Genomic DNA, 55,849 nt, shown 5'->3' on the forward strand with positions numbered 1-55,849 from the left:
CATCGACTCTCTTTCCGCCCCCAGGGATTGTTTTCAGGTGAATCTGGAGAGGCGACAACTATCCTGACACCGGGGGCCTCTTACGTGTATGTACCCGTAGGGGCCGGTGTGCGCACGTATGTTAATGAAACCCTACCCACCTACCATGCGGGCGACGTACTGGTCAGTATCGAGGCACAGGTCAACGGCGGTATCGGCCCGCAACGCACCCTCTCGACATTGATCATCAAGACCTGACTGGAGACCTATATGTCCGACATTACCCAGATGGTTATTGCCGTGGTGTTGTCCTTTCTGCTCGATCGGTTTCTCAAGCCGTATCTGCTGCGCAAGTGGCTGGGAGTGGTGTTGGTGGCGGCGGGTGCGGTTGGCTGCGTTGTGGCAGGCCAGACACGCTTGTTGGGGTTTGATCTGGGGTTGTGGTCGGTTTTTGCTGTGCCTATAGGGATGGGGTTATTTATGAAGCGGCGGAGGTTTGAAGAGGATTGCTGAAGGAAAGAAGATGGCAAAACATCAGTAAAAATCATAATAAAGCGCCCACTCCCCAGTTTCGTTGTGCCTCCAGAACATCAGGCTCCCACTGTCGACCACGTTCAGATTGATCTTCGCGTCCGATGAGATCTGGAACACAAACTCAAAGCCTTCACCCGGATCGACCCCCGACTGGCAGAACGAGGGGTAACCGCCGAACTTGTGTTCGTAGGTGTGAGTGACCAGGTCGTAATAGCTCTGTATCTCGCCCGCGCGTTCCAGGGCGAGAATTTCTTGCTCCAGGTCCTCCGGCACACCACCGCCATCCCACAGTGGAAAGTCCTCCGGCACCACTTGCGCTGCCAGCGGGAAGGGTTTGAGGAATGCACCGGCCACCGGCAGCGACTTGCGCACCAACACATCATCCGGCCCATATTCGCGGATGACCCAATTATTCCCCATCGACTCGAAGTGCTCGGGAAGCGGGTTTGAAATGAACACCGTCAGCACCCGAACCCCGGCCAGCAGCGGGCTGTTGACGGGCAGGGCGGGCAGGTAGAACTGCGCATAGGGCAGCAACGGTTGCCCGGCCTGATTGGTGGGCACCTCTTCATCGGGGCGGAATAGAAAGACGTCGCCCAGCCAGCTTTCTTCATCAGTCCCGGTAGGACGAAAGCCGCCGGCAATAAGCTTCACGGCGGGGCGGGCTAGGCGTTGTTTGATTTCCTGGATGTCCATGGATGTAGACCTTCCTTTTGCTACAGGTGTAAAGGCCGCAGATTGGCGGTGTGCGGGTTTGGGTGGCAGCGCTTTTCTCCTGAGCCAGGGTACATCGGTAGCTTTCAGGAGTTGGATTTCGCACACAGTACGGGCCACGACCTTCCTGCAGGTCTTACCCGTGTCTGAGCGTCATCGATACTGGCTCGGCCAGTGGTGAGGAGACGATAGAGCCCGATGGCAAGGCGGACAAGCCGGCAGATTCTGGTTTAGTTGTAGGCCAAGGTGTCAGTCAGGGATACGCAGCTCGTTGGAGGAGGGTAGGAGGCAGGGTCCGTTAGCGAAAACCTGATACCTTTTGAAGCGGCTGGCAGCAAGCCACTGTTTGACTAGTGACAACGGTAGAAAATCCGGAGGACCACATGACCACACCCCTATCTAAGCTCAGTATGAGCTTTCAGGTCGCGTACCTAATAGAGGCGTTGGAGCTTTGTGTTCTTGACGTTCTCGACATCGTTCGCTGGGCCGATGAAGAGATAAATCGCCAAGCCGGTCCCCCCTATGAACTGATAGAGCTTGCGTTGATGGCTGACTCAAACAGGTTCGACGCGGCAAGCCAATTGCTGCGGATCGTGAAGCCTGCAGTGAGCGCTGCAGAAGTACTGCCCTACGTATTGGCAGCAGCCCATAAAAAATTGCTCGATACTCCCGACTTCGGAAAGGTTCTGGCCGAGGGGATGTTCCGCTCCTGGATCAAGGCAAATTGCAATTTTCCGGATGCTCTTAGCCCGTTCGGATACTTCGACGATGCTTACAGCCTGGCTGAAAGCGGGACGTACGGGACCGTCGACCAGATCAACCGCGAGCTGTTGGAGTTTACGGCTGGATTCCAGAGTTGGATTTGGCCCGCAGAGGTGGCTGTGTGATAGGCAGTAGCTTTAGCAATTGCAGAACTGCGAGCTTCCGCTCTTTGTTGTCGGAGAAATCGAAATCCGGCGGGAAAAATTAGGGACGGACCACGATGTTGAGTTCACTTCGGTCCGTCCCTTAATCGTGGTCTATCCCCGTTTTCTCAAAATTAACTGAAGGAATGACGATGCTTCGTAGCCTGCTTGTCGCAGCAATTACTCTATTTCTCACTGCCTGTGTAGGCATCACTCATGAGACACCAGAAGCTCAGCAACAGATGAAAAGGGATTTGAATCTGACCACCATCATCGACTCGTCAAGAATGAACTGGTGTGTTCATCCCTACGGCAGCGCCCCGGGGTGTAAGCCCAATAGGGGCGTTGGCATCGTCACTCCAAATGGCTTGGTAATGGCCCATTTTGTCAAAGATAAGTACGTGCTAGCCCACGTCCTCAAGTCTGAGGACATCATCTGTTCGAGCGTGCCTGGTGGAGCATCTGCAGACGGTTACTTCTTCGCATTCGCCGCTAACGAGGCGTACATGCTGGGGCCTCTTAAAGCAGATCGAGACGAGATCAATACCCACTTCAAAGTCCAAATGTTTAATTATCTTCACAGCAAGGGCCAGTACAGCTATAGCGGTCCGGAGGTGAACTTCCAGCGTCCAAGCGGCGAGAAGGTCAAGCAGACGACCGTCATTTCTGCTGGCCCGGCTACTAGAGTCTCCACTGAAATGGTCGATGTGCTCGAAATATACAGCCCATGTAAGTAGAAAAGGGAAAAGTAGGAAGCTGGGACGACCACGATTTTGGATTTACCGGTAATCTGCCAGTTCATAATCGTGGTCTGTCCCCGTTTTCCCAATGATCAGTACTTTGTTCGTCATGGGAGCAATGTTGCTGAAGTTTCACCGGTAAATTTTTCAAATTTGTTTGCGCGTTTCCCTCAGACGGCGCAAGTTTAGTTATTGGTTGTGTTTCGAGAAGTGGTGGGTCACCTTGTCACCACTTTTTCCATGACTGCCAGTTCCGTGAAAAATGGGGCAGAGTATTTGCTTCGATACTGCCTCATGAATCTTTAGATCGGTAAGGTTTTGATGTGGCGTGACTGCCATTCCGCACCATGTTACGTGCAGAAACTCTAGCTAGAGCACTGTCTAGGTCCGAGCGTACCGCTGCTACCCATTCAAACAGACCAGTCGGGTTGACGGTAATAAGTCTTGAATCACTTGCCTTTAGCTCAGTCAATATGATCCTGCAAATTTTCATCCAGCCGGGGTGGGCTCGCTTGGCTTCCTCTCTAATTTCGATCGCCACGGCCTCTGTTTCTAGTAGTGTTACCAAAGCCATCTGCGACAAATATACGTTATCACTAAATACTAAGCGGTAGTGCGCAATGCCAGCCGCGCTTATCCGAATCAACGTATCATCGCTAATCACTTTTTCAGAAGGGTCATAAATTTCAAGCAACCCTCTACTAAAAAGGCGATCTACAAAATATCTAAAAATTTCACGAGCGATATTAAGTGCAGAAAATATCGTCCAAAGCTCAGAAATTCTAATAAATCTATCTCTCGTAGTAGCCGCGCGCTCATCGGCATTTATCAAAAGCCGAAGAATATATAGCGCCATTAAGGGTGACGACACTGAACCAGCAGGGCGCGCAAATAGATTTGTAATAAAGCTATGTTTGTCTTCATCAAATAGCGATCCTTTTTGCAGAATTAGCGCGTTTAGCAAATCGGTTCTCCTAGGCGTAAGCTCCCCGCGAGCAACATATAATCGAAGTAGCTGGTCCAGGCCTATCCAAGGGGATGCTAGAATGGAACCCGCCAATTCCAAGCTGCGCCGCACATCGTAATTGCATAGTTTTCCTATGATTGAAGTAACATCAGAAGTTGCAACGAAAATTGACTCTACAGTTGCGCAAAAATATTCTAAGTGAGGGATTTCCAATTTCCAGCCAGGCCCAACCAAACCGCTCAACCTTTTACGGGCGTGTCCCTCCATTACTTGATTCTTTCTCAATATCTCTAAGCGCTTAGTAAATACTTCCTTCAGACTCGGTACTGGTAAGAAAAAAGCCCGGGAGCTAAAGCTTTGTAATGGCCCTGCTTTGCTTAGTGACCAGACGGTGGTATCAGTCACAGGGCAAACTAGAAATGAAGCTACATTACTTGAAATCCCTATAGCGTACTGGAAAACTGAATCTTGAATACTGCGCGATAGGTGATCAACGTTATCTATTACTAATACTGGTAGTAATCGACGACTAGCGAGGGAGTTTTTTAGCAGCGCTAACAGGTATTCGCGTGGCTGGTTCAATCTTAGTTGCCGTAGCTCCTCTCCAAATTTTTGCCGAAAAGCGTCCCTGTCGATCTTATATAAAGGTGCGAGTTCTCCACGACTCAATCGCTGGTACTTAGCCCAGAATGTGCCTCGTAATTCATCATATGTGGGAGTTGATGACCCATACAGTGCCCTTTCAGCCTGATCGATTAAACTATTGGACATCCAATCTGCTAGTCGCTCCTCTGATCCTTCACTTTTAAGTAGGTTGACGCTGAGAAATAACACTTGGTCTTTCGTTGGTTTAGGAACTACTTTTTGAAAGAACCTCTGTAAGAAAGTTGTTTTGCCCGCTCCTTTGTTTCCGACGAGCAGCACAAACTCACCGGTTTTCAGCTCGACAGAGTATTCCAAAAGATTTTGTAGTGCCTCCGGCTGGGTGCTATCTATTTGCTGCAATCGCTTCACTCTACCCAACAGTTCATCTACAATTTTCTCGAAAGCGACGTCAGCTTCACGACTAGCTTTAGTTTCAACAAAACAATCCATTAGGACATCAATGGATTGGCCGCTCATTCGTATAAAGGAAGTTGTAAAAAGCTCCTCAATCGCATAGCTCAGATCGCTCATAAGTGGTGTTTGTTTAAAACTTCTATCAAATGCTCGATAGTAGTTAGCTGATACCGGTGTGAAACCTGTTTCTTTTTCTCTTAAATAGCTTACGACTCGCGATTCTTGTAGGCCTACATCAGAAAAGAATTCATAGAACAGCGACCAATTTTTAATGACGGCCTCAACTGAGGGGAATACCACGCAAAATCCGTCAGCGGGAGCCAACCCATCAGCCCTTGAGGCTAAAAAACCGATCCACTGTCGGCCATTTGTAACAATCCCTATAGGCGCGCCAAATTTTGAAGCGTAGCGAATTGCTTGTTCAATTCCGCTTCTGGCGCCTGCTACAGCGCTGCTATTTAGGGGGATTACTGAAATCTCCGCCTGTTCAGAAGAGCAAAGGTTGATCTCATCCCGCTTTGCTTCTAATACTACTTTGCAGCGTGAACCATTAAAAAAGGCATAGTCAGCGTATCCGGCCGCAGCTAAATATGGTTCGACACGAAGGGTTTCTTTGGACCAGTCTAGCTCGGCTATTAAGAACTCATCTATTACATGGAACCTGGTTTGCGCTTCGTTACCATCGCTCGCAAGCGCTATACGATAATTTTCGATTCGTTCGCGGAGGCCAAACTCTTTTTTTGCCGATATTGCAAGCACGTCCATATGAAGGCTCCCAAACATTGATCTAGCTTTTGGCTCAGTATTATGTGTATAGCTCAGTTAATGCCGGAATGCCATCTTTTGGATTGCCTTAAATGTCTACTCTCTTGCGACTCGCCTTTAATAGAGAGCTTCGTGTCTTAAACAGGAGAATGGATAATCAGCGCCGTCTGTGCGCGAGTTCGTTATTGATCGTTTGCAGCCTATCGCTAGGAAGGGCTGGTGGAATGAATGGTGGAAAGAATCTGCGTTTATATACAATTATTAATTCGTATTTTCGAGTGGAACAGACAAAACCCGGCGCAAGCGCCGGGTTGTCATTGATAAAACCTTCTCCTACTGCCGCAGCTCCACGTTATCCAACACCCGATTCGCCAACAACGAACTCAGCTCAATCAACTGCTGTATCCCCAGCGCAACATGACGCCGCGACCCCTCCAGATCGAACGCCAGATCACTCACCATCGCATCAGCCGAGGCCAACGTTTCGCTGAGATTGGCGAGCAAGGATTCGTTGTCGATGCCGTTCACGACGGTGAATACCTGCCCCGGCTTCGGGTCGTCTTGGGATTGTTCCGGTTTTGGTAGCAAGTAGTAATCGAGCACGCGCTTGGTGGTCTCGTCTTGCTTCTTAGCTTTGGATTTTGCGGATTGTGCGATGGGGTCTGCTTCTGGGGGATTCGGAGTAGCTTTGAACATTGGTGTGATCCTCGTAAGGGCCGCACCATCCCGCTACTAAACGGAATGGAGGCGGCTGTGCGCAAGTTAGTAGACCGGTGACACACCAAACCGGCGCGCCCGAAGGCGCCATGCGCACAGCCACCATCAAGAACAGGCAAATACCTAACTGATGAGACTCATGCAACCGGGATGTCATCCGGGCTACTAAACCCGACCACTGATGGGCAGTGGCACGAAGACAATAGAACCCAGGAACAAGGCGCACAAGCGGGCGGATTCTGGCGTAGTTGTAGGCAAAGGCGCAAGGATGCGTAGTTTGCTGGGGGTGTGTAGGTGGGGGCTGTAGGAGAAGGGATTTTGGGTGATGCAGGGGCTTGTTTTCGCTTGGAACCGCGTCGTTTTCATCGCGGGCAAGCCTTGCTCCCACAGGGGATTGGTGGTGGGAGCGGGCGTGCTTGGCGTGGGGCTATTTGCGTTTCAGCATCTCCGGCAACTGCGCCACCAACTTCTGATTATTCAACGGCGCACGAATGAACCCGCGTTGTGTGCCGTCGGGGCCGATGACGGCGAGGTTGCCGCTGTGATCGACCGTGTAGTTGGGCTTGCTGGTGTCCGCCGGGATGAACGGAATGCTCACCGCGTTGGCGAGTTTTTGCAGGTCTTCGATCGAGGCAGGCGTCAGGCCTTTGAACTGCGGGTCGAAGTAGCCCAGGTACTGCTTGAGCTGCTTGGGGGTGTCGCGGTTCGGGTCGACGCTGACCAGCACGATCTGCAACTTGTCCACCGCCTCGGGCGGCAGTTCGCTTTTGATCTGGCGCAGTTGGGCGAGGGTGGTGGGGCAGATGTCCGGGCAGAAGGTGTAGCCGAAGAACAGCAGGCTCCATTTGCCTTTCAACCCGTCCACGGCCACGGGCTGGCCGTCCTGGTCGGTCATTTTCACGTCCGGCAGGGTGCGGCTTTGCGGCAGCAGGATGATGCCGGCGTCGATCAACGCGGTGGTGTCGCCCTGGCCTTTGCCGGTCAGCACTTTGTTGATGGTCAGGCCGAGGATCAGCGCGATCACGGCCACGAGGATGAAGACGGTTTTCTGGGTTCGGGTCATAGGCTCAACAGTAAGTAGTGATCGACAAGCAGGGCGATGAACAGCAGGAACAAGTAGTAGATAGAGTACTTGAACGTGTTGATCGCGGCGTGCGGCCGGCTGCCACGGTACAACACCACGGCCCATTGCAGGAACCGGGCGCCGAGTACCAGGGCGCAAATCAGGTAGAGCATGCCGCTCATCTGGATCACGAACGGCATCAGGCTCACCGCCAGCAGCACCAGGGTGTACAGCAGGATATGGATCTTGGTGTAGTGCTCGCCATGGGTCACCGGTAGCATCGGGATGTCAGCCTTGGCGTATTCCTCCTTGCGGTGGATGGCCAGGGCCCAGAAGTGCGGCGGAGTCCAGGCGAAGATGATCAGCACCAGCAGCAGCGGTTCGGCGCTGACATGACCGGTGGCCGCGACCCAGCCCAGCAGCGGTGGTGCCGCGCCAGCCAGGCCGCCGATGACGATGTTCTGCGGCGTTGCGCGCTTGAGGAAGCCGGTGTAGATCACCGCGTAACCCAGCAGCGACGCCAAGGTCAGCCAGGCGGTCAGCGGATTGGTGAACGCCAGCAACAACGCTTGGCCGATCACCGCCAGCGCCAGGGCGAAGGTCAGTGCAGCGGCGGGTGAAACCCGGCCTTCGGCCAAGGGACGTTTGTGGGTGCGGGCCATCACCGCGTCGATGCGGCGGTCCACCACGTGGTTGACCGCCGCCGCGCCGCCGGCACACAGGGCGATGCCCAGGTTGCCGAACACCAGCACGGTCCACGGCACACCGGCGCGGGTCGCGAGGAACATGCCGACCAGCGAGGTGATCAGCATCAGCACCACCACTTTGGGCTTGGTCAGCTCCAGGTAATCGCGCCAGATCGCCTGGCTGCGACGGGCGCCGGTCAAGGTTGCCATGGCATCTCTCCTTTTATTGTGATGGGCGCGGAGCCGTATTTATGCGGATTGAAGCGCCAGCGCAGTGGCCCCGGCTGCTTGACGCGGACCAGGCTGGTGCGGGCGTGGTAATTGACCAGCACCAGGGTCAGCAGCAACGCGGCGCCCCCGGCGTTGTGGGCGACAGCCACTGGCAGTGGCAGGTGGAACAGCACGTTGCTGATGCCCAGGGTGATTTGCGCCGCCAGTGCGGCCAGTACCAGGCCGGCCAGTCGGGTCATGCCGACGGTTTTCAATTGCCAGGCCAGCCCCAGCAGCACCACAGTGACCAGCAACGCGCCGATGCGGTGGGTCAGGTGGATGGCGGTGCGGGCCTCGCTGTCCAGTTGCCCGCCCAGGTAATTGGGGCCGATGTGCTGGGTCAGGTGAAAGCCATTGGCGAAATCGGCGGGGGGCAGCCATTGGCCGTGGCAGGTGGGAAAGTCGATGCAGGCGACGGCGGCGTAATTGGAGCTGACCCAACCGCCCAGAGCGATCTGGCCGATCACCAGCAGCAACCCGGCGGTGGCCCAATGTTGCAGGCGCTTGGGCACGGTCAGCGCCGGCAGTACGCCGGACAGCCGCAAGGTCAGCAGGAACAGCAGGCTCAAGGTCGCAAAGCCGCCGAGCAGGTGCCCGGTGACCACCTGCGGCCAGAGTTTGAGCGTCACCGTCCACATGCCGAACGCTGCCTGGGCGAAGACCACGGCCAGCAGGAACAGCGGCAGCTTCAACGGTTGGCCCGGGCGATGGCGGTTCATCCAGGACCGCGCCGCCAACAGCACGATCATCAAGCCCAGTGTCCCGGCAAAGTAACGATGGACCATCTCGTTCCAGCCCTTGTGGGCTTCCACCGGGGCGTCGGGAAAGTGCAGTTCGGCATGGGCCAGTTGGGCTTCGCTCTTGGGCACGCTGATGAAGCCGTAGCAACCGGGCCAGTCCGGGCAGCCGAGGCCGGCGTGGGTGAGCCGGGTGTAGGCGCCCAGCAGGACGACGATCAGTGCCAGCAGCGTGGCAAACAGCGCAAGGCGAAATCCAGGTTTGGCCATGTCGATGCCCTCATCCGATGTTCGACAGTTTCAGCAAGTGGCGCAGGTCGTTGAGCAGGTCCTTGCCCTTGACCCGGGCGTCGTAGCGCAGCACCAGGTTGCTGTGGGGGTCGATGATCCACAGTTGGGCGCCGCCCGTGTCCTGGGCGCCTTTGCGGTAGGCCGGCAGGTCCAGCGGGTAGCGTTGCAGTTGCGGGTATTCGCGCTGCAATTGGGCGTCGTACTCGGCGTCCAGCGGTTGTGCGACCGCCAGGGCATGGCTGGCGCGGGATGCATCGCGACCGAGGCCGATCTGCACCTGGCGGGCCAGGTACACCAATTGCCGGCAATCCACCGAGCACGCCTGCGGTGCGGTGACCAGGATCTGCCAGCGCTGCTCGTCGGCCTGCACGCCGATCTCGGCGCGGGTCTGGCCGTTGCCGATCAGTTCGCCGTGGTAGCTGCGGCTGTCCGGCACCCAGAACTGGAATTTGTACATGCCGGTGGCGAGGATCATCGGGCCGATCACGCCGAAGACGATCAGCAGCAATTGCAGGCGTCCTTTGCGACGGTTGTGCATCACGGGCGCCTCAGACGTGTTGGTTGGATTCATGGTGTTTCCCATGGTGTCTCCCTGCGTTGTGCCATCCGAGATAAAGGAAAAGGCCGAACAGTGCCGCCGCCATGGCGAACCACTGCACGGCATAACCGAAGTGTTTTTCCGGACCCATGGCCACCACCGGCCAGTCGGTCCGGTAGGCGCCGGGGCCGCTTTGTTGGCGCAGTTCATAGGCGAAGCCGTCGCGGCCCAGTTCGGCCCAGAGCTTGTCCGGCGCGACGGCGGTAACCAGGCGCGGCCAGGGGGCGCCGCTGGGGTCGGCGTGAAGCTGGAAGGTCGCGCCCGGTGCCACGTAGACCCAGGCTTCGAGGCTCACGGGTTGTGCCGGTGTGTCGAAGGCCGGCGGTGTGCGCCGGTCGGGCCAGGGCAGCCAGCCGCGATTGACCAGCAGCCAGAGCCCGGTGCGGTGGTCGAGGAACGGTTGCAGCAGTTCGACGCCGACCTTGCCGTCGTGCTGGCGGTTGTCCAGCAGCAGGCTGTGCTCGGCGTCGAACTGCCCTTGCAAGGTGACCCGGCGAAAGGCCGGGTCGGCGGTGTGTGACAGCTCGCTGCTGTCCAGCGGCGGCGCCACGCGGCGCTCGGCGTAGTTGTCCATGAGCACGCGTTTCTGTTCGCCCCGGCTCAATTGCCAGAACCCCAGGCACACCATCACCGGCACCAGCACGGCCACCACCAGCGACGGCACGAGTCCTGGCCGAAAGCCTTTCATGGCGCCGTCCGAAAGCCGTCGAACGGGATAGCTATACTCACCTGCATCGCGTCCCCCCGGAGTGTTCCCTGATGCTAAAAGCAGCCATCGTCCTGATGCTGATTGCCACGGTTGCGAGCCTGTTCAGCGGCCTGTTTTTCCTGGTCAAGGACGACAGCGCTTCCAATCGCCTGGTCACCGCGCTGGCGGTCAGGGTCTGCCTGGCCGCCATCACCGTCGGCTTGATCGCCTGGGGCTTTTTCAGCGGCCAGTTGGTGTCCCATGCGCCTTGGTAACGGTTGTCTCAGAGCACGTAGACGAAGATAAACAAGCCGATCCACACCACATCGACAAAGTGCCAATACCAGCTCGCCGCCTCGAAGCCGAACTGGTGCTCGTTGTCGAAATGCCCGCGCAGGATGCGCATCAACATGACGAACAGAATGATCGTGCCGATAGTGACGTGGGCGCCGTGGAAACCGGTGAGCATGAAGAACGTCGCGCCGTAGATCCCCGAGCCCAGGGTCAGCCCCAGTTCCTTGTAGGCGTGGATGTATTCCTCGGCCTGGAAGCTCAGGAACGCACAACCCAACAGGATGGTGATCGCCAGCCAGAGTTTCAGCGCACCGCGATGACCTTTTTTCAGGGCGTGGTGGGCGATGGTGACCGTGACGCTGGAGCTGACCAGCAGCACAGTGTTGAGCAGCGGCAGGCCCCAGGGGCTGATGACTTCCTTGGGCCCGGGGAAGAGTTTCGGGTCGGGGGTGTTCAGCAACGGCCAGGTGAACTGGAAATTCGGCCAGAGCATATGGGCCAGGCCCTTGGTGCCTTCGCCGCCCAGGGCCGGCCCTGACACGTGGCGCACGTAGAAGAGTGCGCCGAAGAAGGCGATGAAGAACATCACTTCGGAAAAGATGAACCAGCTCATGCCCCAGCGGAACGAGCGGTCGAGCTGCGCGCTGTAGAGCCCGGCACGGCTTTCCTTGACCACCGCGCCGAACCAGCCGAACAGCATGTAGGCCAACAGCAGGCCGCCGACGAAGAACACCAGCGGGCCGTGGGATTCCGGTCGCGCCGCCTTCAGGTCGTTGAACCAGGTCGCCAGGCCATACAGGGTGACGAACATTCCGACCGTGGCGATGATCGGCCACTTGCTCTGGGCCGGAACGTAATAGTGTTCGTGAGTTGCCATTTATTGTTCTCCTTATCGGGCACGCTATCGGTCAGTGTTTAGAGCCACCGGTGGATGACGAGCGGTGATATCGAACAGCGTGTAGGACAGCGTCAGGTGCTTCACTTCCTTGGGCATGTCCCGGTCGACGATGAAGCGCATGGGCATTTCGATGCGTTCGCCGGGTTGCAGCACTTGCTGGGTAAAGCAGAAACATTCGGTCTTGTGGAAATACGCCGCCGCGGTGCTCGGCGAGATGCTCGGCACCGCCTGGGCGCTCATTGGCCGGTCGGTGGGGTTGTGGGCGACGAACACCATCTCGTTCACCGCCCCCGGCTTGACCACCAACTGGTCGCCCTTGGGGAAGAAGTCCCAAGGCATGTCCACCGCGTTGGTCGACAGGAACTGCACACGCACCTGCCGCGACTCATCGACGGTCTGCTCGCCTTCGTACTGCCCGGCGGTCTTGCCGTTGATGCCGAACGCCTTGCACATCACGTCGTAGATCGGCACCAGGGCAAACCCGAAGACGAACATGGCTGCCACCACGATCAGCAGGCGGGTGACCAGTTTCTTCAGCGAAATCGAGTCAGCCATGGCTTCCCATCCTCAGCACGTGTCATTTATTTCACGTCCGGCGGTGTCGTGAAGGTGTGATACGGCGCTGGCGACGGCACGCTCCACTCCAGGCCTTGGGCCCCGTCCCACGGCTTGGCCGGTGCAGGCGCGCCGCCACGGATGGTCTTGATCACGATGAACAGGAAGAACAGCTGCGTGGTGCCGAACATGAACGCACCGATGGACGAGACCATGTTGAAGTCGGCGAATTGCAGGTTGTAGTCCGGGATCCGCCGGGGCATGCCCGCCAGGCCGACGAAGTGCATCGGGAAGAACGCCATGTTCATCCCGATGAACGACAGCCAGAAGTGCAGCTTGCCGAGGGTTTCGTCGTACATGTGGCCGGTCCATTTCGGCAGCCAGTAGTAGGCCGAGGCGAAGATCCCGAAGATCGCGCCGGGCACCAGTACGTAGTGGAAGTGTGCGACCACGAAGTAGGTGTCCTGGTACTGGAAGTCCGCCGGGGCGATCGCCAGCATCAGCCCGGAGAAGCCGCCGATGGAGAACAGGATCACGAACGCCACGGCAAACAGCATCGGCGTCTCGAAGGTCAGTGAGCCTTGCCACATGGTGCTGGCCCAGTTGAACACCTTCACCCCGGTGGGCACGGCGATCAGCAGGGTGGCGTACATGAAGAACAGCTCGCCCACCAACGGAATGCCGACCACGAACATGTGGTGCGCCCAGACGATGAACGACAGGAACGCAATGGCCGCCGTGGCGTAGACCATCGAGGTGTAGCCGAACAGCGGCTTGCGCGAGAAGGCCGGGATGATCGAGCTGACGGCGCCGAAGGCCGGCAGGATCATGATGTACACCTCGGGGTGGCCGAAGAACCAGAACACGTGCTGGAACAGCACCGGGTCACCGCCGCCGGCGGCACTGAAGAAGCTGGTGCCGAAGTGGATGTCCATCAGCATCATCGTCACGCAGCCGGCCAGCACCGGCATCACCGCGATCAGCAGGAACGCGGTGATCAGCCAGGTCCAGACGAACAGCGGCATTTTCATCAGGGTCATGCCAGGGGCGCGCAGGTTGAGGATGGTGGCGATCACGTTGATCGCGCCCATGATCGAACTGATGCCCATCATGTGGATGGCGAAGATGAAGAACGTCACGCTTTCCGGTGCATAGGTGGTGGACAGCGGGGCGTAGAAGGTCCAACCGAAGTTCGGCCCGCCGCCCGGCGTGAACAGCGTCGAGACCAGCAGCAGGAACGCCGCCGGCAACAGCCAGAAGCTGAAGTTGTTCATGCGCGGCAGGGCCATGTCCGGCGCGCCGATCATCAGCGGGATCATCCAGTTGGCGAGGCCGACGAACGCCGGCATCACCGCGCCGAAGACCATCACCAGGCCATGCATGGTGGTCATCTGGTTGAAAAACGCCGGCTCCACGATCTGCAGGCCGGGCTGGAACAGCTCGGCGCGGATCACCATGGCGAACGAACCGCCGAGCAGGAACATCGAGAAGGCGAACCACAGGTACAGCGTGCCGATGTCCTTGTGGTTGGTGGTCAGTACCCAGCGCATCAGGCCCTTGGCCGGGCCGTGGGCGTGGTCGGCACCGGCATGGCCGTGCTCATCGATCACAGCACTCATGTCCTGTCTCCTTCGAACGAATGGGCTGGACGGCGCGGGGCACTGAGCCCCGACCGGTTACGGAAACGCAGCTCAGGCCGGTTCATTTGCTTTCCGCCTGTTTGAGTTCCAGCACTTCTTTAGGCGTGACCATGTCGCCCTTGTTGTTGCCCCAGGCGTTGCGTTCATAGGTCACGACGGCGGCGATATCGACTTCCGACAGTTGTTTGCCGAACGCGGCCATGGCGGTGCCGGGCTTGCCATGGAAGACCAGGCTCAGGTGATCCGCCTTGGGACCGGTGGCGATTTTCGAGCCCTTGAGTGCCGGGAACATCGGTGGCAGGCCCTGGCCTTCGGCCTGGTGACAGGCCACGCAGGTGGTGTGGTAGACCTTGTCGCCACGTTCCTTGAGCTCTTCCAGGGTCCATTCCTTGCTGGTCAGCTCTTTGAGCTGCGCGGCTTCGGCCTTGCGCTCGGCCAGCCATTTCTCGTAGTCGGGCTTGCTCTTGACCTCCACCACGATGGGCATGAAGCCGTGATCCTTGCCGCACAGCTCGGCGCATTGGCCGCGATACAGGCCGGGCTTGTCGATGCGGGTCCAGGCTTCGTTGACGAACCCCGGGATCGCATCGCGCTTGACCGCGAACGCCGGCACCCACCAGGAGTGGATCACGTCGGCGGAGGTCACCAGAAAGCGCACCTTGGCGTCGACCGGCAGCACCAGCGGCTTGTCGACCTCCAGCAGGTAATGCTCGCCCTTGGCGCTCTGGTTATGGATCTGTTCGGCGGGTGTGGCCAGGTTGCTGAAGAACTCGACGTCCTGGCCCAGGTATTTGTAGTGCCATTTCCATTGATAGCCAGTGATCTGGATATCGATGTCCGATTCGCTGGAGTCGTACATCTTGATCAGGGTGGCGGTGGCCGGAATCGCCATGGCCACCAGGATGATGAAGGGCACGATGGTCCAGAGGATCTCGACGCGGGTGTTTTCATGGAAATGCGCGGCGTTCTGGCCGGTGGAGCGGCGGTGCATCATCATCGACCAGAACATGGCGCCGAAGACGATGAGGCCGATGACCACGCAAATCCAGAAGATGGTCATGTGCAGGTCGAAGACTGCGTTGCTGATCTGTGTCGCTCCAGGCGCCATATTCACAGTCCAGGCCGCTTGTGCCGGACTGAAAATCGACCACAACAGGAGGCCCATCCATACGTGTGGATGTCGCGTCATTGCGGGTTCCCCTTATCGTTCTTGTTATCCCGTAGGCGTAACGCCTGCGGCAAGGGCGAGCGGCTCCATCAGACTGCGAACTCCACCGCCGTGCCTTGCTGCTTGTGCATCGGGTGTCATCAGCTAACTCCATTCAAGACCGAGTATAGACAGCGACTGCAACCTCGCAACGCGATGGCGTAAATCGTTTGAAACAGACAGGGCTTGCGCCAGGGCCCTCGGATGGAAAAGGATGCTCACCTGTGTGATGGCAAATGGATATAGCTGCTGTGCATCAAGGAAGGGGTTGTTTATGAAAAATGGGTCTTAGGAGTGTCTTTTTGCCAGCTAAGTTATGTCTTCCCTCTTTCATTGCCTTTGTTTCCTGGAGTTGTCATGAACACCGCCGCATTGCGCGAGCAGATCCAAAAAGCCCAACAACATGAAGCCCAGACCGGTCAGTTGACCCGTCAGCTGCAAACCCAGTTGCCCAGCCTGCACCGTGCGATCCAACTGCCAGAGGCGAACGCCAACGCCGTCCTGGCGCGTTTTGTTTGCGCCTACATCGATGAAGTGCCTGATTTGCTGGATGCGGCCAATGAAGTAGCGAGGGAAGCGGGCATCGAGTCGCAGATCAAGCCGGTGCTGAAGATCGCCGAACAGTATTTCCTCCAGCCGCCGGCGATCATGGTCGGCCATGTCGGCCATGTCGGCCTGCTGGACGAAGCCTACCTGGCGCATCGGTTCGTCGAAGAGGTCAATGATCTGTACATCAAGCATTTCGGCCAGCCACTGATCCCCTTGGACATGACGGTCGCCAACCTGATCGCCCACCAGTTGATCGGCGAGGAATTTGCCAACCAGCTCGATGAAGTGGTGCACCACGCCTTCGATGAAATGCTCAACGAAGAAACGTTCGCCCTGGAGTCGGTGGAGACCTACCGCGAGAAACTGAGCAGCCCCCACACCGGCGCCGCCTGGAAGCGCTGGCCGTGCATGTCCCGCCGCTTGGGCGTGGGCCTGGAGCTGGAGCCGCCTGCGGCTTGACCCACTGAAATATCGGATGTCCAAAAAACCTGTGGAAGCGAGCAAGCCCGCTGCCACAGGGGTTCCGGATGTCCTTGGGGTCGGTGTACATCACCGATCGATCCCCTGTGGGAGCAAAGCTTGCTCGCGACAGCGGTGGTTCAGTCGGCACTGGTGGTAAATGTGCCGCCGTTCGCGAGCAAACCCGCTACCGCATTATCCGGGGGGGGGTTATCCCGTCATTGCCCCCATTCCCACCGTCGTCCGCAACCGCCCTTCCAGCCGACGCTTGAGCCCACGGGATTCGATCAACAGCTTCGAACCTTTGCTGGCATTGGCCCGGCCCCATTCCTCCAGCAACTCCAGGCACGAGTGGTCGATGTAGCTCAGGTTGTTGAGCGGCACATGCACGGTCGCGCCAGCGGGGATGCTGCCCAGTACCTGGGTCAGCGCCGGGACCTTGAGGAATGTCGCCGCGCCCACCAGGCGCAGTTCCATCTCGCCTTCCTCGGGCAGATCGACCAGGCTGATTTTCAGGCGCGAAGCTTTCCAGGCGAGCTTGACCAGCGTGAGGCCAAAACCGATCAGTACGCCCGTGAGCAAGTCGGTGAAGATGATCGCCAGGGCCGTCGCCGCGTAGGTGAACATCGGCATCCGGCCATAACGACCCAGATTGCGGAACGCCTTGAGATCCACCAGTTTGAAACCGGTGTACACCAGCACACCCGCCAGGCTCGCCACCGGAATGCTTTGCAACACGCTGGACAGCAACAGCACGAAGAGCAGCAACCACAGGCCGTGGAAAATCGTCGACATCCGCGTGGTGGCTCCGGCCTGGACGTTGGCCGAGCTGCGCACGATCACGCCGGTCATCGGCAAGGCACCGAGCAGGCCGCAGAGCATGTTGCCGATACCCTGTGCGGAGAGTTCGCGGTCAAAGTCCGCGCGCTCGCCATTGTGCATGCGATCCACGGCGGCAGCCGACAGCAGGGTCTCGGCGCTGGCGATGAAGGCCACGGCGAACGCGGCGACCAGCAACGTCGGGTCGGCCAGGTTCAGCAGGTCCGTTGGACGCAGCCAGTCGATGGCTTCGGCCAGGTTGTCCGGAACCTCCACGCGCTTGACCTGCAAGGCCAGCACCAGGCTGGCGATGGTCGCCAGGCCCACGCCCAGCAAGGCGCCGGGAATGAAGCGCAGGCTGTGGGGACGAAGTTTTTCCCACAGCCACATCACGGCAATCGTCGACAGGCCGAGCAGGCCGGCCTGCCAGCCGAAGGACGGCAAGGCCTGGGCCACCGCCGCCGGGAACGCCGCCAGGTTATCCAGCCCCGAGGGCTTGGGCGCCGCGTCGAGCATGACATGGACTTGCGACAGCACGATCAGTACACCGATACCGGCCAGCATGCCGTAGACCACGGCAGGCGCGGTCACGCGAAACCAGCAACCCAGGCGAAAGCGCCCGGCGAGCAATTGCAGGAAACCGGCCAGCAGCAGGATCGGCCCGAGCATGGTCACGCCGTGCTGGCGCACCAGTTCGAAGACCAATACCGCCAGCCCGGCGGCCGGGCCACTGACTTGCAGCTTCGAACCGGCCAGAAAACCCACCACCAGGCCACCGACGATGCCGGTGATCAGGCCTTTGGCCGGCGGCAGGCCCGAGGCGATGGCAATGCCCATGCACAAGGGCAGCGCCACCAAGAACACAACCACCGAAGCCAGCAGCTCCCGTGGCAGAACAGCTTTTGATTGAGCGGCACGCATGGCGACTCTCCCGAAGTTTTCTTCAGGCATGGCAAGGCCTACCCGCCCGAAGGCAGGTTGGCTTGAACCACGCAGGTTTAGGTTTTGTACGAAGGTTGCGGCTTTTCGTACAAACCCTCGGAGCGGTTAGAAGCGCGCTTTGGGCGTCGCTACCGGTATCGGATGGCTGCCATCGAGCGGCCGGAAACAATTCTGCTCCGCGTCAAAGGCTTTGATCTCGCTGGTTTCGATGTTGTACACCCAGCCATGGATGAACAACTGGCCGCTGGCCATGCGAGAGGCCACCGAGGGGTGCGTGCGCAAATGCTGCAACTGTGCGATCACGTTTTCTTCGGTGAGGATGGGCATGGTCTGTTTTTCGTCGCCGCAAGGGCAATTGTCATGGACCATGGTCTTGGCGACTTCGGCGTGGCGTAGCCACGCCTTGACCGTCGGCATCTTTTCCAGGGTGTCGGGGTTGAGTACCGCGCGCATGGCGCCGCAATCGGAATGGCCGCAGACAATGATGTGTTGTACACCGAGGGCCAGCACGGCGTATTCGATGGCGGTGGAGACGCCACCGTTCATTTGTCCGTACGGTGGCACGACATTGCCGACGTTACGGGTCACGAACAGGTCGCCGGGGGAGCTGTGGGTGATCAACTCGGGCACGATGCGCGAGTCTGCGCAGGTGATGAACATTGCCCTGGGTTTCTGGGCGGTGGCGAGTTTCTTGAAGAGTTCTTCCTGCTGGGGAAAGATCTCGTGATGGAAATGCATAAAGCCGTCAACGATATGCCGCAGCGCTGCATCGGCGGTCTCCGCCTCTGGTTGGGCTGAAGCCGACGCAGCCAACGGCTGTTTATCCTTGTCACTCATGATTCATCCTCTTTGAGGCGCCAGTGGCTGGTTAAAAAATGTCCAGGTCGACATCTACGACCCGTCAGTCACTCGCTGAACAAGGTAGCGGCCGAAACTTAACTCAAACTGAAATCGGAGGCTCTAGATCAACGATTACAAGGGTGGCAAAACGCTGGCGCGGATCAGCGCCACGCAGGCCACCACGTCAACTTTAATCAAATCAACGGCATCTGTCGGCCCGGCGGACAAAAGGCGTCGCAATCGAGACGGTAACCTTCGCGTCGATCGAGCCCCAGGCGCTTGAGGGCCCGGCTGAAACGCTGGGCCAGCAGGTCGGCGAAAGGCCCCTCGCCACGCATCCGCGTACCGAACTGGCTGTCGTACAGCTCGCCGCCACGGCTCTGGCGCACCAGGCTCAACACATGGGCGGCGCGCTGCGGGTAATGCGCCTGCAACCACTCCTCGAACAGCGGCGCGACCTCCAACGGCAGGCGCAGCATGACGTAGGCGGCCTGCTGCGCGCCGGCGGCGTGGGCCTCGCTGAGCAGGCGCTCGATCTCGCTGTCGTTGATCATCGGGATCATCGGCGCGCACAGCACCCCCACGGGAATACCCGCTTCACGCATGACCCTGATCGCCCGCAACCGCGCCTTGGGCGCCGCCGCGCGGGGTTCGAGGATGCGCTTGAGTTCATCGTCCAGGGTGGTGAGGCTGATCATCACGTGGACCAGGCGTCGTTGCGCCAGCTCGGCCAGCAGGTCCAGGTCACGGAGGATCAGCGAACCCTTGGTGACGATGGTCAGCGGATGCCGATAACGCAGCAGTACTTCGAGAATCCGCCGGGTTATCCGCTGTTCGCGCTCGATCGGCTGATAGGGATCGGTGTTGGAGCCCAGCGCGATTGGCGCGCATCGGTAGCCGCGTCGAGACAGCTGTTCTTCCAGCACGTCGGCGGCGTTGGTCTTGGCGATCAGCTTCGTTTCGAAATCCAGCCCCGGCGACAGGTCCCAATAGGCATGGCTGGGTCGCGCATAGCAGTAGATGCAGCCGTGCTCGCAACCCCGGTAAGGATTGATCGAGCGATCGAAGGGAATGTCCGGCGAGGTGTTGCGGGCGATGATGGTCTTCGCTTTCTCGATGCGCACCTCGGTGCCTTGGGTCGCTGGCACTTCCTGGTACCAGCCGTCATCCTCGGCCACCGAGCGATTCGGCGCGAAGCGGTTGTGCGGGTTGGTGGCGGTGCCGCGGCCACGGGGTGGAAGAGAGGCTGACATGGGCAAACTCCGATTGCTGTATGTGCATACAGTATTCGTTGAAGTCGAATCCGGCCAGTGCCGTTGGGCGGCCCGTCCAGCCGGGTGGGGCCAGGCGACAATTCACGACGCTTTGACGTCCTCCTTACAGGTTTTTAACGGGGGCTGGCTGAAACTGGACGCTTGAACCTTTCGTTTCGGTCGCCCCTGCATGCTCAAATTCTGTTTCCGTTCCTTGCTGTGCCTGGCGTTGTTCATCGGGGGTGTCGAGTCGCCGGTCCAGGCGGCTGATGAGGTTGAGGCGAGGCCCGCCGATTGGGCCCAACCGGTGGAAAAAAGCTACAACCTCTACCGGATGTCACCCACGCTCTATCGCAGCTCCCTGCCGGACGGCGGCGCCCTGCCGCTGTTGGCAAAACTCAGGATCGGCACCGTCATCACCTTCCTGCCGGAGTCGGACAAGCGCTGGCTGTCCAGCCCCGGCATCGAGCAAGTGCAGTTGCCCTACCGCACCAATCACGTCGACGACAGCGACATCCTCAGGGCCCTGCGCGCGATCCAGGCGGCCGAAGCCAAGGGCCCGGTGCTGATGCACTGCAAGCATGGTTCGGACCGCACCGGATTGGTCGCCGCCATGTACCGGGTGGTGGTCCAGGGCTGGAGCAAGGAAGATGCATTGAACGAAATGACCGAGGGTGGTTTCGGGGACAGCCATCACTTCAAGGACGGCGTTCGCTACATGATGCAGGCCGATGTCGACAAACTGCGCACAGCATTGGCAAACGGCGATTGCAGCACCAGCGTTTTTGCACTGTGTTCCTTGCAAAGCTGGGTCAACTCGACCACGACATCGTCACACCTCGATCCTCAGGCGGCCCTTCCCAAGCCATGATCAGCGACTGTCCAGGAATGCCTGGATGGACTCGGTCAGCGGCCGCGAATCGCCTGGCCCGAATATCGTCTCGCGCAGTGCCTGGCCGGTTTTCCGATTGAACAACCCGTCGCGCTTGAACCGCTGGAACACGGTTTTCGCCCGCTCCCTGGACCAGGCGTAGGCATAGATGCCGGCGGCATAGCCGGTCACCAGATAGTCCAGGCCATTGGGCCAGCGCTCGCCGGGCCACACGGGCAGGTGCCCGACCTCTGCGCTGACTTGATCGAATACCTGCTGGGCGGTGCGGCCGTCGCCGTGGCTGCGGTGCAATTCCATGTCGAACAGCGCATCACGCAGGAATGCGGCGGTGTCCCAACTGGTCTGGGTGTCGAGGTAAACCAGCAACTGTTCGGCGATGCCGTCCGGCAGGGGCTCCCCGGTCCGGTAATGTTTCGATACCCGAATCAGGCATGGCTTGGAAAAACACCATTGTTCGAACAGCACCCCGGCGAATTCGGCCGTGTCCCGGGACAGCTCGGAGATGCCCGAGACTTCACGGTATTGCGCGTGGGTCAACAGGTGGTGCAGGCAATGACCGAATTCATGGAAGAGGATCCGCAGTTGCCGATGATCCAGCAACACCGGGTCGCCCCCTGAGCCGCGCGGCAACCAGCCATGCAACACGGCGACCGGATAGCGGGGCCGGCCCTCGGCGGTGATGCGGCGGTTTCGCAGGGTGGTGGTGTTTGGGAAGCCGTCCTGGTCGGCTTTTTCCAGCGGGTCGAAATACAGATAGCCAATGGGCTCGTCCCACTCGCGGACTTCAAACAGCCGCACGTCTGGATGCCAGGTCGCCACATCCTGGCGTTCCACGATGCGCACGCCGAACAGGTCCCTGGCGATCTGCAACAGCTGCGAAAAAGTCGATTCCAGCTCAAACCAGGCGCTGACGGTCTGCTCTGAAACACCTGCCGCTTGCCGCCGTAGCTTTTGCGCCAGGTATGGATAATCCCAAGGCTGGAGGTCGCTGAAGCCTTGCGTCTTGGCGAATGCCTGCAACTGCTCGGTGTCCCGGGCAAATGTGCTGCGTTGCCGGGCAAGCCCTTCATGCAGGAACGACAGCACTTGCTCGGGCGATTCGGCTTGCTCGGACTCGAGGGCCATGTGAGCGTAACTCGGGTAACCCAGCAGGGTGGCGTACCGCTGACGGTCCCTGGACAACTGCGCGAGGACTTCCCCGTTGTCGAACACGCCTGCCTGGGGCCCTTGGTCCGATGCTCGGGTGCTGAAGGCGATGTACATGCGTTTGCGCAGCAGTTGATCATCGGCGTAACGGCTGACGATGCGAAACGATTCCTCGTCGAGTGCCAGCCGCCAGCCCTTGTGTCCAGCCTTGCGGGCCTGCTCAGCCATGCGTTGCTTGAAAGACGCCGGCAGGCCGCTCAATTGGGCTTCGTCGTCGAACGCCTGGTGCCAGGCTTTGTTGGCCTCGTGCAAGTGTTCCTGGAACAGGCTCCGGGCGCCCTGGATGCGCAGCATCAGGTCTCCCAGCTCCGCCGGTGCGTCGTGGGCCAATCCGTTCTGGCGAAACTGCCGGAGGACTTTTTCCAGTGCGCGTTTTCTCGCCGGTGTGAAATGCCTGGCGATCTGGCTGTTCGCCAATCGCTGGAAGAGTTGAAACAGTTCGCGATTCTGTTTCAGCGACCGTTGGTAGTCGTGCAGGCGCTCGCTGCAATCGAGGGACGCCTGTGCCCAGTCGGCGCCTGTCCGGCTCAGGGTCAGGCATTCCAGCAAGTAGCCGAAGCCTTTCAAGCGGGCGTGGACCTCATCCATCGCCAGTACGAGGTCGTCCCACGTGGGGAAGGGCGTCTGGGTCTTTATGATCTCGGCGACTTTAGCGCGACTCTCGGCAATGATCTGGTCGAGGGCCGGTGAGAAATGCCTGGCTTGGATCCGGGCGAAAGGGGGCAGGTCATAAGCCTGCAACAGCGGATCGTCATCGTTGGGCATCAGCAGTCTTCCTTGGACTGAACGGGCGGGACAGTCTGGGCAGGAAGCCCTGCGGCGGGGCGATATATATGTATCGCTTCCGGGCCGTGGGGCCCGGAAGGTGATACCGGATCATTCAGTCGGTTTTTTTCTTCAACTTGGGGTTGGGGAAAAACTGCACGGCTTGAACCTTGGCGTCCGGCACTTTCAGCGCCGAGGTGTTGACCCGGGTGCCCAATTCCTTGGGCACCGACAGGCCTTGTTCGTTGAGCGTGTCGGAATAACCGCAGGCCACGCATTCGCGGTGCGGCACGCTGTCTTCGTTCCACATCATCAACTTGTCCGGCTCGCTGCACGCCGGGCAGACCGCCCCGGCGATAAAGCGCTTCTTGGTAATCACAGGCCCCTCACTCATGCTGCTGCGTCCTCGGAAAGGCCGCTGTGGCGCAAGAGTGCGTCAATCGAGGGCTCGCGGCCACGGAAGTCGACGAACAGCACCATCGGTTCCTGTGAACCACCACGGGCCAGGATGGCTTCGCGGAAGGCGCGACCGGTGTCGGCGTTGAGCACGCCGTCTTCTTCGAACTTGGAGAACGCATCGGCCGACAACACTTCCGCCCATTTGTAGCTGTAGTAACCGGCCGCGTACCCGCCGGCAAAGATGTGGGCGAAGCTGTTGGGGAAGCGGTTGTAGGCCGGCGGACGCATGACCGACACCTCGTCGCGCACGCCTTCGAGCACTTGCAACACACCGCGACCGTCGCCGTGGGTGGCGTGCAGTTCGAAGTCGAACAGAGAGAATTCCAACTGGCGGACCATCATCAGGCCGGATTGGAAGTTCTTCGCCGCGAGCATTTTCTCCAGCAGGTCCTGGGGCAGCGGCTCGCCGGTTTCGTAATGGCCGGAAATCAGCGCCAGGCCTTCAGGCTCCCAGCACCAGTTCTCCATGAACTGGCTCGGCAGCTCCACGGCATCCCAGGCCACGCCGTTGATGCCGGACACACCGGCGTGTTCGACGCGGGTCAGCAGGTGGTGCAGGCCATGGCCGAACTCGTGGAACAGCGTGGTGACTTCATCGTGGGTCAGCAGCGCCGGTTTGCCGCTGTCGGCCGGGGTGAAGTTGCACACCAGGTTGGCGACCGGGCTTTGCAGCACGCCGCCTTGGGTACGACGACGATCGCGGGCACCGTCCATCCAGGCACCGCCCCGCTTGTTGGCGCGGGCATAGAGGTCGAAGAAGAAGCGGCCGACGTGCTGGCCGTTTTCCTTGATTTCGAAGAGGCGCACGTCCGGGTGCCAGCTGTCGAAGCCTTTCAGCTCGGCGATTTCGATGCCGTAGAGGCGTTGCACGATGGCGAACAGGCCGCCCAGCACCTTGTCGATCGGGAAGTATGCGCGCAGGGCTTCCTGGGCGACGCTGTAGCGCTGTTGGCGCAGTTTTTCGCCATAGAAACCGCTGTCCCAGCTTTGCAGGTCGGGGCAGCCCTGTTCGGCGGCAAACGCCTTCAGCTGCTCCAGGTCCTGGGCGGCGAACGGCTTGCTGCGCTTGGCCAGGTCGCGCAGGAAGCTGAGCACCTGGTCGCTGGATTCGGCCATCTTGGTCGCCAGGCTCAGCTCGGCGAAGTTGGCGAACCCCAGCAGCCCGGCCAGTTCCTGGCGCAGGTCGAGGATCTGTTCCATCACCGGGCCGTTGTCGTTCTGACCAGCGTTCGGGCCCTGGTCCGAGGCGCGGGTGCAGTAGGCCGCGTAGACTTCTTCGCGCAGGGCACGGTCTTCGGCGTAGGTCATCACCGCGTAGTAGCTGGGGAACTCCAGGTTGATCAGCCAGCCGTCCAGTTCCTTGGCCTGGGCGGCGGCGGCCATTTGCGCCTTGGCCGAGTCGGTCAGGCCGGCGAGGGCGGGCTCGTCGGTGATGTGCTTGGTCCAGGCCTGGGTCGCGTCCAGCAGTTGGTTGGAGAAGCGGCTGCCCAGTTCGGACAGTTTGCTTTGCACCTCGGCGTAGCGCTGCTGCTGCTCGGGTGGCAGGTCGATGCCCGACAGGCGGAAATCGCGCAGGGCGTGTTCCAGGATGGTTTTTTGCGCCACGTCGAAACCGCCAGCCTCGGGGCTATTGGCCAGGGCCTCGTAGGCCTGGAACAGCTCGCGGTTCTGGCCCAGTTCGGTGGAGTAGGCGCTGAGCGCCGGCAGGCAGGCCTCGTAGGCCTCGCGCAGTTCCGGGCTGTTGCGCACGGCATTCAGGTGGCTCACCGGGCTCCAGGCGGCCCCCAGGCGATCGTTGAGTTCGTCCATCGCCAACACCAGGCCGGCCCAGGTCGGCTGCTGGCCCTGGTTCTGGAGGATCTGGGCGATGGCGGCACGGTTGTCAGCCAGGATCTGCTCGATGGCCGGTTGCACATGCTCGGCACGGATCGCCGAGAATGGCGGCAGGTCGTAGGGTTGCAAAAGAGGGTTGTTCACGCTCACGGTTGGCACCTTGGCTGGAAGAAACACGGGCCCATCTTAATTACAATCGACGTTCACCGCAGCTAGCAGCGCCTATCAGTAGAAAAGAGAGAGCCTATCGTGACCCTTCGCACGTACCAGAACCACAGCCCACGGCTTGCCCGGGGCGCTTTTGTCGACAGCACCGCGGTGGTGATCGGCGACGTCGAAATCGGCGAAGACAGCTCCGTCTGGCCGCTGACGGTCATTCGCGGCGACATGCACCGCATTCGTATCGGCGCGCGGACCAGTGTCCAGGACGGTTGCGTGTTGCACATTACCCACGCCGGCCCGTTCAACCCGGAAGGCTTCCCGCTGCTGATCGGCGACGATGTGACGATCGCCCACAAGGTCATGCTCCATGGTTGCAGCGTGGGCAGCCGGGTGCTGATCGGCATGGGCAGCATCGTTATGGACGGCGCGGTGGTCGAAGATGATGTGATCATCGGTGCCGGCAGCCTGGTACCGCCGGGCAAGCGGCTGGAGAGTGGCTTCCTGTATGTCGGCAGCCCGGTGAAACAGGCCAGGCCGCTGACGGACAAGGAGCGCGCTTTCTTCACCTACAGCGCGGCGAACTACGTGAAGCTCAAGGACCTGCATCTGGCTGAAGGCTACGACCAGGTCTGAATCGCCCAACCACATTCCAGGAATGTTCATGCATTACCAAACCGTACTCTTCGACCTCGACGGCACCCTCACCGATCCCCGCGAGGGCATCACCCGTTCGATCCAGTTCGCCTTGAGCAAGCTGGGCATCGACGAACCCGACCTGAGCCGCCTCGAACACTTCATCGGCCCACCGCTGTTGCAGGCCTTCATGCAGTTCTATGACTTCGACGAAGCGAAGGCCTGGGAAGCGGTGAACTTCTATCGCGAACGCTTCAAGGTCACCGGCCTTTACGAAAACCGCGTCTTCGACGGCGTCATGCCGCTGCTGGAAACCCTGGGCGGCCAAGGGCGGCAGCTATACATCGCCACCTCCAAACCCTGGGTGTTTGCCCGGGAAATCGCCCGCCATTTCGACTTCGCCCGCCACTTCAAAGTGATCTACGGCAGCGAACTGGACGGCACCCGCACCAACAAGGTCGAGCTGATCGCCCATCTTATGGCAGAAGAAGGCCTCGACCCGGCCAGCACCCTGATGATCGGCGACCGCAAACACGACCTGATCGGCGCCCGCAGCAATGGCCTGGATGCTGCAGCGGTGGGGTATGGGTTTGGCAGCCGTGAAGAGTTGAGTGCAGAGAGTCCGGCTTATCATTTCCAGACGGTGGATGAATTGCATCGGGCGTTTTTGCGGGGCTAGTGCTATCGCCATCGCGGGCAAGCCTTGCCCACAGAGGTTCAAGGCCTGAACTGACTTGGCGCCACGCCGCTCCAGCGTACGAAGGCGTGGCGGAAGCTGGCGGTTTCGCTGAAGCCCAGTCGTTCGGCGATTTGGTAGATCGGCAGTTGGTCCTCGCAGAGCATCTGCTTGGCCCGTTCGAAGCGCAGTTCGTCCAGCAGTTCCTGGTAGCTGCAGCCCAGGTCCTTGAGGTGGCGGCGCAAGGTGCGCGCCGAGCAGTTCATCTGTTCGGCCAGGCCTTCCAGCCCGGGGGCTGCGTCCAGTTGGGCGTCGAGCAGTTGGCGGATGCGTCCCAGCCAGGCCTGGCGCCCGGTGAATTCGGTGTTCTGCCGACGGCAGCGTTCGGCCATGGCGTGGTGGGTGATGGGGTCGGCCAGCGGCAAGGGTTGTTCGAGCCAGTGTCGGTCGAAGGCGAAAGCGTTATCGGTGCAGTCGAAGCGTACCGGGCAATCGAACAGCGCGGCGTAGCGCGCCTGGTAGTCGGGCGCGGGGTGTTCGAAGCGAGCAGCGCGCAATGGCAGCGCATGGCCCAGCAGGTCATTGCAGATGACCTTCAGCGAAACCATGCAGAATTCGGCGTTGAACACCGCCAGGGCCGGGTTCTCCCGATAATCGCTGGCGCTGAACCAGATGCGCTCGCCGTCATCTTCAAGGTTCAGTTCGAAGAGTGTTCCCAATAACGCCGGATACCGCAGCGCCAGGCGTAAAGCGTCACCTAAGGTGGCACTGGTGAGCAGGGCGTAGCCGAGGATGCCGTAGGACGAAACGTGCATGCGCAAGCCCAGCTCCAGGCCGATGTCGCGCTTGAGGGCCACGGCGTTGGCGCAGACTTGCATCTCCTGGTTGGTGGTAATGCGCGTGTCGGCCCGGCTCAGGTCCGCCGTGCTGATGCCGCTGCCGGCCAGTAACGCATCGCTGGGCAGCCCTTCATTCTTGAAGGTGCTCAGTACCAGTGAAACGGCGTTGAGGGTGGTGAGGTGGGAATGAAGCATGGGTGTTTCCAGTCTGGGGACGCTGGAAATGGAGCAAGTTGTATGCCGAACGGAGATGCCAAGGCCGCTGAGGCTGTGGGAGCAAGCTTTGCTCCCACAGTACTCAATCCCACTGCTCCCAACAGCCCTGCCAGCAGGCTTGGTAATGTGTCAGCTCAGTTCGCCACACAGATCCAGCTCAACCAGCCGCCGAACCTCTTCCACCGGCAACCCGGCGCCGATCAACGCCTGCAATTTGCCGAACGCGGCCTCGCGGGTCATGCCGCCGCCGGACAGCACGCCGACACCACGCAAGCGGCTGCCCGCTTCGTACACGTCCAGCTCCACGCCGCCTTCATGGCATTGGGTCACCGCCACGACCACGACGCCGCGGTCCCGAGCCCGTTCGAGGCTGGCGAGGAAGGCCGGATTGTCGCTCGGGCCGGTGCCGCTGCCATAGCATTCCAGCACCAGGCCCTGGATGCCGCTGCCCAGCAGGCCGTCGAGGATCTCGGCGCTTATGCCGGGAAACAGCGGCAGCGCCGCGATGTTCGCCAGTTGCTTGGGCTGGTCGTAGTTCAACTGCGCCGGCAAGGACGATGCCTTGTTCCCGCCGCCCTGGCGCTCCAGGCGCTTGAACGGGTGACGACCGAAACTGCGCACTTTCGCGCAACGGGTCGGCGCCAGCAGCTCGCCGTGGAAGTACAAGTGAACACCCGGCGCCAGGCCGTGGCCGAGGGCGACCAGCGCGCCGCTGAGGTTTTCCCAGGCATCGCTGTCGGTCACGCCAGCAGGAAGCATCGAACCAGTGAAGCAGACCCGCGCATGCAGGCCGAGCAACTGGAAGCTCATGGCGGCGGCGCTGTAGGCCAGGGTGTCGGTGCCATGCAGGATCAGCACGCTGTCGCAACCTTGCACGTCCACCGCGTCGACCACTGCTTCGCGTAGTTGCTGCCAGTAGGCCGGGGTCATGTTGGCGCTGTCGATCAGCGGCGACATTTCCCTGAAGCGCCATTGTGGGACGACGAGTTCGGGTTGGTTGTTCAGGTAGGCCTGCATGCGCGCTTCGAAGCCGGAGGCTGGGGCCAGGCCATGGGCGCCGATTTGCATGCCGATGGTGCCGCCGGTGTAGAGCACCATGACGTGCTGGGCGGCAGGGTAAGGGGCGGAATTCATTGATGGGTCTCCTGGACGAATACACCTTGCGCCCAGCATGCCTGCGTGCGCAAGGTGTGTCACGTCGAGTGGCAGGACGCCACTCGTTGCGGTCTGTCGCGGCGGGTGGCGGGGAGCCACCCGCCAGGGCGATCAGCGTTGCGTGGCAGGCGCGCCCTGGGCTGCGCCTTGCTCGCGTGGAGCCGATTGGCTTGGGCTGGTCGGCCAGGCCTTCAGGTCTAGGTCCAGATCGGTGAATTTGCTGGAGTCGAACACTGGCTGCTTGACGCCGGCGCGGCGCTGCTCGTCGTAGTCGCGCATCACGCGCAGGCCGACCTTGAACAACATGGCCAGGGCCATCAAGTTGACGAAGGCCAGGCAGGTCATGGTGATGTCGGCGAAGGCGAACACGGTCGAAAGGTCCTGCATCGAACCCCATACCACCAGCGCCAGAACCAGGCCGCGGAAAACCATCAGCACGGCGCGGTTGCGGCTGAGGAACTGCAGGCTGTTCTCGCCCAGGTAGTAGTTATAGAGGATGCAGGTGAAGACGAACAGCGACAGCGCGACGCTGACGAACACGCGGCCCCAGTCACCGACCACGGCGGCCAGCGAGTTCTGGGTCAGGACGATGCCGTCACCTTCGAAGCCCGGGGTGTAGAAGCCCGACAGCAGGATCAGCAGCGCGGTGCAGGTGCAGATCACGAAGGTGTCGAGGAACACGCTGAAGGCCTGGACCACGCCCTGGGCGCCCGGGTGCTTCACGGCGGCCACGGCGGCGACGTTCGGCGCACTGCCCAGGCCTGCTTCGTTGGCGAACACGCCACGCTTTACGCCCATCACGATGGCGCTGCCGAGCAGGCCGCCGAAGGCTGGGTCGAGGCCGAAGGCGCTCTTGAAGATGGTTTCCAGCATGGCTGGCACGTGTTCGATCTGGGTGCCGATCACGTACAGGGTCACGCCGATATAGGCCAGGGTCTTGACCGGTACCAGCAGGTCGGACACCGCGGCGATGCGTTTGATGCCGCCGATGAAGGTGATGGCCAGCAGCACCGCCAGGACGATACCGGTGTGGCGTGGGTCGAAGGCAAAGGCGTTCTGCAGCGAGTGGGTCACGGTGTAGGACTGCAGGCCGATGAAGGCGAAGCCGTAGGTGACCAACAGCAGGATGGAGAACACCACCGCCATGCCTTTCAGCTTCAGGCCGTGCTGGATGTAGTAGGCCGGGCCCCCACGGTACAGGCCGTCGCCGTCGGCGCGCTTGTAGACCTGGGCCAGGGTGCATTCGAAGAAGCTGCTGGACATGCCCACCAGTGCGGTGACCCACATCCAGAACACGGCGCCCGGGCCGCCGAGGGTCACGGCGATGCCGACACCGGCGATGTTACCGGCGCCGACGCGGCCGGCGAGGCTCAGCATCAGGGCCTGGAACGAGCTCAGCTGGCCTGCCTGGCCGTGAAGGGACTCCTTGAAGACACTGAACATGTGGCCGAAATGGCGGAACTGGACGAAGCGCGAGCGGATCGTGAAGTAGCCACCGAGTCCCACAATAAGCAGGATCAGCACTTTCCCTGAAAGGAAGTCGTTGATGACTTCGAGCATGGATTATTCCTCGCTGTTTTTTGTTTAAGCAAATACTGGCCATTGGAAACACCGTGTTACGACGGCCGACAGGCGGCTGGGCAGGTCAAGCGGTGTTTCGTCCCGGTCCATTTCGCGGGTTGTTATTAGTTCGGGTTCGCATGTTTTAAGGGGCGCTTGTTTACGACCACGCATGCGAGAGGGGCGGCACTATACCTGTCAGTGCGGTGCCCGTCTGCACAGTTGTGGTGCATCCGACAAAACGGCCTCTTTAGTTACCTGGCCTTTCGGTCAGGTTCTTGTGGGGCGAGTCGGCCCGTGATGGCTGGCGGCGCGGGGTACAACGGCAGTGCGGCGTCGTTTATCACGAGTGGTCTCGTTCCTACAGGTTCGGTCATCCTTTCGCTATCAATTAAAAAAAGGGCTTGGGGAAGATCCCCAAGCCCTCAAAAGGTGAGAGGTGTCTAGTCCCTCGACCTGGTGAGCGGTGGTCGCATCGATCACGCTTTGAGCGGAACCAGACGCGGGGCAATCATGTTTTCCGGGCGCAGGATGTCGTTGAGCATGGCGTCGTCGAGCAAGCCTTCTTCGCGCACCAGTTCCAGCACGCCGCGGCCACTTTCCAGGGCTACACGGGCGATGCGGGTGGCGTTTTCATAGCCGATGTACGGGTTCAGGGCGGTGACCAGGCCGATCGAGTGTTCGACCAGCTCGCGGCAGCGGGCTTCGTTGGCGGTAATGCCGACGATGCAGTGTTCGCGCAGCATGTCCATGGCCCGTTGCAGCAGGCGGATCGAGTCGAAGATCTTGAAGGCGATCAACGGTTCCATCACGTTCAGTTGCAGTTGGCCGCCTTCGGCTGCCATGGTCAGGGCCAGGTCGTTGCCGATGATCTGGAACGCCACCTGGTTGACTGCTTCAGGGATCACCGGGTTGACCTTGCCGGGCATGATCGAGCTGCCTGGCTGGCGTGCTGGCAGGTTGATTTCGTTGATGCCGGTGCGTGGACCGCTGGACAGCAGGCGCAGGTCGTTGCAGATCTTCGAAAGCTTGACCGCGGTGCGCTTGAGCATGCCGGAGAACAGCACGAAGGCGCCCATGTCGGAAGTGGCTTCGATCAGGTCGGCGGCCGGCACCAGCGGCTGGCCGCTGATGATTGCCAGGCGCTGCACGGCCAGGGCCTGGTAGCGCGGGTCGGCGTTGATGCCGGTGCCGATGGCGGTGCCGCCCAGGTTCACTTCGGTGAGGACTTCAGGCGCCAGGGTCTTGAGGCGTGCCAGGTCTTCGCTCAGGGTGGTGGCGAAGGCGCGGAATTCCTGGCCCAGGGTCATCGGTACGGCGTCTTGCAGCTGGGTGCGGCCCATTTTCAGGACGTGGCTGAATTCTTCACCCTTGGCCGCGAACGCTTGGATCAGGCTATCGAGGCTGGCCAGCAACGCATCGTGGCCCAACAGCAGACCCAGGCGGATCGCGGTCGGGTAGGCGTCGTTGGTGGACTGCGCCATGTTCACGTCGTTGTTGGGGTGCAGGTACTGGTATTCGCCTTTCTGGTGGCCCATGGCCTCCAGTGCGATGTTGGCGATGACTTCGTTGGCATTCATGTTGGTCGACGTGCCAGCGCCGCCCTGGATCATGTCCACCACGAATTCTTCGTGGAAGTCGCCGCGGATCAATCGTGCACAGGCTTCGCTGATTGCTGCGTGCTTGGCTTCGCTGAGTTGGCCCAGCTCGCGGTTGGCGTCAGCGGCGGCCTGTTTGACCATGGCCAGGCCGATTACCAGCTTGGGGTAATGCGAAATCGGGACGCCGGAGAGGCGGAAGTTGTTTACCGCTCGCAGGGTCTGGATGCCGTAGTACGCTTGTGCCGGTACTTCGAGTACGCCAAGCAGGTCTTTTTCTGTGCGGAACGATGCAGCGGAGGACATGATAGAAATCATCTCGATATGGACCCGGGCTGTGCCGGAACGCTGTGAATCCTAGGCTTGCCAAAAAAAATGGGCCAATGCTGTTAAACACTGGCCTATGCATATTCGGCATAATGCCCGTGTGACGCCGGCTCCACGGCGAACGTGTGACCTGTTTTGGTGCGTTTAATGGGAGAACAGCATGAATCTTGAAAGCAAATGGCTGGAGGACTTCAGTGCCTTGGCCGCGACTCGCAGTTTTTCCCAGGCGGCCGAACGACGTTTTGTGACGCAGCCGGCCTTCAGTCGGCGCATCCGCAGCCTGGAGGCGGCGTTGGGGCTGACGTTGGTCAACCGTTCCCGAACCCCGGTCGAGCTGACGGCCGCCGGGCAATTGTTCCTGGTGACGGCGCGTACGGTGGTCGAGCAACTGGGCGAAGTGCTGCGGCATTTGCATCACTTGGAGGGCGGGCAGGGTGAAGTCATCCAGGTGGCGGCCGCCCACTCCCTGGCGTTGGGCTTCTTCCCGCGCTGGATCGCGCAATTGCGCAACGAAGGGATGAACATCGCCACGCGCCTGGTGGCCACCAACGTGGGGGACGCCGTGCATGCCTTGCGTGAAGGCGGTTGTGACCTGATGCTGGCGTTCTATGACCCGGATTCGGCGATGCAGATGGACCCGGAGATTTTCCCTTCGCTGCACCTGGGCCAGACCGAAATGCTGCCGGTGTGTGCTGCTGATGTCGGCGGCAAGCCGCTGTTCGACCTTGAAGGCGAGGCCAGCGTGCCGTTGCTGGCCTACAGCGCCGGCGCGTTCCTCGGTCGTTCGGTGAACCAGTTGTTGCGCCAGCGAGCGCTGCGTTTCACCACGATCTACGAGACTGCCATGGCCGACAGCCTTAAAAGCATGGCCCTGGAAGGCCTGGGCATTGCCTGGGTGCCGCAATTGAGTGTGCGCGCCGAGCTGGCTCGGGGCGAGTTGGTGATCTGCGGTGGCGCGCAGTGGCATGTGCCTTTGGAAATCCGCCTGTACCGCTGCGCCCTGGTGCGCAAGGCCAATGTGCGATTGCTCTGGCGCAAGCTCGAAGGCGGCGTGGCGCAGGGTGTGGCCGGCGCCTGAGGATCCTCCTCGCCACAGGACTTGGGTGTTTTGACGCTGACTTGCGAGTCAATAAAGTCGCCGCTTCGCCAGAAATGACGGATGGTCGCGACAGGGGCTGTTTATCTGCTTCATTGCGGTATACTGCGCGGCCTTCGGCCGGTCCAGATCGGCCATTATTCGTACAACAAGCCACGCCGGTTTCCTGCGTGGCTTGTTGTTTTTTGACGCGCTTGCGGGCGCCCAGAGAGAAGAGGCACGACGATGAGTGCACTGGTTGGCGTGATCATGGGCTCCAAGTCCGATTGGTCCACCCTTAGCCACACCGCCGATATGCTGGAAAAGCTCGGCATTCCTTACGAGGTGAAAGTGGTCTCTGCCCACCGCACCCCGGACCTGCTGTTCCAGTACGCCGAAGAGGCTGAAGCCCGTGGCATCGAGGTGATCATCGCCGGTGCCGGTGGCGCGGCCCACCTGCCAGGCATGTGCGCAGCCAAGACCCACCTGCCGGTGCTGGGCGTGCCGGTGCAGTCGTCGATGCTTTCGGGTGTTGATTCGCTGCTGTCGATCGTGCAGATGCCGGCCGGTATCCCGGTCGCGACCCTGGCCATCGGCAAGGCCGGCGCCATCAACGCGGCCCTGCTGTCGGCGAGCATCCTGGGCGCCAAGCACCCACAGTTTCATACCGTGTTGAAAAAATTCCGCGCTGAGCAGACAGACAGCGTCCTGGACAATCCGGACCCGCGCATTGCCTGAGGTGGTTGACGAATGAAGATCGGTGTAATCGGTGGCGGCCAGTTGGGTCGCATGTTGGCCCTGGCAGGTACGCCGCTGGGAATGAACTTCGCTTTCCTGGACCCGGCGCCAGACGCTTGTGCCGCCGCGCTGGGTGAACACCTGCGTGCCGACTACGGCGACCAGGATCACCTGCGCCAATTGGCCGATGAAGTCGATCTGGTGACCTTCGAGTTCGAAAGCGTCCCGGCCGAGACCGTGGCCTTCCTGTCCCAGTTCGTCCCCGTCTACCCGAGCGCCGAAGCCCTGCGCATCGCCCGCGATCGCTGGTTCGAAAAGAACATGTTCAAGGACTTGGGCATCCCGACGCCGGCCTTCGCCGACATCCAGTCCCAGGCCGACCTGGACGCCGCCGTGGCGGCCATCGGCCTGCCGGCCGTGCTCAAGACCCGCACCCTGGGTTATGACGGCAAGGGCCAGAAGGTCTTGCGCAACCCTGAAGACGTGGCCGGTACGTTTGCCGAGTTGGGCAGCGTGGCGTGCCTGCTGGAAGGTTTCGTGCCGTTCACCGGGGAAGTCTCGCTGATCGCCGTACGGGCCCGCGACGGTGAAACCCGCTTTTACCCGTTGGTGCACAACACCCACAAGGACGGCATCCTCAAGCTGTCCGTCGCCAGCACCGACCATTCGTTGCAGGCACTGGCCGAAGACTACTCCAGCCGAGTGCTCAAGCAGCTCGACTATGTCGGCGTAATGGCGTTCGAGTTCTTTGAAGTGGACGGTGGCCTCAAGGCCAACGAAATCGCCCCGCGCGTGCACAACTCTGGCCACTGGACCACCGAAGGCACCGAGTGCAGCCAGTTCGAAAACCACCTGCGGGCGGTGGCCGGGCTGCCGCTGGGGTCGACCGCCAAGGTCGGCGAAAGCGCGATGCTCAACTTCATCGGCAAGGTGCCGGACACCGAGAAAGTCCTGGCCATCGCCGACTGCCACCTGCACCACTATGGCAAGGCGTTCAAGGCCGGACGCAAGGTCGGCCACGCCAACCTGCGTTGCGCCGACCGGGCCACGCTGGCGCAGCAGATCATCAAGGTCGAGGCGCTGATCGCCGAGCAATAATCTGAAACATCGGTGGAACCATTCGTCGGCGTAATTCTCTGATGGCTAGATGCCAAAGCCTGACTAGGCTTTGGCATAAGCATCTCAACCAGAGAGGAACTGCCATGGGAATCATTGGAACCATCTTTATCGGCTTGATCGTCGGCTTGCTGGCGCGTTTCCTGAAACCGGGCGATGACAGCATGGGCTGGATCATGACCATCCTGCTCGGTATCGGCGGTTCGCTGGCAGCCACCTACGGCGGCCAGGCCCTGGGCATCTACCAGGCTGGCCAAGGCGCTGGCTTCCTCGGTGCCCTGGTGGGTGCCATCGTGTTGCTGGTGATCTACGGCCTGATCAAGAAAAACTGATTCAACGCGACGAAGCCCTCTGCGCGTGGCGCGCGCAGAGGGCTAGAATGCTCGCCTTTCCATTGTCGAGCCCTGTCATGCGCCGTCTAGTCTTGACCCTTCTATTGCTGGGCAGTGGCCTGGCCCACGCTGGCGAACTGCCGGAAACCGACTGGCTCGAGCTGATGCCCAAGTCGGACCAGAAAGCCCTCGAGGCCATGCCCGAGATCGACCACAACTCCCCCGAAGCCAACGGCACCTTCACCAACAAGGGCGGCCTGAAGCAAAGCAAAGGCTTGCCGGCGGTGATGTATTCGACCAAGACCGTGGCGTCGATGAACGACAAGAACATCCGCATCGGCGGCTACCCGGTACCCCTGGAAACCGATGCCAAGGGGCGTAGTACGCTATTTTTCCTGGTCCCCTATCCCGGCGCGTGCATCCACGTCCCGCCACCGCCGCCTAATCAACTGGTGCTGGTGCGCTATCCCAAGGGCCTGAAGCTGGACGACATCTACACGCCGCTGTGGGTAACGGGAACGCTGAAGATCGAAAAGGTCGACAACGATCTGGCGAGTGCGGCGTATGCGCTGGATGCGCAGAAGGTGCGGGTGGTGCAGGACGCGGATCTGTAACAGGTCGGTTGACCTGGCACAGATCCCTATGTGGTGTGGCTTAGAGCGGCTTGCCGCAGATACTCACACCCAAGGTATGGCTGGCCTGTGGCAGCAACGTCACCACATCGTCCATCACGTTCGCCGTCTCGATGCACAGCATGCCCTGCCAGCCATCGTCGGCCATGTCGCTTAAGGCCTTGGCGCGTTCAGTCCAGGGGTTCCAGATCACCGCCGAGCGCGAGCCGCTGCTGGTCAGTTCGATCCGTCGTGCCCAGCGCGGGTCGACGATGCTCAGTTTCGGCGGAGTGTCGAGGTAGATCCGGTCGGTCTCGCCGGCAAAGTGCAGGTCACCGGCCTGGGTGACGGTTTTCCAGTCGTCCAGGGTCTCGATGTAGTTCAGGCCGTCCAGCCCTTCGACCTGCACCTCGCGGACGTCGCTGACGGCGAAATAGCTGTGCAGGGCTTGGCTCAAGGTGACGGTTTCGCTGCCACGATTATGGCTGGTGAGGCGGATGTGCAGTTGCTCGTCCATCACGATGGTCAGCGTCAGGTCCACCTGATGAGGCCAGCCCGAGAGACCGTTTTCCGGGTAGGGCAGCACGAACTCCACGTTCACGCCCTCGCCCTGGACTTCGATTCCCTTGAGTTCCCAGTCCATTGCCCGTACCAGGCCGTGGGCCGTGGCCGGGTCGTTGCTCACACGCATGGCCTGCACGCTTTGAGGGTTGCGCGTCAGGTTGCCGAACCACGGCCAGCACACCGGCACGCCCGCGCGGATGCTCTTGCCGGCCTTGAAGGTGGCGTGGTCGTTGAGCCAGATCAGCGGCGGCTGGCCATCCACTTGATAGCTGAGGATATGTGCGCCTTGCTGGGCCACCAACAACTCGGCCTGAGCGTGGCGGATACGCCAGGCATTCAGTTCATCCAGCTTGACGGCTTCGACGTGGGGCGTAGGCATGTTGCAGATCTCACTCGGGAACAGGAGCAGCAATGGACCGCAAAAGCGGCGCCGCGTTTAACGGGCGCGCGGCGGAACCGAACGGGTGCGGCCACTGCCGTCGATGGCAACGAAGACAAACACGGCCTCGGTCACTTTGCGCCATTCGCTGGACAGCGGGTCGTCGCTCCAGACCTCGACCATCATCTGGATCGAGCTGCGGCCGATTTCCAGTGTCTGGGTATAAAACGACAGCTGTGCACCCACGGCCACCGGCACCAGGAAGGCCATGCGATCGATCGCCACGGTAGCCACGCGTCCGCCGGCAACCCGGCTGGCCATCGCCGTGCCGGCCAGGTCCATCTGGGACACCAGCCAGCCGCCGAAAATATCGCCGAAACCGTTGGTCTCGCGCGGAAGCGCGGTGATTTGCAAAGCCAGGTCGCCTTGCGGGATTGGATCTTCTTGTTCGAGCTCTATCATGCCGGGGGTGCCTCTGACCCGTGACTCTGTCTGGTGCTTCAGGTGAATAGCCGTCTTTGTAAAAAACGATTCAGCCCGAACCTGCGTTCGTCACGTTTTTCGTAAAGGCGTGCCAAAGGGAAACTCTGCGAAACCGGCTGGTCTTGGTACTACACCACCAACGACGTTTTCGCACAGCAACCCCTTACAGAGTGTTGCAATGTTGCGAGTATATCGGGCGACAGGCGTCGAGACGACCACCCGGTTCTGATTTCGATTGTCAAATTCACGCCTGCCTGTGCTTTTTTGAACAATTTGCTATCGTGCCGAACCTGCCCCGGCAGAACCGACTATAAGAGAAGCCTTGCCATGACCACCGCGCCTTCGAGCACCGCGACGCCTGCGCATCCCGCCCGTCCGCTGACCCGCAACGATTACAAGACCCTGTCGCTTTCTGCCTTGGGCGGTGCGTTGGAGTTCTACGATTTCATCATTTTCGTATTCTTTGCCACCGTGGTCGGCAAATTGTTCTTTCCTGCCGAAATGCCCGAGTGGCTGCGCTTGATGCAGACGTTCGGCATCTTTGCCGCCGGCTACCTGGCCCGGCCCCTGGGCGGGATCGTCATGGCGCACTTCGGCGACCTGCTGGGACGCAAGAAGATGTTCACCCTGAGCATTTTCATGATGGCCGTGCCGACTTTGATCATGGGCCTGTTGCCGACCTATGCGCAGATCGGCATGTGGGCACCCATCCTGCTGTTGCTGATGCGGGTGATCCAGGGCGCGGCCATCGGCGGCGAGGTGCCGGGCGCCTGGGTATTTGTTTCCGAACACGTGCCGGCGCGCCATATCGGCTATGCCTGCGGCACGCTGACCTGCGGCCTGACGGTGGGGATTTTGTTGGGTTCGCTGGTGGCCACGGCCATCAACAGCATTTATAGCGCAGTGGAAGTCGCGGATTACGCCTGGCGGATTCCATTCCTGCTGGGCGGCGTGTTCGGTCTGTTTTCGGTGTACCTGCGCCAGTGGCTCCACGAAACCCCAGTGTTCGCCGAGCTGCAACTGCGCAAGGCCCTGGCCGCAGAAGTGCCGTTGCGCGCCGTGCTGCGTGATCACCGTGGTGCGATCACGGTTTCGATGTTGCTGACCTGGTTGCTGTCGGCCGGCATCATCGTGATCATCCTGATGACCCCGACCGTGTTGCAGACCGTGTACCACTTCAGCCCGGCTACCGCGTTGCAGGCCAACAGCGTGGCGATCGTGTTCCTCAGCCTGGGTTGCATCGGGGCCGGCGTGCTGGCCGACCGCTTCGGTGCCGGACGGGTCTTCGTGTTTGGCAGTGCGTTACTGCTGGTGACGTCCTGGACCTTTTATCACAGCCTGTTCAACCACCCCGACTGGTTGTTTCCGTTCTATGCCTTGAGCGGGCTGTTGGTGGGCATCGTCGGCGCAGTGCCGTATGTCATGGTCAAGGCCTTCCCCGCCGTGGTGCGTTTCAGCGGCCTGTCGTTCTCCTACAACCTGGCCTACGCGATCTTCGGCGGCCTGACCCCGATGGTCGTCACCCTGCTGCTCAAGGAAAGCCCGATGGGGCCTGCCTACTATGTGGCGGTGATCTGCGGCGTCGGGATTGCGGTGGGTGCGTATCTTTGGAAGAAGGGGCGCTGATCAACACAGCCAAATCGTGGCTCTCGTGGCGAGGGGATTTATCCCCTCGCCACAAATCATCTTGAAAAATTCAGTGCTGGCCTTTCATCCAATTGTCATATTTCAGCCATAGAGTGTTCACACGGCTTACCGATACTTGGCCGACTTAACACACCCTATCTGCTAGGAGTAAGGCATGAAACTGAAGCGTTTGATGGCGGCAATGACTTTCGTCGCTGCTGGCGTTGCGACTGCCAACGCGGTTGCCGCTGTTGACCCTGCGATCCCGAGCTACACCAAGACCACGGGTGTGTCGGGCAACCTGTCCAGTGTCGGCTCCGATACCCTGGCCAACCTGATGACCTTGTGGGCCGAGAACTACAAGAAAGAATACCCGAACGTAAATATCCAGATTCAGGCCGCCGGTTCCTCCACCGCGCCACCCGCTCTGACCGAAGGCACCTCCAACCTGGGCCCGATGAGCCGCAAGATGAAGGACAACGAGCTGCAGGCCTTCGAACAGAAGTATGGCTACAAGCCAACCGCCATCCCGGTTGCCGTGGACGCCCTGGCTGTATTCGTGCACAAGGACAACCCGATCCAGCACCTGACCATGGAACAGGTCGATGCGATCTTCTCGTCCACTCGCCTGTGCGGCGCCAAAGCCGACGTGAAAACCTGGGGCGACCTGGGCGTGACCGGCGACCTGGCCAACAAGCCAGTGCAACTGTTCGGTCGTAACTCGGTATCCGGTACCTACGGCTACTTCAAGGAAGAAGCCCTGTGCAAAGGCGACTACAAGCCTAACGTCAACGAACAACCTGGCTCGGCTTCGGTCGTGCAGTCGATCAGCTCTTCGCTGAACGGCATCGGTTACTCGGGCATCGGCTACAAGACCGCCAGCGTGAAGACCGTGGCCCTGGCCAAGAAAGGCAGCACCGAGTTCGTCGAAGACTCTGAAGAAAACGCCCTGAACGGCAAGTACCCGCTGTCGCGTTTCCTCTACGTGTACGTCAACAAGGCACCGAACAAGCCTCTGGCCCCGCTGGAAGCCGAGTTCGTGAAGCTGGTCCTGTCCAAGCAAGGCCAGGAAGTCGTGGTCAAGGATGGCTACATCCCACTGCCAGCCAAAGTCGCCGCCAAGGCACTGGCTGACCTGGGTCTGTCGGAAGGTGGCAACGTCGCCAAGAAGTAACGGTCCGGCCTAGCCCGGGTCCCTGTGGGAGCCCTCCCGCTCCCACAGCCTAATTTTCTCTCCGCTGCCGGTGTCCACGGGCGGCGGATTTGTTGCGTCACTGCATTGTCATTTTTCTGTCATACAGGATCGCTAGGGTGTGCGCATGAATGATCTGGCCAATTCCACAATGACTACGACTTCCCCTCCCAAGCGCATTGACTTCAATACGCCTGAGCTGCAACGCAAGCGCCGCATTCGTGCGCTCAAGGATCGCCTGACCCGTTGGTACGTGCTGGTCGGCGGTCTCGCCGTATTGGCCGCCATTACCCTGATCTTCTTCTTCCTGGCCTATGTAGTGCTGCCCCTGTTCCAGGGCGCGGACCTGACCGCCAAGGAGCGCATCAGCCCGGCCTGGATGCAAGACGCCGGCAAGCCGCTGATGCTCGCCATCGAAGAGCAGAACCAGGTCGCCATGCGGGTTTCCGACAAGGGCCAGGCGCTGTTCTTTGACGTCGACAGTGGCGCCGAACTGCGTCGTATCGACCTGCCGATCCCGGCCGGTACCAGCGTGAGTTCCATTGGCGAAGACCAGCCCGGCAGCCCGCTGGTGGTCATCGGCCTGTCCAACGGCCAGGCCCTGGTGTTCCGTCACACCTATAAGGTCAGCTACCCCGACGGCAAGAAAACCATCTCGCCCGCCATCGAATACCCTTACGGTGAAACGCCGATCGCGTTGAACGAGCAGGGCGAGGCCCTGGAGCACGTCAGCCTCAACGCCACCGAGTCGACCCTGTTGCTGGCCGGCTCCAGCGGTGCCCACTTGCAGGTCCTGTCGCTTACCAGCGAAGAAAACATGATGACCGGCGAAGTCACCCATGAGCAGACGCGTATCGATCTGCCGCAAATGACCGAGCCGGTGAAGAACATCTTCGTCGACCCACGCCAGCAGTGGCTCTACGTGGTCAACGGCCGCGCCCAGGCCGACGTATTCAGCCTGCGGGACAAGAGCCTCAACGGTCGCTACAAACTGTTGGAAGATGGCGAGGCCCAAGTGACCGCCGCCACTCAGTTGGTAGGTGGCATTTCGCTGATCGTCGGCAACTCCAAGGGCGGCTTGTCCCAGTGGTTCATGGCCCGCGATGCGGACGGTGAGCAACGCCTGAAGCACATCCGCAGCTTCCAGATGGGCACCACGCCGATCGTCGAGATCACCGCTGAAGAGCGTCGCAAAGGCTTCGTCGCACTCGACGCCGCCGGCCAGCTCGGTGTGTTCCACAGCACCGCCCACCGTACGTTGCTGGTGGATCAAGTGGTCGATGGCCAGGGTGTGTTCGGCATGTCGCCACGGGCCAACCGGTTGATCGTCGAGCAGGGCGGCCAGTTGCAACCGCTGGCGTTGGACAACCCGCACCCGGAGGTCTCGTGGAGCGCGTTGTGGGGCAAGGTCTGGTACGAGAACTACGACGAGCCTAAATACGTCTGGCAATCCACCGCCGCCAACACCGACTTCGAACCCAAGCTGAGCTTGTCGCCGCTGACCTTCGGCACCCTCAAAGCCGCTTTCTACGCGATGCTGCTGGCCGCCCCGCTCGCCGTGGCCGCCGCGATCTACACCGCCTACTTCATGGCCCCGGGCATGCGCCGCAAGGTCAAGCCGGTGATCGAACTGATGGAAGCGATGCCGACGGTGATCCTCGGTTTCTTCGCCGGTCTGTTCCTCGCGCCTTATGTCGAGGGGCACCTGCCAGGCATCTTCAGCCTGTTGATGCTGGTGCCGATCGGCATCCTGGTGGCCGGTTTTGTCTTCAGCCGCCTGCCGGAGTCCGTTCGCCTGAGGATCCCGGACGGTTGGGAAAGCGCCCTGCTGATTCCGGTGATCCTGTTCGTGGGCTGGCTCTCGCTGTACATGAGCCCGTACATGGAAGCGTGGTTCTTCGGCGGTGACATGCGCATGTGGATCTCCCACGACCTGGGCATCACCTACGACCAGCGCAACGCCCTGGTGGTGGGCCTGGCCATGGGCTTCGCGGTGATCCCGAACATCTACTCCATCGCCGAAGACGCCGTGTTCAGCGTGCCGCGCGGCCTGACCCTGGGTTCCCTGGCCCTGGGCGCGACGCCGTGGCAGACCATGACCCGCGTGGTGATCCTCACCGCCAGCCCGGGGATTTTCTCGGCGCTGATGATCGGCATGGGCCGGGCCGTGGGCGAGACCATGATCGTGCTGATGGCCACCGGTAACACGCCGGTCATGGAAATGAACCTGTTCGAAGGCCTGCGCACCCTGGCGGCCAACGTGGCGGTGGAAATGCCCGAGTCGGAAGTCGGTGGCAGCCATTACCGCGTGCTGTTCCTGTCGGCCCTGGTATTGCTGCTGTTCACGTTTGTCATGAACACCCTCGCCGAGCTGATTCGTCAGCGTCTGCGCAAGAAATATTCGTCGCTTTAAGAAAGGTAGAAGTCTGTGAAACAGCACTCCCTGAAAGGATGGTTCAAGAGCGGCGCCCCCGGCGTCTGGATCAGCGGTGGCGCGGTGTCCATCGCGGTGATCATGACCATTGGCCTGCTGGCAGTGATTGCCGTGCGCGGCCTGGGCCATTTCTGGCCGGCGGACCTGATCCACGCCAACTACACCGTGCCGGGCATGCCCGCGCACCTGGTGGTGGGCGAAGTGGTGCAAAAGGAAGAAGTGCCGCGCGAGCGCCTTAAAAGCGCCGGCCTGCCGGTGCCCGACGAAGGCCCCGAGTTCATGACCCGCGAGCTGATCAAGGTCGGCAACCGCGACTTGAACGGCAACGATTTCACGTGGATCGTTGGCGATTGGCTGACCGACCAGACCACGCCACCGGAGCTGATGGCGATCGAACGCCGTGAATGGGGCAACTTCTACGGCTACCTGGTCAACGTCAAGGAAGATGGCAAGGTGGTCGCCGAAGGCGAGGCCGCCTGGCCGCAATTGCAGGCCCGCATACAGCGCGTCAATCAACTGGCCGCCGAACTCAAGACCCTGGAAAAAACCGACATCGGCGCCATCAACGCCGGCCTGGAACGCATTCGCCTGCACGGCCGCAAGCTGGAGCTGGACGGCAGGCTCGACGCCGCCGCCCAGGCGGACATGGCCAGCGAGCGCGCCGAGCTCGATGCCCGCTACAAGGACGTCGAGGCACGCCTGACCGACCTGCATGCCCAGTTCAACCGCGACAGCCTGACCGCCCGCGATGCCAACGGCAAGGAAGTGGAAATCGGCCTGGGCAAGGTGGTGCACGCCTACCAGCCGAACGGTATGGGCACTTTCACCAAGCTGGGTTTCTACTTCAGCAAGGTCTGGGAATTCCTCAGCGATGACCCTCGCGAGGCGAACACCGAGGGTGGGATCTTTCCGGCGATCTTCGGCACCATCATGATGACCCTGATCATGGCGATGATCGTCACGCCGTTCGGCGTGCTGGCAGCGGTTTACCTGCGTGAATACGCCAAGCAGAACACCCTGACCCGGGTAATCCGGATCGCGGTCAACAACCTGGCGGGTGTCCCGGCCATCGTTTATGGCGTATTCGGCTTGGGTTTCTTCGTCTACGTGCTGGGCGGCTCGCTGGACCGACTGTTCTTCCCCGAGGCCCTGCCGGCGCCGACCTTCGGCACCCCGGGCCTGCTCTGGGCCTCCTTGACCCTGGCGTTGCTGGCGGTGCCGGTGGTGATCGTCGCCACTGAAGAAGGCCTGGCGCGGATCCCGCGTACCGTGCGCGAAGGCTCCCTGGCCCTCGGTGCGACCAAGGCCGAGACGCTGTGGAAAATCGTCCTGCCCATGGCCAGCCCGGCGATGATGACCGGCATGATCCTCGCCGTGGCCCGTGCCGCCGGTGAAGTGGCACCGCTGATGCTGGTGGGCGTGGTGAAACTGGCCCCGTCGCTGCCGCTGGACGGCAACTACCCGTACCTGCACCTGGATCAGAAGATCATGCACCTGGGCTTCCATATTTATGACGTCGGCTTCCAGAGCCCGAACGTCGAAGCGGCGCGCCCGCTGGTATACGCCACGGCGCTGCTGCTGGTGCTGGTGATCGCCACGCTCAACCTGTCGGCGGTATGGATCCGTAACCACCTGCGCGAGAAGTACAAAGCGTTGGATAGCTAAAAGTCATTAGCCACAAGCGGCAAGCGATCCGCCGCTTTTGCTCAAACTTGCAGCTTGCAGCTAGAAGCTTGCAGCTACGAACGGAGTGAGACCATGCAACACGAAGCACACGCACACGGCATCAACATGTCGGCCCTGGGCCGCGACAAGCAGAGCCTGGACCTGGCCCAGGAAACCGTCGCCATCGAAGTGCCCGGCCTGAACCTGTTCTATGGCGAGAAGCAGGCGCTGTATGACGTCAGCCTGAACATCCCGAAACAGCGTGTCACCGCGTTCATCGGCCCGTCGGGCTGCGGCAAGTCGACCTTGCTGCGCACCTTCAACCGCATGAACGACCTGGTGGACGGTTGCCGCGTCGAAGGCGAAATCAACCTCTACGGCAACAACATCTACCGCAAGGGCGAGGACGTGGCCGAGCTGCGTCGTCGTGTGGGCATGGTGTTCCAGAAGCCCAACCCGTTCCCCAAGACCATCTACGAGAACGTGGTCTACGGCCTGCGTATCCAAGGCATCAACAAGAAGCGGGTTCTCGACGAAGCCGTGGAATGGGCGCTCAAGGGCGCGGCGCTGTGGGACGAGGTCAAGGACCGTCTGCACGACTCGGCCCTGGGCCTGTCCGGCGGCCAGCAGCAACGTCTGGTGATTGCCCGCACCATCGCCGTGGAGCCGGAAGTATTGCTGCTCGACGAACCCTGCTCGGCCCTGGACCCGATCTCGACGCTGAAGGTCGAAGAGCTGATCTACGAGCTCAAGTCCAAGTTCACCATCGTCATCGTGACCCACAACATGCAACAGGCGGCGCGGGTTTCCGACTACACCGCGTTCATGTACATGGGCAAACTGGTGGAATTTGGCGACACCGATACGCTGTTCACCAATCCGGCCAAGAAGCAGACCGAGGACTACATTACCGGTCGCTACGGCTAGCCGTAGAGCCGCGAGCGTCAAGCTGCAAGCGGCAAGTAAAAGCGATCCGAGTAACGACACACATCAGCTTGCAGCTTGTAGCTTGCAGCTCACAGCTTTTGCGGAGCAAACCCATGATTTCGAAGGAAGGCCTTACCCACCACATTTCCGCACAGTTCAACGCTGAGCTTGAGGAAGTGCGCAGTCACCTGCTGGCCATGGGCGGGCTGGTGGAAAAGCAGGTCAATGACGCGGTGACCGCGCTGATCGAGGCCGACTCCGGCCTGGCCCAGCAGGTGCGTGAAATCGATGACCAGATCAACCAGATGGAGCGCAACATCGACGAGGAGTGCCTGCGAATCCTGGCCCGTCGTCAGCCGGCGGCTTCCGACTTGCGGTTGATCATCAGCATCTCCAAGTCGGTGATCGACCTTGAGCGGATCGGCGACGAAGCCACCAAGATCGCCCGTCGGGCCATCCAGTTGTGCGAAGAAGGCGAGGCCCCGCGCGGTTATGTCGAGGTGCGCCACATTGGCGACCAGGTGCGTAACATGGTGCGCGATGCGCTGGATGCCTTTGCCCGTTTCGACGCCGACCTGGCGCTGTCGGTGGCCCAGTACGACAAGATCATCGACCGCGAATACAAGACTGCCCTGCGCGAGCTGGCGACCTACATGATGGAAGATCCGCGCTCGATCTCCCGGGTGTTGAGCATCATTTGGGTGCTGCGTTCCCTGGAGCGTATCGGCGATCATGCGCGCAACATCTCCGAACTTGTGATCTATCTGGTGCGCGGTACCGACGTACGGCACATGGGGCTCAAGCGCATGAAGGAAGAAGTTGAAGGCACCCCGTCCGAAACCGCTAATGTTCCCGGCGAAACGGACGATAAGTAAGATTGCCAAGAAAAGCGCCCGGCCTTTTGGCCGGGCTTTTTTTTGGGGTTTTTTTATCGAAAGCAGCACCCGCGAACGAAAAGTCCCGGCGTGACTGAAGGTTTTTTGGCGATGTGCCATCAGTAAAAGCGGTATGCTTGCCGGGATTTTTTAGAGGTGTATCTGGATGAGTAAGGTCAGTGTGTTGGTCGTGGACGATGCGTCGTTCATTCGTGACCTGGTTAAGAAGTGCCTGCGCAACTACTTCCCGGGCGTGCGCATCGAAGACGCGGTGAACGGCAAGAAAGCCCAGGCGCTGCTGGCCCGCGAGGCGTTCGACCTGGTGCTGTGCGACTGGGAAATGCCGGAAATGTCCGGCCTGGAACTGCTGACCTGGTGCCGGCAGCAGGACAATCTCAAGGGCATGCCCTTCGTCATGGTTACCAGCCGTGGCGACAAGGAAAACGTGGTCCAGGCGATCCAGGCTGGTGTTTCCGGCTACGTCAGCAAACCGTTCACCAATGAGCAACTGCTGACCAAGGTCAAGCAGGCCCTGCACAAGGTGGGCAAGCTCGACAAGATAATGAGCGCCCCGACCAAAGCGAACTCGGCGTTCGGCAATGACTCCCTCAGTGCCCTGACGGGTGGCAAGGCAGCTCAGGTCGCGACCGCTTCCACTCCAGCCCCGGCGCCTGCTGCAGCTCCCGTTGCCGCCGCGCCGGCCCGTGGCTTGCTCAACAACCCGCCCGTCAAGGCTCCCGCCGCTGCACCGACTGCCGGTCGTGGCCAAGGCCAACTGCGCCTGTCCAGTGGCATCCAGCAATGTGTGATCAAGGCCCTGACCCTCAAGGAAGCGCTGTTGGTGGTCAAGCGCACGGACACCTTGCCGCAAGTCCTCGAAAGCTCGGTGCTGGACATGGAACAAGGTGACAACGCCGAAACCGCTCGTCTGAATGGTTACCTGCACGCCATCGTCGCCCATGAGCAGTCGCCTGACAGTGAATGGCTGCAATTGACCTTCCGCTTCGTCGACAAAGATCCGCAGAAACTCGACTACATCTCCCGCCTGATCGCCCGCGGCACCGCGCAGAAGCACTTCGTACCGGGTGCCTGATCCGACGGCGCCTATCAGGTCGCCATCGCGAGCAGGGCTCGCTCCCACGGGGGATTTGCGGCGGGGCACAAATCTGTGACCTGCACAAATCACTGTGGAAGCGAGCTTGCTCGCGATGGGGGCATTGGATCCAACAACGATTGTTGATTCATTCTTGAAACATCTGTCGACTACGCAGGTCCATCCCAGCTGCTAGGCTGCTGTGCAGGCCTTTCCTTTTCGACAGAACCTTTGCCCATGCTCGCGCCCCTGTTGTTCGCTTGCGGTCTTGTCTTGGCCTCATCCTCGGCCGTGGCCATGACCATCTACAAATCCACCGACGCCAATGGCGTGGTCTCCTATAGCGACCGCCCGAGCAAGGGCGCCCAAGTGTTCGTGTTTCGCGATCGCATGGTCGAGCGGCTGGAGCGGCAAGTGTTTCTCGATGTTCGCAAACAGAAAGACGCGGACGCGGTGTACGTGCGCAATGATTTGTATGCGCCAGTAGAGGTCGAGTTGAGTTTCCTCGGCTTGCGTAACGTCAGCGGGGCGCCGGACCAGCCGATCCGACGGGTGCTGCCGGCACGCAGCAACCTGCGCCTGGCCCTGCTCACGGCGGCTCGACCGGGACAACCGTTGGTGTACACCACAAGCTTGCAATATTCCCTGGGCGACCCCGCAGGCGCAGCGCAGGCCTACCTATACCCCTTCCCATGGCGCGGCGGGCCGTTCCGGCTGAGCCAGGGCGCCAATGGCCAATACAGCCATTACGGCCCGAAAAACCGCTACGCCATGGACATCGCCATGCCAGTAGGCACACCGATCATCGCGGCGCGCGGTGGAGTGGTGATCAAGACCGAAAACAACCAGACCGGCCATGGCGAGGACCCCTCGGGCAACTTCGTGCGGGTGCTGCACGATGACGGCACCATGGGCGTCTACCTGCACCTGAAGAAAGGTTCGGTCAGCGTGCGGGAAGGGCAGCGAGTCGTGGTGGGCTCGCCGTTGGCGCTGTCCGGCAACACCGGCAACAGTTCCGGCCCGCACCTGCACTTCGTGGTGCAGCGCAATACCGGGTTGGGGCTGGTGTCGATTCCCTATCAGTTCAACCAACCGGTGGGGGAGTTGCCCAACTTCGCGGTGGGTAAGCAATAGCGCAGGAGTTTCTGCGGCGAGGGTATTGACCCAAAACCTGTGGGAGCAAGTTTTGCTCCCACAGGTTTGCTACAGGTCTGCACAGGTTCTGCGCGGGCGTGCCGGAAAGCAGGTTGATGCTCAATCGAGCATCAACACCTTCGCCAAGATGATCTTCGGCCCTTTCATCTTCTTGATGATGATCCGCAAGCCCTCGACCTCCAGCACTTCTTCCTCTTCCGGCACGCGCTTGAGGGTTTCGTAGACCAACCCGGCGAGGGTTTCGGCCTCGACGTGGTCCAGGTCGATCCCCAACAGGCGCTCGACCTTGAACAGCGGCGTGTCGCCGCGCACCAGCAGCTTGCCCGGCTGGTAGGCCAGGATGCCGCGCTCGGCCTTGCGGTGTTCGTCCTGGATGTCGCCCACCAGCACTTCCAGCACGTCTTCCATGGTCAGGTAGCCGATGATGTTGCCGTCGGCTTCCTCGACCACGGCGAAGTGCGAGCCGCCCTTGCGGAACTGCTCCAGCAACTGCGACAGCGGCATGTGCCGCGACACGCGTTCCAGCGGCCGGGTCAGCTCGGCCAGGTTGAACGACTCGGGAATGTGGTCCAGGGCGGCCAGTTCCAGCAACAGGTCCTTGATGTGCAGCAGGCCGACGAACTCCTGCCGCTCGCTGTCGTACACCGGATAACGGCTGAACTTGTGACGACGGAACAGCGCGAGGATCTCCTTGAGCGGCGCGTTGAACTCCAGTGTCACCAGGTCTTCCCGGGAATTGGCCCAGTCCACCACTTCCAGCTCGCCCATTTCCACGGCCGAGGCCAGCACGCGCATGCCCTGGTCGCTCGGGTCCTGGCCACGGCTGGAGTGCAGGATCAGCTTGAGTTCTTCACGGCTGTAATGGTGCTCGTGATGCGGGCCGGGTTCGCCCTGGCCGGCGATGCGCAGGATGGCGTTGGCGCTGGCGTTGAGCAGGTAGATCGCCGGGTACATCAGCCAGTAGAACAGGTACAACGGCACGGCGGTCCACAGCGACAGCAGCTCGGGCTTGCGGATCGCCCAGGATTTGGGCGCCAGCTCACCGACCACGATGTGCAGGTACGAAATCACGAAAAACGCGGTGAAGAACGAGACGCCCCTGATCACCTCCGGCGACTGCACGCCGACCACCTCCAGCAGCGGTTCGAGGAGGTGGGCGAACGCCGGCTCGCCAACCCAGCCCAGGCCCAGGGAGGCGAGGGTAATGCCCAATTGGCAGGCTGACAGGTACGCGTCGAGCTGGTTGTGTACGGTGCGCAGGATGTGCCCGCGCCAGCCGTTCTGCTCGGCGATGGCTTCGACCCGGGTCGAGCGCAATTTGACCATGGCAAATTCCGCTGCAACGAAAAAGCCGTTGAGCAGGACCAGGATCAGAGCGAAAAGAATCATGCCGAATTCGGCGAAGAGTGTTGCCAGGGACAAGCCAGGGGAAGGGTCCATGATGGAGTTTTGCGGGTTCCGTATCGTCGTGGAAATTAAAAATGAGTACCTGAAAAGGCAGGCACAAGTCAGCCAATGTAGCGGCTGACTTGGCGGTTGCCTAGAGGGGGATGCCCGTCGGTGTCAATCGGCTGGGCTGGCCAGCCGCGCCCGAACCACCTGTGCCGGGGCGAAATGGCAGGTAAACGTGCTGCCGTGGCCGGGTACGCTGCTGATTTCCATGCGCCCGCGATGACGTAACAGGACGTGCTTCACTATCGCCAGGCCCAGCCCGGTGCCGCCGGTGTTGGAGTTGCGACTGGAGTCGACTCGGTAGAAGCGTTCGGTCAGGCGCGGCAGGTGCTTGCTGTCGATGCCAATGCCCGAATCCCGCACGCTCAGGTGCGCACCTTGCTCGTCGCCCCACCAGCGCACATGGATCCGGCCTTGTTCCGGCGTGTACTTGACCGCGTTGAACACCAGGTTGGAAAACGCACTGCGCAGTTCCGCCTCGCTGCCTTTGAGCTGCACGCGCGCGTCGGCTTCCAACGTGATGGCCTGCTGCTTGGGCCCCGACAGTTCCTGGGCATCTTCGGCAATTGTTTGCAACAAATCGTCGATGGCCACGGGGTGGTTGTCCGAGGGGTAATCGGTGGCCTCCAGCTTCGCCAGCAGCAGCAAGTCGTTGAGCAGGGTCTGCATGCGCCCGCTTTGCTGGTGCATCTGCTGCAAGGCCCGGCTCCAGCGCGGGTTCACTTCTTCGACGTTGTCGAGCAGGGTTTCCAGGTAGCCGCAGATCACCGTCAACGGCGTACGTAGCTCGTGGGAAACGTTGGCGATGAAGTCTTTGCGCATCTGCTCCAATTGATGGATACGCGTCACGTCGCGTACCAGCATCAGGTGCTCGTTATTGCCATAGCGCGTGATGTACAGCTGGATACGCAGCCGGTCATTGGTGGGCGAGGGAATTTCCAGCGGTTCGGCGTAGCTGCCTTGTTCGAAATACTCCTTGAAGCGCGGATGACGCACCAGGTTGGTCACCGGCTGGCCGCTGTCCTGGGGTGTCTTGAGGCCCAGCAGGGTCTCGGCGGCGCGGTTCCACCATTCCAGGTTGCCGTCGCTATCGAGCATGATCACCGCGTCTTTCAGCGCGGCGGTGGACTCCTGGACCCGATCGATCACCGCTTGCAAGCGCCCACGAACGCGCTGGTCGCGGCGCTGCAGGTGGTAGATGCTGTCGAACACCTCGCCCCACAGGCCGTAGCCATCGGGCGGGGCTTCGTCGGGCTGGTGCAGGCGCAGCCATTCATGCAGGCGCAGCAGTTGCTTGAGGGTCCAGGCCAGGTAAAGTCCCAGGCCCGCGGCCAGGCTCCAGCCGTAATAGCCACTGATCAGGCCGATCAGCAGACAGCCGGTCACCAGCAACAACATGTGGCGAATCAGGGTGCCATGCCAGTTTTGATTCACGGGGCTTCCTTTGGAAGCAGCTGAAAGCTGCAAGCTTCAAGCTGCAAGTTTGAAGCGGGTCGGTAGTGGCTTTTACTTGTAGCTCAAAGCTCGCAGCTGCTTTTTCTCATGCCTTTGTCGAAAAACGATAACCGGTGCCTCGCACGGTTTGTACCAGATTTTCATAGGCATCGCCGAGGGCCTTGCGCAGGCGGCGGATGTGCACATCGACAGTGCGCTCCTCGACATAGACGTTGCCGCCCCAGACCTGGTCCAGCAACTGTCCGCGGGTGTAGGCGCGTTCCTGGTGGGTCATGAAGAATTGCAGCAGGCGGTATTCGGTCGGGCCCATTTCGGCGGGCTTGCCGTCGATGGTCACGCGGTGACTGATGGGGTCGAGCAGTAGGCCACCGACCTCGATCGGCGCCTCGCCATCGGTCGGCCCGGCGCGCCGCAGCACGGCCTTGAGGCGTGCCACCAATTCGCGGGGTGAAAACGGCTTGGTGATGTAGTCGTCGGCGCCGACTTCCAGGCCCTGGATCTTGTTGTCCTCTTCGCCCTTGGCGGTGAGCATGATGATCGGAATATCACCGGTCAGCTCATCGCGTTTCAGGCGTCGCGCCAGTTCGATGCCAGACGTGCCGGGCAGCATCCAGTCCAGCAGGATCAGGTCGGGCTTGCGGTCGACGATGATAGCGTGAGCCTGTTGGGAGTTTTCTGCTTCCATGCAGTCATAGCCGGCCATCTCCAACGCCACGGCGATCATCTCGCGGATGGGCGCCTCGTCGTCGACGATCAGAATGTTCCTGCCAACCATGGGGGTAATCCTCTTGTCATTTAACTGTCTTGCGCCGCATTAGATAACGGAATTATTGCAGTCGTGTGACAGTTATTTCGCCACCCGGCAGCGAAGCGGATCCTGGACTAAGCTTCAAGTCCGAATCCTGACAACCACAAAAGAAGGTTTCCATGACTTACCTCACTCATTCCATCAAGGCCTTGGCGGTTACCACGGTCCTGGCGTTCCCGGCACTGACGTTTGCAGCTGAACCGGCGATGGAGAAAGATGGCATGCTGACCGACCACAAGGGCATGACGTTGTATACGTTTGCCAAAGACTCGGGCAGCAAGTCGATGTGCAACGATACCTGCGCGGCCAACTGGCCGCCGCTCAAGGCTGAAGCGGGCGACAAGCCCATGGGCGACTGGACGGTGATCACCCGTGGCGACGGTACGAAGCAGTGGGCCTACTATGGCAAGCCGCTGTACACCTTTGTCATGGACAAGAAGGCCGGAGACATGACCGGTGACGGCAAGATGGACGGCGCGTGGAAGGTTGCCAAGCCTGACTGATGGGCACGGTGCCTAGCGGATGCTCTTGTGGCGAGGGAGCAAGCTCCCTCGCCACAAAGCCTTTCCTGACCCAAGGTTCAGTGCTGGGTCAGCGGCCTCAGCGCAACGCGTAATCCAGCACGATGCCGGCGAAAATCGCCATTCCTGCCCAATGGTTGTGCAGGAACGCCTTGAAGCAGCGCATCCGGTCCTTGCCACGGGTGTACCAGAACTCCCAGGCAAAGCACGCGGCAGCGGCCACCAGCCCCAGGTGGAACCAGACGCCCAGCTGGAATTTCGACCCGGCCAGCAGCAGGCAACCCAGGGCCAGGCCCTGCAACGTCAGGATGATCACGCGATCGGCGTCGCCGAACAGGATGGCCGTCGACTTCACGCCGATCTTCAGGTCATCGTCGCGGTCGGTCATGGCGTAATAGGTGTCGTAGCCCACCGTCCACAGCAGGTTGGCGATGTACAGCAACCAGGCAACGGCCGGCAAGTGGCCGGTCTCGGCGGTGAACGCCATCGGCATGCCCCAGGAGAACGCGGCCCCCAGCACCACTTGCGGGTAATAGGTGTAGCGCTTCATGAACGGGTAGGTGCACGCCAGCGCCAGGCCGCCGAAGGACAGCAGGATTGTCGGCGCATTGGTGCACAGCACCAACAGGAAACTCAAAGCCATCAGCACGGCGAAGAACACCAGGGCTTCTTTCGAACTGATCTTGCCACTGGCCAGCGGGCGCTCTGCGGTGCGCTTGACGTGGCCGTCCACCTTGCGGTCGGCCCAATCATTGATTACGCAGCCACCGGCGCGGGTCAGCGTCACGCCGAGGACGAAAATCACGATGTTGGCCAGCGACGGCGAGCCGTCACCGGCAATCCACAGCGCCCACAGTGTAGGCCACAGCAGCAGATAAATGCCGATGGGCTTGTCCATGCGGGTCAGTTGCACGAAGTCCCAGGCCCGTGGGTTAAGGCGATTCAAGGATTTGAGCAATTGCGCGTACATCAACAGGTCTCCGAATAGGCGCGGGCGACGCTCCACAGCGACGGCAGGAATATTTCCGCTACCAGCACGCTCAACGCACCCCGGTCGAAGCGCGAACGACGTCCCCACAGCTGGCTGGCGCGTACAGCGGCCGGCAGCCATGGCTCGGGGTAATGACAGACCTCGATTGCCCGCCGCTGGAACGCCTGGTCGCAGAACAGCAATTCCCCGAGGGAGCGGCTGCCCAACTGGTCCATGTGCAAGCCATCGTCCTGCAGCGCGCTACGTGCCGCCACGCTGCGGGCGAACACCCAAGGCTGGTGGTGGCCACTCAGGTACACTTCGCGCACCCAACCTTCGCTGCCTTCGGCCAGGTCCAGGGCCGCACACTCGTCGGCGCGCAGGGGCTGCCAGCCTTCGAACAATGGCGTCACGTTGAAATGATCGTCCGACAAGTGCGTCAGCCGTCGGGTCAGGGAGCCTTCGTCGAACAGCCAGTCGAGTACACAGGCGTCGGGGCGAGGCGACAGCAGGTGCTGTGGTCGCCACTGGAGTGTAGGAAATATCGAATTTGTATGCGGCACAGCGGTCATGGTTGGCAGCAAATGAGGCCCCGAGCTTAACATGTCGCCCGGTGATTTGACTGGCTTGCGATCTTGCTTGCATCGGCGGCGGCCGACCAGTACAAAACGCCCAACGCTGCCGGCCGATCTGCCGGCAACGGCCCGATACCCTGAGGAAGTCCTGAATGAAGAAGTGGCAATGTATCGTCTGCGGCTTGATCTACAACGAAGCTGACGGCTGGCCCGACGATGGCATCGCACCCGGCACGCGCTGGGAAGATGTACCGGAAGACTGGCTGTGCCCCGATTGTGGCGTCGGCAAAAGCGATTTCGAAATGATCGAGATCAACTGATCATTCCCAGCATGGAGAGCAACATGAGCGCACCTGTCGTTATCGTCGGTACCGGGTTGGCCGGCTACAACCTGGCCCGGGAGTTTCGCAAGCTCGACAGCGAAACCCCGCTGCTGCTGATCACGGCGGATGACGGCCGCTCCTATTCCAAGCCGATGCTCTCCACCGGCTTTGGCAAGAACAAGGACGCCGACGGTCTGAGCATGGCCGAACCGGGAGCCATGGCCGAGCAACTGAAAGCGGAAATACGCACCCACACCCGCATCAGCGGCATCGACCCAGGGCACAAGCGGCTGTGGATCGGCGAAGAGGCGGTGGCCTACCGCGACCTGATCCTGGCCTGGGGCGCCGAAACCGTGCGGGTGCCGGTGCAAGGCGATGCCGCGGAGCTGATTTTCCCGATCAACGACCTGGAAGATTACGCGCGCTTTCGCGCTGCGGCCGTCGGCAAGCGCCGGGTGCTGCTGCTCGGCGCCGGCCTGATCGGCTGCGAGTTCGCCAACGACCTGAGCCTGGGTGGCTACGAAGTGCAACTGGTGGCGCCGTGCGAGCAAGTCATGCCGACGCTGCTGCACCCGGCGGCGGCCGCTGCGGTGCAGGCCGGGCTGGAAAGCCTTGGCGCGCGTTTCCACTTGGGCCCTGTGCTCAACCGCTTGCAGAAAGTGCCTTCCGGATTGGAAGCCCATCTGTCCGACGGCCAGGTGATTGCCTGCGACCTGGTGGTCTCGGCCATCGGCCTGCGCCCTCGGATCGACCTGGCGGCAGCGGCCGGCCTGGTGGTCAATCGCGGCGTGGTGGTCGATCGTCACTTGAAGACGTCCCACGCCAATATCTACGCCCTGGGCGACTGCGCCGAGGTCGACGGCCTGAACCTGCTGTACGTGATGCCGCTGATGAGCTGCGCCCGCGCCCTGGCTCAGACCCTGGCCGGCAACCCGACGGCGGTCAGCTACGGTGCCATGCCGATTACCGTCAAAACCCCGGTCTGTCCGT

54 protein-coding genes (1 of these 54 cut by a window edge) are annotated in these 55,849 nt (G+C 60.9%); 25 read left to right on the plus strand and 29 right to left on the minus strand.

The annotated features are described in order from the left end of the window. Positions 1-108 precede the first annotated feature (108 nt). A complete protein-coding gene (locus N4Q37_RS27985; protein ID WP_390897959.1) occupies positions 109-237 on the plus strand; it encodes a hypothetical protein in 129 nt (42 codons plus the stop codon). A 12-nt stretch (positions 238-249) separates the two neighbouring features. Further along, a complete protein-coding gene (locus tag N4Q37_RS24385) occupies positions 250-492 on the plus strand; it encodes a hypothetical protein (RefSeq protein ID WP_053191937.1) in 243 nt (80 codons plus the stop codon). A gap of 21 nt (positions 493-513) precedes the next feature. Here the strand turns inward: N4Q37_RS24385 and N4Q37_RS24390 are convergent, their stop codons facing one another. Further along, positions 514-1,209, minus strand: coding sequence for a DUF1963 domain-containing protein (locus N4Q37_RS24390; protein WP_260962450.1), 696 nt, complete (start codon positions 1,207-1,209; stop codon positions 514-516). A 401-nt stretch (positions 1,210-1,610) separates the two neighbouring features. On the opposite strand from N4Q37_RS24390, the gene N4Q37_RS24395 reads away from it, so the two are divergent. After that, positions 1,611-2,114: a hypothetical protein gene (locus N4Q37_RS24395; RefSeq protein ID WP_260962452.1), complete on the plus strand. Its 504-nt coding sequence runs from the start codon at positions 1,611-1,613 to the stop codon at positions 2,112-2,114. Positions 2,115-2,284: 170 nt separating this feature from the next. Continuing rightward, positions 2,285-2,869, plus strand: a complete 585-nt coding sequence (locus N4Q37_RS24400) for a hypothetical protein (RefSeq protein WP_260962454.1) — start codon at positions 2,285-2,287, stop codon at positions 2,867-2,869. A 295-nt stretch (positions 2,870-3,164) separates the two neighbouring features. On the opposite strand, the gene N4Q37_RS24405 is transcribed toward N4Q37_RS24400, so the two are convergent. The 7 genes from N4Q37_RS24405 to N4Q37_RS24435 all read right to left on the minus strand — a co-directional run bounded on the left by N4Q37_RS24405 (position 3,165) and on the right by N4Q37_RS24435 (position 10,713). Beyond that, positions 3,165-5,663, minus strand: a complete 2,499-nt coding sequence (locus N4Q37_RS24405; protein WP_260962457.1) for an AAA family ATPase — start codon at positions 5,661-5,663, stop codon at positions 3,165-3,167. A gap of 333 nt (positions 5,664-5,996) precedes the next feature. Beyond that, positions 5,997-6,359, minus strand: a complete 363-nt coding sequence (locus N4Q37_RS24410) for a DUF6124 family protein (protein ID WP_260962458.1) — start codon at positions 6,357-6,359, stop codon at positions 5,997-5,999. 448 nt (positions 6,360-6,807) lie between these two features. Continuing rightward, a complete protein-coding gene (locus N4Q37_RS24415; RefSeq protein ID WP_260962460.1) occupies positions 6,808-7,443 on the minus strand; it encodes an SCO family protein in 636 nt (211 codons plus the stop codon). Further along, entirely contained in the window at positions 7,440-8,339 is a 900-nt protein-coding gene (gene cyoE, locus N4Q37_RS24420) for a heme o synthase (protein WP_260962462.1), read from the minus strand. Before cyoE ends, N4Q37_RS24415 begins: the two co-directional genes overlap by 4 nt. Then, positions 8,327-9,406, minus strand: coding sequence for a COX15/CtaA family protein (locus tag N4Q37_RS24425; RefSeq protein WP_260962464.1), 1,080 nt, complete (start codon positions 9,404-9,406; stop codon positions 8,327-8,329). Before N4Q37_RS24425 ends, cyoE begins: the two co-directional genes overlap by 13 nt. A 10-nt stretch (positions 9,407-9,416) precedes the next feature. After that, positions 9,417-10,010 (minus strand): hypothetical protein, encoded by a 594-nt coding sequence (locus N4Q37_RS24430; protein WP_260962465.1) that lies wholly within the window; start codon positions 10,008-10,010, stop codon positions 9,417-9,419. Next, entirely contained in the window at positions 9,976-10,713 is a 738-nt protein-coding gene (locus tag N4Q37_RS24435; RefSeq protein ID WP_260962467.1) for an SURF1 family protein, read from the minus strand. The genes N4Q37_RS24430 and N4Q37_RS24435 overlap by 35 nt, the downstream gene beginning before the upstream one ends. Positions 10,714-10,784: 71 nt before the next feature. Between N4Q37_RS24435 and N4Q37_RS24440 the strand changes: the two genes are divergently transcribed. Beyond that, complete coding sequence (locus tag N4Q37_RS24440) at positions 10,785-10,988, plus strand: twin transmembrane helix small protein (RefSeq protein ID WP_260962469.1); 204 nt, start codon at positions 10,785-10,787, stop codon at positions 10,986-10,988. 8 nt (positions 10,989-10,996) lie between these two features. Here the strand turns inward: N4Q37_RS24440 and N4Q37_RS24445 are convergent, their stop codons facing one another. The 4 genes from N4Q37_RS24445 to coxB form a co-directional block, all read right to left on the minus strand. Then, the gene (locus tag N4Q37_RS24445; RefSeq protein WP_260962471.1) at positions 10,997-11,884 is read right to left on the minus strand and encodes a cytochrome c oxidase subunit 3; all 888 of its coding nucleotides are present in this window, start codon (positions 11,882-11,884) and stop codon (positions 10,997-10,999) included. 24 nt (positions 11,885-11,908) lie between these two features. Beyond that, a complete protein-coding gene (locus N4Q37_RS24450; protein ID WP_260962474.1) occupies positions 11,909-12,460 on the minus strand; it encodes a cytochrome c oxidase assembly protein in 552 nt (183 codons plus the stop codon). Between the two features lie 26 nt (positions 12,461-12,486). Next, the gene (gene ctaD, locus N4Q37_RS24455) at positions 12,487-14,079 is read right to left on the minus strand and encodes a cytochrome c oxidase subunit I (RefSeq protein WP_260962476.1); all 1,593 of its coding nucleotides are present in this window, start codon (positions 14,077-14,079) and stop codon (positions 12,487-12,489) included. An 82-nt stretch (positions 14,080-14,161) separates the two neighbouring features. Continuing rightward, on the minus strand, positions 14,162-15,289 hold the full coding sequence (gene coxB, locus N4Q37_RS24460) for a cytochrome c oxidase subunit II (RefSeq protein WP_260962477.1): 1,128 nt from the start codon (positions 15,287-15,289) through the stop codon (positions 14,162-14,164). Positions 15,290-15,664: 375 nt separating this feature from the next. Here coxB and N4Q37_RS24465 point away from each other — a divergent pair, with 375 nt between their 5' ends. Then, positions 15,665-16,315, plus strand: a complete 651-nt coding sequence (locus N4Q37_RS24465; protein WP_260962479.1) for a hypothetical protein — start codon at positions 15,665-15,667, stop codon at positions 16,313-16,315. Between the two features lie 210 nt (positions 16,316-16,525). Here the strand turns inward: N4Q37_RS24465 and N4Q37_RS24470 are convergent, their stop codons facing one another. From N4Q37_RS24470 to N4Q37_RS24480, 3 genes are all read right to left on the minus strand, one after another. Beyond that, positions 16,526-18,055, minus strand: coding sequence for a SulP family inorganic anion transporter (locus tag N4Q37_RS24470; RefSeq protein WP_260962482.1), 1,530 nt, complete (start codon positions 18,053-18,055; stop codon positions 16,526-16,528). Positions 18,056-18,181: 126 nt separating this feature from the next. Beyond that, on the minus strand, positions 18,182-18,913 hold the full coding sequence (locus N4Q37_RS24475) for a carbonic anhydrase (protein WP_260962484.1): 732 nt from the start codon (positions 18,911-18,913) through the stop codon (positions 18,182-18,184). Between the two features lie 197 nt (positions 18,914-19,110). Then, positions 19,111-20,169, minus strand: coding sequence for a PA0069 family radical SAM protein (locus N4Q37_RS24480; RefSeq protein WP_260962486.1), 1,059 nt, complete (start codon positions 20,167-20,169; stop codon positions 19,111-19,113). A gap of 190 nt (positions 20,170-20,359) precedes the next feature. Here N4Q37_RS24480 and N4Q37_RS24485 point away from each other — a divergent pair, with 190 nt between their 5' ends. Beyond that, entirely contained in the window at positions 20,360-21,040 is a 681-nt protein-coding gene (locus N4Q37_RS24485; RefSeq protein ID WP_260962488.1) for a phosphatase domain-containing protein, read from the plus strand. Here the strand turns inward: N4Q37_RS24485 and N4Q37_RS24490 are convergent, their stop codons facing one another. From N4Q37_RS24490 to prlC, 3 genes are all read right to left on the minus strand, one after another. Next, the gene (locus N4Q37_RS24490) at positions 21,041-23,032 is read right to left on the minus strand and encodes a M3 family metallopeptidase (protein WP_260962489.1); all 1,992 of its coding nucleotides are present in this window, start codon (positions 23,030-23,032) and stop codon (positions 21,041-21,043) included. It lies immediately after the preceding gene. Between the two features lie 115 nt (positions 23,033-23,147). Continuing rightward, positions 23,148-23,426, minus strand: a complete 279-nt coding sequence (locus N4Q37_RS24495) for a YheV family putative zinc ribbon protein (RefSeq protein ID WP_260962490.1) — start codon at positions 23,424-23,426, stop codon at positions 23,148-23,150. Further along, positions 23,423-25,474 carry an oligopeptidase A gene (gene prlC, locus N4Q37_RS24500; protein ID WP_260962492.1) on the minus strand — a complete coding sequence of 684 codons (2,052 nt, stop codon included), beginning with the start codon at positions 25,472-25,474 and terminating at the stop codon, positions 23,423-23,425. The genes N4Q37_RS24495 and prlC overlap by 4 nt, the downstream gene beginning before the upstream one ends. 99 nt (positions 25,475-25,573) lie before the next feature. Here prlC and N4Q37_RS24505 point away from each other — a divergent pair, with 99 nt between their 5' ends. Then, positions 25,574-26,119, plus strand: a complete 546-nt coding sequence (locus N4Q37_RS24505) for a gamma carbonic anhydrase family protein (protein WP_260962493.1) — start codon at positions 25,574-25,576, stop codon at positions 26,117-26,119. 28 nt (positions 26,120-26,147) lie between these two features. Further along, on the plus strand, positions 26,148-26,798 hold the full coding sequence (locus tag N4Q37_RS24510; protein ID WP_260962496.1) for an HAD family hydrolase: 651 nt from the start codon (positions 26,148-26,150) through the stop codon (positions 26,796-26,798). Between the two features lie 38 nt (positions 26,799-26,836). Here N4Q37_RS24510 and N4Q37_RS24515 read toward each other — a convergent pair whose 3' ends face one another. From N4Q37_RS24515 to aspA, 4 genes are all read right to left on the minus strand, one after another. Beyond that, positions 26,837-27,829 (minus strand): AraC family transcriptional regulator, encoded by a 993-nt coding sequence (locus N4Q37_RS24515; RefSeq protein WP_260962498.1) that lies wholly within the window; start codon positions 27,827-27,829, stop codon positions 26,837-26,839. Positions 27,830-27,979: 150 nt separating this feature from the next. Then, positions 27,980-28,984: an asparaginase gene (locus N4Q37_RS24520; RefSeq protein ID WP_260962500.1), complete on the minus strand. Its 1,005-nt coding sequence runs from the start codon at positions 28,982-28,984 to the stop codon at positions 27,980-27,982. Positions 28,985-29,116: 132 nt separating this feature from the next. Beyond that, the gene (locus N4Q37_RS24525) at positions 29,117-30,565 is read right to left on the minus strand and encodes an alanine/glycine:cation symporter family protein (protein ID WP_260962502.1); all 1,449 of its coding nucleotides are present in this window, start codon (positions 30,563-30,565) and stop codon (positions 29,117-29,119) included. 479 nt (positions 30,566-31,044) lie between these two features. After that, complete coding sequence (aspA, locus tag N4Q37_RS24530; protein WP_260962504.1) at positions 31,045-32,469, minus strand: aspartate ammonia-lyase; 1,425 nt, start codon at positions 32,467-32,469, stop codon at positions 31,045-31,047. Positions 32,470-32,650: 181 nt separating this feature from the next. Between aspA and N4Q37_RS24535 the strand changes: the two genes are divergently transcribed. From N4Q37_RS24535 to N4Q37_RS24555, 5 genes are all read left to right on the plus strand, one after another. Then, positions 32,651-33,568 (plus strand): LysR substrate-binding domain-containing protein, encoded by a 918-nt coding sequence (locus N4Q37_RS24535; protein ID WP_260962506.1) that lies wholly within the window; start codon positions 32,651-32,653, stop codon positions 33,566-33,568. A gap of 243 nt (positions 33,569-33,811) precedes the next feature. Then, positions 33,812-34,303 carry a 5-(carboxyamino)imidazole ribonucleotide mutase gene (gene purE / locus N4Q37_RS24540; protein ID WP_003196369.1) on the plus strand — a complete coding sequence of 164 codons (492 nt, stop codon included), beginning with the start codon at positions 33,812-33,814 and terminating at the stop codon, positions 34,301-34,303. 12 nt (positions 34,304-34,315) lie between these two features. Beyond that, positions 34,316-35,401 (plus strand): 5-(carboxyamino)imidazole ribonucleotide synthase, encoded by a 1,086-nt coding sequence (locus N4Q37_RS24545; RefSeq protein ID WP_260962510.1) that lies wholly within the window; start codon positions 34,316-34,318, stop codon positions 35,399-35,401. A 104-nt stretch (positions 35,402-35,505) separates the two neighbouring features. Further along, positions 35,506-35,751, plus strand: a complete 246-nt coding sequence (locus N4Q37_RS24550; protein WP_260962512.1) for a GlsB/YeaQ/YmgE family stress response membrane protein — start codon at positions 35,506-35,508, stop codon at positions 35,749-35,751. A 77-nt stretch (positions 35,752-35,828) separates the two neighbouring features. Further along, positions 35,829-36,365 (plus strand): DUF3299 domain-containing protein, encoded by a 537-nt coding sequence (locus N4Q37_RS24555; protein WP_260962513.1) that lies wholly within the window; start codon positions 35,829-35,831, stop codon positions 36,363-36,365. 40 nt (positions 36,366-36,405) lie between these two features. Here N4Q37_RS24555 and N4Q37_RS24560 read toward each other — a convergent pair whose 3' ends face one another. Both N4Q37_RS24560 and N4Q37_RS24565 read right to left on the minus strand, forming a co-directional pair. Further along, positions 36,406-37,305 (minus strand): D-hexose-6-phosphate mutarotase, encoded by a 900-nt coding sequence (locus N4Q37_RS24560; protein WP_260962515.1) that lies wholly within the window; start codon positions 37,303-37,305, stop codon positions 36,406-36,408. A gap of 57 nt (positions 37,306-37,362) precedes the next feature. Further along, a complete protein-coding gene (locus tag N4Q37_RS24565) occupies positions 37,363-37,767 on the minus strand; it encodes an acyl-CoA thioesterase (RefSeq protein ID WP_139641270.1) in 405 nt (134 codons plus the stop codon). Positions 37,768-38,115: 348 nt separating this feature from the next. Here N4Q37_RS24565 and N4Q37_RS24570 point away from each other — a divergent pair, with 348 nt between their 5' ends. The 8 genes from N4Q37_RS24570 to N4Q37_RS24605 all read left to right on the plus strand — a co-directional run bounded on the left by N4Q37_RS24570 (position 38,116) and on the right by N4Q37_RS24605 (position 48,734). After that, positions 38,116-39,414 (plus strand): MFS transporter, encoded by a 1,299-nt coding sequence (locus tag N4Q37_RS24570; RefSeq protein ID WP_260962519.1) that lies wholly within the window; start codon positions 38,116-38,118, stop codon positions 39,412-39,414. A gap of 175 nt (positions 39,415-39,589) precedes the next feature. Next, a complete protein-coding gene (locus tag N4Q37_RS24575) occupies positions 39,590-40,588 on the plus strand; it encodes a phosphate ABC transporter substrate-binding protein PstS (RefSeq protein WP_260962521.1) in 999 nt (332 codons plus the stop codon). Between the two features lie 397 nt (positions 40,589-40,985). Next, on the plus strand, positions 40,986-43,019 hold the full coding sequence (locus tag N4Q37_RS24580; protein WP_260962560.1) for an ABC transporter permease subunit: 2,034 nt from the start codon (positions 40,986-40,988) through the stop codon (positions 43,017-43,019). 15 nt (positions 43,020-43,034) lie between these two features. Then, on the plus strand, positions 43,035-44,705 hold the full coding sequence (pstA, locus tag N4Q37_RS24585) for a phosphate ABC transporter permease PstA (RefSeq protein ID WP_260962523.1): 1,671 nt from the start codon (positions 43,035-43,037) through the stop codon (positions 44,703-44,705). A gap of 93 nt (positions 44,706-44,798) precedes the next feature. Then, complete coding sequence (pstB, locus tag N4Q37_RS24590) at positions 44,799-45,632, plus strand: phosphate ABC transporter ATP-binding protein PstB (protein ID WP_260962525.1); 834 nt, start codon at positions 44,799-44,801, stop codon at positions 45,630-45,632. 113 nt (positions 45,633-45,745) lie between these two features. Next, complete coding sequence (phoU, locus tag N4Q37_RS24595; protein ID WP_030139132.1) at positions 45,746-46,507, plus strand: phosphate signaling complex protein PhoU; 762 nt, start codon at positions 45,746-45,748, stop codon at positions 46,505-46,507. A 166-nt stretch (positions 46,508-46,673) separates the two neighbouring features. Continuing rightward, entirely contained in the window at positions 46,674-47,600 is a 927-nt protein-coding gene (locus N4Q37_RS24600) for a response regulator (protein ID WP_260962529.1), read from the plus strand. Between the two features lie 237 nt (positions 47,601-47,837). Beyond that, positions 47,838-48,734 carry a M23 family metallopeptidase gene (locus N4Q37_RS24605; protein ID WP_260962531.1) on the plus strand — a complete coding sequence of 299 codons (897 nt, stop codon included), beginning with the start codon at positions 47,838-47,840 and terminating at the stop codon, positions 48,732-48,734. A gap of 120 nt (positions 48,735-48,854) precedes the next feature. On the opposite strand, the gene N4Q37_RS24610 is transcribed toward N4Q37_RS24605, so the two are convergent. The 3 genes from N4Q37_RS24610 to phoB form a co-directional block, all read right to left on the minus strand. Then, positions 48,855-50,195 (minus strand): hemolysin family protein, encoded by a 1,341-nt coding sequence (locus N4Q37_RS24610; protein WP_260962533.1) that lies wholly within the window; start codon positions 50,193-50,195, stop codon positions 48,855-48,857. Between the two features lie 123 nt (positions 50,196-50,318). Beyond that, positions 50,319-51,605 (minus strand): phosphate regulon sensor histidine kinase PhoR, encoded by a 1,287-nt coding sequence (phoR, locus tag N4Q37_RS24615; RefSeq protein ID WP_260962561.1) that lies wholly within the window; start codon positions 51,603-51,605, stop codon positions 50,319-50,321. 142 nt (positions 51,606-51,747) lie between these two features. Next, complete coding sequence (phoB, locus tag N4Q37_RS24620) at positions 51,748-52,437, minus strand: phosphate regulon transcriptional regulator PhoB (RefSeq protein ID WP_092167659.1); 690 nt, start codon at positions 52,435-52,437, stop codon at positions 51,748-51,750. 152 nt (positions 52,438-52,589) lie between these two features. On the opposite strand from phoB, the gene N4Q37_RS24625 reads away from it, so the two are divergent. Then, the gene (locus N4Q37_RS24625) at positions 52,590-52,973 is read left to right on the plus strand and encodes a COG4315 family predicted lipoprotein (protein WP_260962538.1); all 384 of its coding nucleotides are present in this window, start codon (positions 52,590-52,592) and stop codon (positions 52,971-52,973) included. A gap of 97 nt (positions 52,974-53,070) precedes the next feature. On the opposite strand, the gene ubiA is transcribed toward N4Q37_RS24625, so the two are convergent. Continuing rightward, positions 53,071-53,961: a 4-hydroxybenzoate octaprenyltransferase gene (gene ubiA, locus N4Q37_RS24630; RefSeq protein WP_260962540.1), complete on the minus strand. Its 891-nt coding sequence runs from the start codon at positions 53,959-53,961 to the stop codon at positions 53,071-53,073. Continuing rightward, a complete protein-coding gene (locus tag N4Q37_RS24635; protein ID WP_260962542.1) occupies positions 53,961-54,524 on the minus strand; it encodes a chorismate--pyruvate lyase family protein in 564 nt (187 codons plus the stop codon). Before N4Q37_RS24635 ends, ubiA begins: the two co-directional genes overlap by 1 nt. A 164-nt stretch (positions 54,525-54,688) precedes the next feature. Here N4Q37_RS24635 and N4Q37_RS24640 point away from each other — a divergent pair, with 164 nt between their 5' ends. Both N4Q37_RS24640 and N4Q37_RS24645 read left to right on the plus strand, forming a co-directional pair. Further along, positions 54,689-54,856 (plus strand): rubredoxin, encoded by a 168-nt coding sequence (locus N4Q37_RS24640; protein ID WP_260962543.1) that lies wholly within the window; start codon positions 54,689-54,691, stop codon positions 54,854-54,856. Positions 54,857-54,879: 23 nt separating this feature from the next. Continuing rightward, positions 54,880-55,849, plus strand: the 5' portion of a protein-coding gene (locus tag N4Q37_RS24645; RefSeq protein ID WP_260962544.1) for an NAD(P)/FAD-dependent oxidoreductase. 179 nt of this gene lie beyond the right edge of the window; the window shows 970 of its 1,149 coding nt (coding positions 1-970); its start codon is at positions 54,880-54,882; the stop codon falls past the right edge of the window.

The organism is Pseudomonas citri, from assembly GCF_025336485.1.
Lineage (GTDB): Bacteria > Pseudomonadota > Gammaproteobacteria > Pseudomonadales > Pseudomonadaceae > Aquipseudomonas > Aquipseudomonas citri.

Coding starts and splice junctions, on each gene's coding strand:
- N4Q37_RS24385 (WP_053191937.1), top strand. CDS start 250: ATGTCCGACATTACCCAGATGGTTATTGCCGTGGTGTTGTCCTTTCTG.
- N4Q37_RS24390 (WP_260962450.1), bottom strand. CDS start 1,209: ATGGACATCCAGGAAATCAAACAACGCCTAGCCCGCCCCGCCGTGAAG.
- N4Q37_RS24395 (WP_260962452.1), top strand. CDS start 1,611: ATGACCACACCCCTATCTAAGCTCAGTATGAGCTTTCAGGTCGCGTAC.
- N4Q37_RS24400 (WP_260962454.1), top strand. CDS start 2,285: ATGCTTCGTAGCCTGCTTGTCGCAGCAATTACTCTATTTCTCACTGCC.
- N4Q37_RS24405 (WP_260962457.1), bottom strand. CDS start 5,663: ATGGACGTGCTTGCAATATCGGCAAAAAAAGAGTTTGGCCTCCGCGAA.
- N4Q37_RS24410 (WP_260962458.1), bottom strand. CDS start 6,359: ATGTTCAAAGCTACTCCGAATCCCCCAGAAGCAGACCCCATCGCACAA.
- N4Q37_RS24415 (WP_260962460.1), bottom strand. CDS start 7,443: ATGACCCGAACCCAGAAAACCGTCTTCATCCTCGTGGCCGTGATCGCG.
- cyoE (WP_260962462.1), bottom strand. CDS start 8,339: ATGGCAACCTTGACCGGCGCCCGTCGCAGCCAGGCGATCTGGCGCGAT.
- N4Q37_RS24425 (WP_260962464.1), bottom strand. CDS start 9,406: ATGGCCAAACCTGGATTTCGCCTTGCGCTGTTTGCCACGCTGCTGGCA.
- N4Q37_RS24430 (WP_260962465.1), bottom strand. CDS start 10,010: ATGGGAAACACCATGAATCCAACCAACACGTCTGAGGCGCCCGTGATG.
- N4Q37_RS24435 (WP_260962467.1), bottom strand. CDS start 10,713: ATGAAAGGCTTTCGGCCAGGACTCGTGCCGTCGCTGGTGGTGGCCGTG.
- N4Q37_RS24440 (WP_260962469.1), top strand. CDS start 10,785: ATGCTAAAAGCAGCCATCGTCCTGATGCTGATTGCCACGGTTGCGAGC.
- N4Q37_RS24445 (WP_260962471.1), bottom strand. CDS start 11,884: ATGGCAACTCACGAACACTATTACGTTCCGGCCCAGAGCAAGTGGCCG.
- N4Q37_RS24450 (WP_260962474.1), bottom strand. CDS start 12,460: ATGGCTGACTCGATTTCGCTGAAGAAACTGGTCACCCGCCTGCTGATC.
- ctaD (WP_260962476.1), bottom strand. CDS start 14,079: ATGAGTGCTGTGATCGATGAGCACGGCCATGCCGGTGCCGACCACGCC.
- coxB (WP_260962477.1), bottom strand. CDS start 15,289: ATGACGCGACATCCACACGTATGGATGGGCCTCCTGTTGTGGTCGATT.
- N4Q37_RS24465 (WP_260962479.1), top strand. CDS start 15,665: ATGAACACCGCCGCATTGCGCGAGCAGATCCAAAAAGCCCAACAACAT.
- N4Q37_RS24470 (WP_260962482.1), bottom strand. CDS start 18,055: ATGCGTGCCGCTCAATCAAAAGCTGTTCTGCCACGGGAGCTGCTGGCT.
- N4Q37_RS24475 (WP_260962484.1), bottom strand. CDS start 18,913: ATGAGTGACAAGGATAAACAGCCGTTGGCTGCGTCGGCTTCAGCCCAA.
- N4Q37_RS24480 (WP_260962486.1), bottom strand. CDS start 20,169: ATGTCAGCCTCTCTTCCACCCCGTGGCCGCGGCACCGCCACCAACCCG.
- N4Q37_RS24485 (WP_260962488.1), top strand. CDS start 20,360: ATGCTCAAATTCTGTTTCCGTTCCTTGCTGTGCCTGGCGTTGTTCATC.
- N4Q37_RS24490 (WP_260962489.1), bottom strand. CDS start 23,032: ATGCCCAACGATGACGATCCGCTGTTGCAGGCTTATGACCTGCCCCCT.
- N4Q37_RS24495 (WP_260962490.1), bottom strand. CDS start 23,426: ATGAGTGAGGGGCCTGTGATTACCAAGAAGCGCTTTATCGCCGGGGCG.
- N4Q37_RS24510 (WP_260962496.1), top strand. CDS start 26,148: ATGCATTACCAAACCGTACTCTTCGACCTCGACGGCACCCTCACCGAT.
- N4Q37_RS24515 (WP_260962498.1), bottom strand. CDS start 27,829: ATGCTTCATTCCCACCTCACCACCCTCAACGCCGTTTCACTGGTACTG.
- N4Q37_RS24520 (WP_260962500.1), bottom strand. CDS start 28,984: ATGAATTCCGCCCCTTACCCTGCCGCCCAGCACGTCATGGTGCTCTAC.
- N4Q37_RS24525 (WP_260962502.1), bottom strand. CDS start 30,565: ATGCTCGAAGTCATCAACGACTTCCTTTCAGGGAAAGTGCTGATCCTG.
- aspA (WP_260962504.1), bottom strand. CDS start 32,469: ATGTCCTCCGCTGCATCGTTCCGCACAGAAAAAGACCTGCTTGGCGTA.
- N4Q37_RS24535 (WP_260962506.1), top strand. CDS start 32,651: ATGAATCTTGAAAGCAAATGGCTGGAGGACTTCAGTGCCTTGGCCGCG.
- purE (WP_003196369.1), top strand. CDS start 33,812: ATGAGTGCACTGGTTGGCGTGATCATGGGCTCCAAGTCCGATTGGTCC.
- N4Q37_RS24545 (WP_260962510.1), top strand. CDS start 34,316: ATGAAGATCGGTGTAATCGGTGGCGGCCAGTTGGGTCGCATGTTGGCC.
- N4Q37_RS24550 (WP_260962512.1), top strand. CDS start 35,506: ATGGGAATCATTGGAACCATCTTTATCGGCTTGATCGTCGGCTTGCTG.
- N4Q37_RS24555 (WP_260962513.1), top strand. CDS start 35,829: ATGCGCCGTCTAGTCTTGACCCTTCTATTGCTGGGCAGTGGCCTGGCC.
- N4Q37_RS24560 (WP_260962515.1), bottom strand. CDS start 37,305: ATGCCTACGCCCCACGTCGAAGCCGTCAAGCTGGATGAACTGAATGCC.
- N4Q37_RS24565 (WP_139641270.1), bottom strand. CDS start 37,767: ATGATAGAGCTCGAACAAGAAGATCCAATCCCGCAAGGCGACCTGGCT.
- N4Q37_RS24570 (WP_260962519.1), top strand. CDS start 38,116: ATGACCACCGCGCCTTCGAGCACCGCGACGCCTGCGCATCCCGCCCGT.
- N4Q37_RS24575 (WP_260962521.1), top strand. CDS start 39,590: ATGAAACTGAAGCGTTTGATGGCGGCAATGACTTTCGTCGCTGCTGGC.
- N4Q37_RS24580 (WP_260962560.1), top strand. CDS start 40,986: ATGCAAGACGCCGGCAAGCCGCTGATGCTCGCCATCGAAGAGCAGAAC.
- pstB (WP_260962525.1), top strand. CDS start 44,799: ATGCAACACGAAGCACACGCACACGGCATCAACATGTCGGCCCTGGGC.
- phoU (WP_030139132.1), top strand. CDS start 45,746: ATGATTTCGAAGGAAGGCCTTACCCACCACATTTCCGCACAGTTCAAC.
- N4Q37_RS24600 (WP_260962529.1), top strand. CDS start 46,674: ATGAGTAAGGTCAGTGTGTTGGTCGTGGACGATGCGTCGTTCATTCGT.
- N4Q37_RS24605 (WP_260962531.1), top strand. CDS start 47,838: ATGCTCGCGCCCCTGTTGTTCGCTTGCGGTCTTGTCTTGGCCTCATCC.
- N4Q37_RS24610 (WP_260962533.1), bottom strand. CDS start 50,195: ATGGACCCTTCCCCTGGCTTGTCCCTGGCAACACTCTTCGCCGAATTC.
- phoR (WP_260962561.1), bottom strand. CDS start 51,605: ATGTTGTTGCTGGTGACCGGCTGTCTGCTGATCGGCCTGATCAGTGGC.
- phoB (WP_092167659.1), bottom strand. CDS start 52,437: ATGGTTGGCAGGAACATTCTGATCGTCGACGACGAGGCGCCCATCCGC.
- N4Q37_RS24625 (WP_260962538.1), top strand. CDS start 52,590: ATGACTTACCTCACTCATTCCATCAAGGCCTTGGCGGTTACCACGGTC.
- ubiA (WP_260962540.1), bottom strand. CDS start 53,961: ATGTACGCGCAATTGCTCAAATCCTTGAATCGCCTTAACCCACGGGCC.
- N4Q37_RS24640 (WP_260962543.1), top strand. CDS start 54,689: ATGAAGAAGTGGCAATGTATCGTCTGCGGCTTGATCTACAACGAAGCT.